This window comes from Niveibacterium sp. 24ML (assembly GCF_026586805.1).
GTDB lineage: Bacteria > Pseudomonadota > Gammaproteobacteria > Burkholderiales > Rhodocyclaceae > Niveibacterium.
The window spans coordinates 168,895-212,863 of the sequence record NZ_JAPFHA010000006.1 but is presented as its reverse complement, the minus strand read 5'-3'; the positions used below and the strand labels follow the sequence as shown (position 1 = coordinate 212,863).

The window sequence follows — 43,969 nt, the reverse complement described above, 5'->3', positions numbered from 1 at the left end:
CCCCCCCCCCCCCCCCCCCCCCCCCCCCCCCCCCCCCGGCCCTGCAGAATGCCCTGTCCGGTGCTTATTCGCTGGCGAAAATGTTGCCCAGCTTGTCCATCTTCTCAAGCGCCATGCCGGAGCCGCGAACCACGCAAGTGAGCGGATCGTCCGCCACGATGACCGGCAGGCCGGTCTCTTCCATCAGCAGGCGATCAAGATCGCGCAGCAGCGCGCCGCCGCCGGTCAGCACCATGCCGCGTTCGGCGATGTCCGCGCCCAGTTCCGGCGGGGTCTGCTCGAGCGCGGTCTTGACGGCAGAGACGATGGAGTTGAGCGGATCGGCGAGCGCTTCGAGGATCTCGTTGCTCGAGATCGTGAAGCCGCGCGGGATGCCTTCGGCAAGGTTGCGACCCTTGACTTCCATCTCGCGCACTTCCGAACCGGGGAAGGCGGAGCCGATTTCCTTTTTGATGTTCTCGGCGGTGGTTTCGCCGATCAGCATGCCGTAGTTGCGGCGGATGTAGTTGACGATGGCTTCGTCGAACTTGTCGCCGCCAACGCGCACCGAACTGGCGAACACCGTTCCGCCCAGCGCGATGACGCCCACTTCGGTGGTGCCACCGCCGATGTCGACCACCATCGAACCGGTTGCATCCGCAACTGGCAGACCGGCGCCGATCGCCGCAGCCATCGGCTCCTCGATCAGGAAGACTTGCGAGGCGCCCGCGCCGAGGGCGGATTCGCGGATCGCGCGGCGCTCAACCTGGGTCGAACCGCAGGGTACGCAGATGATGATGCGCGGGCTGGGTGCGAGCATCGACGACGGATGCACCTTCTTGATGAACTGCTTGAGCATCTGCTCGGTGACGGTGAAGTCGGCGATCACGCCATCCTTCATCGGGCGGATCGCGGTGATGTTGCCCGGCGTCTTGCCGAGCATCTGCTTGGCTTGCGCGCCGACGGCCTGGATCGTTTTCTTGGCGTTCGGGCCGCCTTCGGTGCGGATGGCGACGACAGACGGCTCATCGAGCACGATGCCGCGTCCACGGACATAAATCAGGGTGTTGGCGGTGCCGAGGTCGATCGCGAGATCGTTCGAAAAATAAGAGCGCAGAAATCCGAACATGTCTTGAAGAATCCGTGTTTGTGTGGGGCTGCCCGGTGGCGGTGCGGGTGCGTCCTTGTGACGCATGACCGGTTGCGGGTATCGCAAACCGGGGCGGCTTTCCGGCAGGGGGCGACCTCCTGCGCTGCCGCATGCCGTTGTTGAACGGCGCCCAGCACCCGTCCGGCTAGGGCGGGTAAAGGGTCTATGATAACCTATTCAATTCCTTGTTTTGAATGAAATTCCGGCCATGTCGCTGACCCACGACGACGTTCACCGCATCGCGCGGCTCGCCCGCCTTGAGCTCGACGATCAGGAGGCCGCGGCCTCGCTGGAGAAACTCAACGGGATCTTCGGCCTCATCGAACGCATGCAGGCGGTGGATACCGCCGGTGTCGAGCCTTTGTACCACCCGCAGGCGTTGGCTCAGCGCTTGCGCGAAGATCGCGCCACCGAAACCGATCGCAGAGACGCCTATCAGGCCGTCGCACCGCAGGCTGAGGACGGGCTCTACCTCGTACCCAAAGTGATCGAATAAAAAGGGGCTGTCATGCGGCTGCGCAGACTGGGCAAGACCGGTTTTGAGGTGTCCGAACTCGCGCTCGGCACCTGGCAGGTGGGCGGGCGCTGGGGCGATGCGTTTTCCGACGCGAACGCCGAGGCCATCCTCCATCGCGCGATTGAATCCGGGATCAACTTCATCGACACCGCCGACGTGTATTCCGGCGGCTTGTCGGAAGCTGCGGTCGGCCGGGTCGTGCGCGCGCGCAGCGAGCGCGTGTTCGTCGCAACCAAGTGCGGCCGCCAGATTTCGCCGCATGTGAATGCCGGTTACACCGTTGAACGCCTGCGTGGCTTTGTCGAGGCGAGCCTGAAGAACACCGGGCTCGAAGCGCTCGATCTGATACAGCTTCACTGCCCGCCGACCGAGGTGTTCTACCGCCCCGAGATCTTCGGCCTGTTCGACGATCTCAAGCGCGAGGGCAAGATCCTCAACTTGGGCGTCAGCGTCGAGAAAGTCGAAGAGGCCTTGAAGGCGATCGAGTTTCCGAACGTCACGACGGTGCAGATCATCTTCAACATGTTCCGCCACCGCCCGGCCGGCTTGTTCTTCGAGCAGGCAGCCAAGCGCGATATCGGCGTGATCGTGCGGGTGCCGCTCGCCAGCGGGCTGCTGTCGGGCAAGTTCTCGGCCAGCACGCAGTTCGGCGCCGAAGACCACCGCCAGTTCAATCGCGATGGCGCCGCCTTCGACAAGGGCGAAACCTTCTCCGGCGTGCCCTACGACTTGGGTCTGCAGGCGGTCGAGGAACTCAAGCGGGTGTTCCCGGACCACACGCCGCTGGCGCTATGGGCGCTGCGCTGGGTCTTGATGTTCCCGCAGGTCGGCTGCGTCATTCCTGGCGCCTCACGCCCCGAACAACTCGATGCCAACCTCGCTGCGACTGGCCTGCGTGCGCTCAGCGACGCCGAGATGGCGGCGGTGCGCGACATCTACGAACGATTGATCAAGCCCTCGGTTCACCACCTCTGGTGATTCGGCGGCGCTGCTTTACGGAACCCGAACGTGCTTGAACTGAGCCTCAATCAGCTTGCTGCCGGCCTCTCGGCAAAACAGTTTTCCTGCGTCGAGCTGACGCAGACTTTCCTGGATCGCATCGCCGCGCTGAACCCGGCGCTCAATGCCTTCATCACCGTCGATCGTGACGGCGCGCTGGTGCAGGCGGCTGCAGCCGATGCCGCGCGCGCAGCCGGGGCAGTGGGTCCGCTTGCGGGCATCCCGATCGCGCACAAGGACATCTTCTGTACCGAAGGCGTGCTGACGACCTGCGGTTCGAAGATGCTGGAGAACTTCGTCAGCCCGTACGACGCCACGGTCGTCGCGCGCCTCAAGGCGGCCGGCACCGTGATGCTCGGCAAAACCAACTGCGACGAATTCGCGATGGGCTCCACCAACGAGAACTCCGCCTACGGCGTGGTGAAGAACCCGTGGGATCTGTCGCGCGTTCCGGGCGGTTCGTCCGGCGGTTCGGCCGCAGCCGTGGCGGCGCGCCTGGCGCCAGCGATTACCGGCACCGACACCGGCGGCTCGATCCGCCAGCCGGCGTCACTGTGCGGCGTAACCGGCCTCAAGCCGACCTACGGCGCGGTGTCGCGCTGGGGCATGGTGGCTTACGCGTCTTCGCTCGATCAGGGCGGCCCGTTTGCGAAGAGCGCCGAAGACTGCGCGCTGCTGCTCAACGCCTTCGCCGGCTTCGACGAAAAGGACTCGACCTCGGCCGAACGCGAGACCGAGGACTACACCCGCCTGCTCGCGAAAGTGCCGGCTGACCCGGCCAAGCCCTTGGCTGGCGTGCGCCTGGGCGTGCCGAAGGAATACTTCGGTGATGGCCTCGCGGCCGACGTGCGTGCTGCAATCGAAACGGCCATCGTTGAAATGGAAAAGCTCGGCGCGGTGCGGGTTGAGGTGAGCCTGCCGCAGACCGAACTGGCGATTCCCGCTTACTACGTGATCGCGCCGGCCGAGGCCAGTTCCAACCTGAGCCGCTTCGATGGCGTGCGCTACGGACACCGTGCCGCGCAGTACAAAGACCTGATGGAGATGTACTGCAAGAGCCGCGCGCAGGGCTTCGGCCGCGAAGTGCAGCGCCGCATCATGGTCGGCACCTATGTGCTCTCGCACGGCTACTACGACGCCTACTACCTGCAGGCGCTCAAGCTGCGCCGCCTGATCGCGCAGGACTTCTCGGCTGCGCTCGCGAAGTGCGATGTGCTGCTCGGCCCGGCCAGCCCGACCACCGCCTGGCCGATCGGCCAGATGGCCGACGACCCGGTGCAGATGTACCTCGCCGATATCTACACCGTCGCGATCAACCTCGCCGGCCTGCCTGCGATGTCGATTCCCTGCGGATTCGGCGCGGGCGGCTTGCCGGTGGGCTTGCAGATGATCGGCAACTACTTCGACGAGGCGCGCATGCTGGAGATCGCACACCGCTTCCAGCAGGCCACCGACTTCCACGCCAAGGTACCGGCGCTGTGAAATCGCTGTCTCACCACAAAGATGCAAAGGGCCACGAAGGGCCACCAAGAAGGATGATTTTTTCCTTTGTGGCCCTTCGTGCTTCTTGGTGCCCTTTGTGGTGAAGGGATGACTAGCTCATGAAGCTCGAAATCTGGCTCGCCTTCTTTGCCGCCGCCTGGGCGATCAGTCTCTCGCCCGGCGCGGGCGCGCTCTCGTGCATGACGGCCGGGCTGCGCTACGGTTTTCGCCGCGCGGTGTGGAACATCTTTGGTCTGCAACTGGGCGTGTTGCTGCTGGTGGCGATCGTCGCGATGGGCCTGGGGGCGGTGCTCGCGGCCTCGCAACTCGCTTTCGATGCGATCAAGTGGTTTGGCGTCGCGTACCTCGTCTGGCTCGGTGTGCAGCAGTGGCGTGCCGAGCCGCGGCCGATGGTGGCTGACGCGAACGGCGAGCTCGTGCCGGTGCGCCGCCGTGCGCTGATGCTGCGCGGGTTCCTCGTCAATGCCAGCAACCCCAAGGGCATCATCTTCATGCTCGCGGTGCTGCCGCAGTTCATCGATCCGCACGCCGCACAGGCGCCGCAATACTTCATCTGCGCCGGCACCCTGCTGTTCACCGACATGGTGGTGATGAGCGGCTACACCCTGCTCGCCGCCAAGGTGCTGGCTGCCCTGCGCGATCCGAACCATATTCGCTGGACCAACCGTTTCTTCGGCACACTGTTCATCGGTGCCGGTCTGCTGCTCGCCACCTTCAAACGCGGAGCGGCCTGACGCATGCGGTGGAATCAATTCGGCGCCGGCACGGCGGTATTGCTGGTTGTGCTGCTCGGTTCCTGTGCGACCGAGCAGAAACCTGGCCCGCTTGAGCCCGGCGAAGTGTTCGAGAAGGCGAAGCCGCCCGTGGTGCCGGAACGCGCACCCGCTGGCAAGGGCGCGGATCGCCCGCTGCCGGCAGCCCCCACCAAGGCAACCCAGCCGACGCCGCCCTTGCCGGCTGTCGGACGGCCGAAGAAGCCGATGGAAGCCAAACCGCTGACCGCAAAGTACCGCTGCGCCGCGCACGACGAACGCCATCACACGGCGCAACTCGATGTCGAGGTGGCCGATGGCAACGTGGGATACCTGCGCGCGCGGCTTGCCACGCCGCAAGGCGGCGTGTGCGAATTCGCGCTGCCGGATTTCGCGCAGACCCAGCGCATGCCCTCGGTGGAGCTCAAGGCGCGCTTCGGGCGCTGCACGCTACGGATGTGGGAGCAGGGGCCCAAGGTCACGCTGGCCTTCAGCAACTGCGAGCAGTACTGCAAGCCTTCATCGACGATGGACTACATCCTGCCGGTGCTCTACGACCGGCGGGTCAATCGATGCAATTGAACTGGAAAGCCTCGGCCGCGTGTTTTCGCGGTCGGGCGGTTTGACTGGAAACGAACATGAGCAGAGCCGACTGGGAAGTCGTTATCGGGCTGGAAACACACGTTCAGCTCTCGACGCAATCGAAGATCTTTTCGGGTAGCTCGACCGCCTTCGGCGCCGAGCCCAACCGCCAGGCCGCGGCGATCGACATCGCCTTGCCGGGTGTGCTGCCGGTGCTGAACAAGGGCGCTGTCGAACGCGCGATCCGATTCGGTTTGGCGATTGGTGCCAAGGTGGCGCCGCGCTCGATCTTCGCGCGCAAGAACTACTTCTACCCCGACCTGCCGAAGGGCTACCAGATCAGCCAGTACGAGCTGCCGGTGGTGGAAGGCGGCACGATCACGGTGCAGGTGGGCGAGGGCGACAACGCCTACGAGAAGGTGATCGAGCTGACCCGCGCGCACCTTGAAGAAGACGCTGGAAAGTCGCTGCATGAAGACTTCCACGGCATGTCCGGCATCGACCTGAACCGCGCCGGCACGCCGCTGCTGGAGATCGTGACCGAGCCGGTGATGCGCTCGTCCGACGAGGCCGTCGCCTACGCCCGCGCGCTGCACGCGCTGGTGCGCTGGATCGATATTTCCGACGGCAACATGCAGGAAGGCTCCTTCCGTTGCGACGCCAACGTATCGGTGCGCAAGAAGGGCACCGAGAAGCTCGGCACCCGGCGCGAAGTGAAGAACCTCAACAGCTTCCGCTTCCTGAAGGAAGCGATCGAAGCCGAGATCGCCTACCAGATCGAAACGCTGGAAGACGGCGGCACGATCCAGCAAGCCACGGTGCTGTTCGACCCGGATGCCGGTGAAACCCGCGCGATGCGCAGCAAGGAAGACGCGCATGACTACCGCTACTTCCCCGACCCCGACCTGCTGCCGCTGGTGATCTCCGATGACTGGATCGCCCGCGTGAAGGGCGAGATGCCCGAGTTGCCGACCGCGCTGCAGGCGCGCTTCCGCGACGCGTACCAGCTCTCCGCCTACGATGCCGCCACGCTGACCGCGAGCCGTGAAATGGCGCAGTACTACGTTGACACCGTTGCTGCGGTGGGCGCCGCGTCGGCCAAACCGGCCGCCAACTGGGTCATGGGCGAGTTGGCGGCGCGCCTGAACAAGGAAGGCCGCGACATCACCGACGCGCCGGTCAAGCCAGCGCAACTCGCCGGCATGCTGGCGCGTATTGCCGATGCAACGATCTCGAACTCTGCGGCCAAGAAAGTGTTCGACGCCCTGTGGAACGGCGAGGCTGCGAGCGCTGACGAGGCGATCGAAAAGCAGGGCCTCAAACAGGTCACCGACCTCTCGGCGATCGAACCGATCATCGACGAGGTGCTCGCTGCCAACCCGAAGTCGGTCGAGGAATTCCGTGCCGGCAAGGAGAAAGCGTTCAACGCGCTGGTCGGCCAGGTGATGAAGGCCAGCCGTGGCAAGGCTTCGCCGGCGCAGGTTAACGAGTTGCTCAAGCAGAAGCTCGGCGCAGCCTGATGCGGCCCGCGCTGCTGGTCATCGACGTGCAGTGCGGTTTGTTCGACGACGCGCCGCGGCCCTTCGAGGCGGATCTCGTCGTCGCGCGCATCAACGCGCTGGCGGCCAAGGCGCGCACGGCCGGCGCGCCGGTGGTGTGGATCCAGCATGAACGCGCCGAGGGTTTGCTGGCGCACGGCTCGGAAAGCTGGCAGCTCGAATCACAACTGCAAACGCAGGCGGGCGATTGCTTCGTCCGCAAGGCTACGCCGGATTCCTTCCTGCGCACACCCTTGGCCGACCTGTTGGCCGAGCGCGGCGTCGACCATCTGGTGATCTGCGGCTACGCCACCGAGTTTTGCGTTGATACCACCACCCGCCGCGCGATGGCGCTCGGCTACCCGGTCACGCTGGTGGGCGATGCGCACACCACGCACGACAAAGCGCACGCCAGCGCTGAAACGATTCGCGCACACCACAACGCCACGCTGTCGTCGATCTCCAGTTTCGGGCCGCGCACGGCCGTGCTCGCGGCCGATGCGGTGGTGTTCGAGGGTGCGTCGCGCGGAGCCCACCCGGACTGATCACCCGGGCGGCGCCCGATCGCGACATAGCGCCTCACCCGTCCGGTGATCCCTCAGGCGGACGCGTCGCCGCCTTGTGCGCGCCGCCGCGCGAAGTCGACGAACCATGCAAGGCTCTCGGGGTTGGCCATCGTGTCGGGGTTGGCGACCTTTTCGATTGGCTGACCCATCAGCAGCTTCTTGATCGGCAGTTCCATCTTCTTGCCCGACATCGTGCGGGGAATTGCAGCGACCTGGAAAAGCTCGTTCGGCACATGCCGGGCTGATAGCGCGTGCTTGATCCGCTCGCGGATCCGGGCATCGAGTTCGGGCGTCAGCGTCGCGCCCTCGCGCAGCACGACGAAGAGCGGCATGTAGGATTCCTGGCCAAGGTATTCCAGATCGACGACGAGGCTGTCGACCACCTCAGGCAGGTCTTCCACCGCGCGGTAGAGCTCGCTCGTGCCCATGCGGATGCCGTGGCGGTTGATCGTGGCGTCGGAACGGCCGTAGATCACCACCCCGCCGCGCGGCGTGATGCGCACCCAGTCGCCATGCCGCCAGATGCCGGGATACACGTCGAAGTAGCTGTCGTGGTAGCGGCGCCCCGCGTCGTCGTTCCAGAAATACAGCGGCATCGATGGCAGCGGCAGGGTGCAGACCAGTTCGCCTACTTCGTCGCTGAGTGGCTTGCCGGCTTCGTCGAAGGCTTCGATGCGGGCGCCAAGGAAGCGGCACTGCATTTCGCCACTCACCACCGGCAGCGTCGGCACGCCGCCGACGAAGGCGCTGACGATGTCGGTGCCGCCCGAGATCGGGTTGATCCAGATGTCCTGGCGCACCGCGTCGTACAGCCACTGGTAGTTTTCAGGCGAAAGCGGCGAGCCGGTGGAACCCAGCCCGCGCAGAGTCGAGAGATCGGCAAGTGCGTTCGGGTGGATATCCGCTTTCTGGCACGAGGCATAGAAGGCGGCACCGGCGCCGAAGAAGCTCACGCGCGCTTCCCCGGCAAAGCGCCACAGCGCGCCCAGATCCGGGTAGCCGGGGCTGCCGTCGTAGAGGCAGATCGTGGCGCCCACCAGCAGGCCGGCGATCTGCGCGTTCCACATCATCCAGCCGGTGCTGCTGAACCAGTGGTAGCGGTCTTGCGGGCCCAGGTCCAGATGCAGCGCGGCGAGCTTCACATGCTCGATCACCACGCCGCCCTGGCCGTGCACGATCGGCTTGGGCAGACCGGTGGTGCCCGACGAGTACACCACCCAGAGTGGGTGGTCGAAGGCCACGGGTTCGGGTGCGAGCGCCGCCTGCTTCTGGGTGGCCGTTGCCCAGCTCTTGACTATGCGTAAGCCCGACGGCGGTGTATCGGCCGCCAGTTGCGGCAGCAGGATCAGGTGCTCAAGCGTTGGCAATTCGGCCAGCAGCTCGGCTAGCAGTTCGCGGCGGTCGTGCGCCTTGCCGGCGTAGCGGTAGCCGTCCACCGCGAGCATTGCCTTGGGTGCAATCTGGCGGAAGCGGTCGAGCACCGCGACGCGGCCCATGTCGGGCGAACAGATCGACCACACCGCGCCCAGGCTGGCAACCGCCAGAAAGGCGGTGACGGTTTCGGGGATGTTGGGCAGGTAGGCGACGACACGGTCGCCCGGGCCGATGCCCATCGCACGCAGCGATGCCGCCAGCGCGGCGACCTCGGCTTGCAGCGCGGCCCAGGAGACTTCGCGCGTTTCGCCGCTTTCGTTGCGGAACACGATGGCCGGGCGAGCCGCCGTTGCATGGCGGAAAACCTGATCCACATAGTTGAGCCGCACACCCGGGAACCACTGGGCGCCGGGCATCTTCGAATCCACCAGCGCACGGCCGCGCGGCGCCTCGGAACGGATCTCGCTCCAGTCCCACAGCGCTGACCAGAAGGCGTCCGGCTCGTCCACCGACCATTGCCACATCTGCGCGTAATCGGCGAACTGCAGCCCGCGTGTTTGCGCCAGCCAGGTGCCGAAGGCTGTGATGCGGGCCTCGCGGACCATGGCATCGGTGGGGCGCCAGGCGATCTCGTCGTTCATCGGGGTCTCCGTGCGATTCGTCATTGGCGTGGATCTTGGGGGATCTCGCTTGACGTGTCAGGCGCTGCGGCGACTATTTGCAAGCGCTTGCGAAGGTCGCCGCGGCGGTGAGTGCCCCGAATCCGGCGAATCAGTTGTCGCCGTCGAGCAGGCGGCCGAGGCCGCCGAGCATCGAGCCCTCTTCGCGCGATTGACCACCCGCTGCCGGTGCGGCCATCACGATGCGGTTGGCCATGCGCGAGAGCGGCAGCGATTGCAGCCACACCTTGCCGGGGCCACGCAGGGTGGCGAAGAAGAGGCCTTCGCCGCTGAACAGCGCACTCTTGACGCGGCCGACGTACTGGATCGCGAAGTCCACGTTGGCGTCGTAGGCCACCACGCAGCCGGTGTCTACCCGCAGGGTTTCGCCCGGTTTGAGGGTTTTCGACACCAGCGTGCCGCCCGCATGCACGAAGGCCATGCCATCGCCTTCGAGCTTCTGCATGATGAAGCCTTCGCCCCCGAAGAGGCCTGCGCCCAGCTTGCGCTGCAGTGCGATGCCGATCGATACGCCGCGCGCCGCGCAGAGGAAGGAATCCTTCTGGCAGATCAGCGTACCGCCGACATCCGGCAGGTTTACCGGCACGATCTGGCCCGGGAAGGGGGCGGCAAAGGCGACGCGCTTCTTGCTGCTGCCTTCGTTGTGGAAGATCGTGGTGAACAGCGATTCGCCGGTGAGCAGGCGTTTGCCGGCGCCCATCAGCTTGCCGAACAGCCCTTGCTGGGCGGTGGCGCCGTCACCAAAGATGGTGTCCATCTCGATGCCGTCTTCCATGAACATCATTGCGCCGGCCTCGCCAATGGCGGCTTCGCCCGGATCGAGTTCGATCTCGACGAACTGCATCGAATTGCCGACGATTTCGTAGTCCACTACATCCATGGCCATGCTGGTCTCTCCTTGCTTGGATATGTGCTGCTTTAGCGCAGCATCATCTGACGAATGTATTTCACCGGTGCGCTGCCGTAACCGAGGAAGCGCTCATGGAAGGCCTTGAGTGAAAAGCGCTCGCCATCGCGCGTGCGCAGATCTTCGCGCAGCCGGTAGATGCTCGCAAACCCGCTGTAGTAGCTGCTCAGCTGCACCTGGCTGAGTTGTGCGCGCTGCCATTTCTCGTTTGCTTCGGCCTCTTGCTGGAAGGCTTCGTCGCGCAGCAACTGCATCGCTTGCGCTTCACTCATGCCAAGGTTGTGCACCCCGTAGTCGAGGATCGTGTTGCAGGCCACGCGCAGCGCCCATTTGGCGTAGATCAGTTCCATCTCCGGCGCGCCGCCGCCCCAGCCGGATTCAAGCATCATCCGCTCGGCATACACCGCCCAGCCTTCGATCATCGCGCCGTTGCCAAGCAGGCTCTTGATCACGCTGGGCGAGCGGTTGGCATACACCAGCTGGGTGTAGTGGCCGGGCACCGCTTCGTGGATGTTGAGGATCTGCAGCATCCAGTGGTTGTACTCGCGCAGGGTGCTTTCCTGCTCGGCGGCGGGCTTCTCGTCGAGCGGATCGACGTTGTACCAGGTGGTCGCAGCGGGGTCGAAAGGGCCCGGTGCGTCGATCGAGGCACCGGCGACGCCGCGCTTGTGCAGCGGGGTCTCGCGCACGCGCAAGGGTTTGTCCGCATCCAGCGTCAGCAGATCCTTGTCACGCACCCAGGCCTCCAGTTGCGGGATCTGGCGTTTCACTTCGCTGACGAAATCTGCCGCGGCAACATGTTGATCGGAGAGCTTTTCGATCAGGTGGCGGATGCGGTCGAGCCGTTCGGCGGGCAGTGGCTGCTCGGGGAAATACTTGGGCCACAGCTGTGCGGCCAGCGTGTCCATCTTTGCGTGCAGCCGGTCTTTTTCCGCCAGCGCGGCGCGGTAGAGCTGGGTTGGCGTCAGGTCGGTCTGGATGTCGTAGGCGAACTTGCGCGCATACAGCGCCGGCCCGATGCGGAAACTGCGGGCGCCGCCGTTTTCGAGCTGCGGCAGGCTTGCTTCGAGTTGTGCAATCCAGGCGTGTACCGCCTGACGCGCGGCGGACGCGCGGGCGCGAATCGTGGCCTTGTGTTCGTCCGGCAGGCTTGATTGGCCGAGCGCCGATTCAATCGGCTCGCCGAGCAGTGCCAGCACGCCATTACTCTGGCCGATTGCCAGCCGGGTGTGCTCCAGCGTCGGGCGACGCAGGCTGCGCTGCGCCGCTGCGTAGTAGGCCGGCACCTGCGCAAGCCGCGCCGAGATCGCCATCAGCCGTGCATCGAGCGGCGCATAGTCGCGCGTGAGCAGCAGCGAGAAACCCTCGCCGACGTTCCATTCACTCGGGTCCCACTCATGGTTGCGGAACTGGCTGCGATACCACTGCAGGCCGCGCAGGTGGTTGTCGATCAGCGCGCGATCAACGCGGTTCGATTCCGAGAGCTGGCCCACCGGGTGTCGCGCAAGCTGGCCCAGCCACTTCTGCGCGAAGGCGATGTCCGCCGTTGCATCCGGGATCGCGAGCCGCGGGGCATGCTGGTACTGCCCGACTTGCAGCGCCCAGTCCGGGTTCTGCGCGAGCATCGCTTCGACCAGGCTTTGCTTGAAGGCGTCGAAGCTGGCGTCGGCGCGCGAGATCGGCGTGGTGGTGGGGATCGGGGCGGCGTCGGCGGTGGGCGCCTGGGCTGCGGCGAAGAGGCTTGCGATGAGCGCCGCAGCGACTGAGTGGCGGATGTCGTGCTTCACGCTGCCGCCTCCACTTGCACCAGGCAGTCGTAGAAGGTGGCGCCCGCGCCCAGGTCGGTGATGGCCTGCGAGGTTACGGCGTTGGCGTTCTCGCCGTCGCCGGAGAGCTTCTGCCACCAGATCGAGGGTGCGCTGACAACGCCGGCGCGTATGCCCGGCTGTGCGGCGTCTACCCGCAAGGTGGCGTGGAAGGCGCCGCGCGCGTTGAAGATGCGCACGCGCTGGCCATCCGCAAGGCTGCGCGCGGCCGCGTCGGCCGGGTGCATGTCTAGCCAGGGCTTGCCCTCCGCCTTCAGGAAGCGTGGGATGTTGGCGAAGCTGGTATTGAGGAAGTTGCGCGCGGGCGGGCTGATGAAGGCCAACGGGTACTTGGCCGCCAGCGCCGGGTTGGAAGTAGGCCCCTCGCGCGGCGGCACGTAGGTGGGCAGCGGGTCGTGGCCCTGCGCTGCTAGCGTGGCGGCGTAGAACTCGCACTTGCCGGAAGGGGTCGGGAAGCCACCCTTGGCGAAGGGCGCGAAGGGCGTCGGCAGGGCCATGCGCTGGAAGCCGTCGCGTTTCATCGTGTCCCAGTCGAAGCCCTGGTTGCGCGGGTGGTCCTTGCGGAAGGCCTGCGCGGCGATGGCCTCGTCGTCCTCGTCAAAACAGGCCTCGGTGAAGCCCATGCGCTTCGCGAGTTCGCGGAACACCCAGGTGTTGGGCCGTGCCTCGCCGAGCGGCGCGATCGCCGGCACATTGGCCAGCGCGTTCAGGTGGCCGTAGCTCTTGTGCACATCCCAGTGTTCGAGCTGGCTGGTGGCCGGCAGCAGGATGTCGGCGTAGTCCGCGGTGTCGGTCTGGAAGAGTTCGTGCACCACCACAAACAGGTCTTCGCGGCCGAAGCCGGCGCGCACCTTGTTCGAATCCGGGGCGACCGCGACCGGGTTGGAGTTGTAGACCATGATCGCGCGCACTTTCGGGTCGTCGCGATGCAGCAGTTCGTCGCCAATCGTGCTCATGTTGAGCGTGCGCGGCGGGAAGCGCGGGTCTTCGGGGTAGAGATCGGGGCGCTCCAGTGCCGCGCCATCCACCGCGTAGGTGCCGGATGTCGAAAGCAGCACGCCGCCCGCAGCATGGCGCCAGTGGCCGGTCAGCGCCGGCAGACAGGCGATCGCGCGCATCGCGCTGCCGCCGCCGGCGCAGCGGTTGAGGCCGTAGTTGACGCGGATCGCCGCCGGCTTGGCGCTGCCGTATTCGCGCGCAAGCTGTTCGATGTCCGCCGCGGCGAGCCCGGTTTCGCGTGCGGCGCGTTCGGGCGTCCATGCCCTGACGCGCTCAGCGAGCTGATCGAAGCCGAGCGTGTAGTCGCGGATGTAGTCGTGGTCGAGCAGATCATCGCGCACCAGCACATGCATGATCGCCAGCGCCAGTGCGCCGTCGGTGCCGGGGTAGGGCTGCAGGTGCCAGTGGCACTTCTCGGCGGTCTGGGTGCGCAGCGGGTCGATGCAGACCACACGTGCGCCACGCCGCTTGGCCTCCTGCACGCGGCTCCAGAGGTGCAGGTTCGACACCACCGGGTTGGCGCCCCAGATCAGGATGTAAGGCGCGTCGGCGAAGGCTTCCGGGTCGGTGCCCAGCGTTGCGCCGATGGTCGCCTTGTAGCCCTGGAAGCCGGCCTCGGCGCAGATCGTGCGGGCGAGGAAGCTCGCGCCGAGGCGGTGGAAGAAGCGCCGATCCATCGAACTGCCCTGCACCAGGCCCATGGTGCCGGCGTAGCTGTAGGGCGTGATCGCGCGTGGGTCGTCAGCGGCGATGGCCTTGAACCTGGCGGCGATGGTGTCGAGTGCTTCGTCCCAGCTGATGCGTTCAAACTTGCCTTCGCCCTTCTTGCCGACGCGCTTCATCGGGTATTGCAGGCGTTGTTCGGAGTAGGTGCGCTCAAGGTAGAAGGCGACCTTGGTGCATAGCGCGCCGTTGGTGATCGGCAGATCGGGGGCGCCCTGGATCTTGGTGGCGCGGCCGTCTTCGACGGTGACGAGCATGCCGCAGGTGTCGGGGCAGTCGTGGGGGCAGGCGGCGCGCACGACGCGCTTGCCGGCAGTGGGGGTGATTTCGCTCATGGCGCTCGCTTCGGGGGTCGGCCGGCGGGTAGCCGGAAAGCGAGATTCTATGCGTTTGTGCGCGCCACGCGAACGCGCCGCACGCTCAGGGGATGTCGGGTAGTGGCAGTACGATTCGCAAGCCCGGCGGCACCTCATTGAGAGGCAGGTAGGCGATGGCATTCGGATCGGCCAGCAGGCGCTGGATCACCTCGTCGCGCGGCAGCTGCTTTGGCGGCCGCGCCTGGCCGGAGAAAACCAGCCGTGCGCGCATGCCGCGCATCATGGTGAGGGTTTTCCCGGCGACGCGCAGGTAGAAGCTCTCGCGGGCCGGATCGCTGTCGGGAACGTCGTAGGTCACCAGGCCCTGGCGGCGATCCTGGATGAAGATGGCGTACACCTCGTCGGCACTCAGTTGCTTCACAGGCGAGTCCTTGCGCACCACCACCGCCACATCCAGCGCTTGCGCCGTGGTGCACAGCAGGCATGCCAGCGCGGCGAGGCAGCGCCGTGTCGCCCGTGCCGCGCGGCTAGAACTGGTAGTCGAGCGCAAGGGTGAAGACATGGATCGCTGCCTGCCTGCCGACGAACTCCGGCGTGTTGTTCGTGAACACGCCGCGCGACTGCTCGTCGTCCAGTTGGTGTCGGTCGAGCTGTGCCTTGAGCGCCAGTCCGTGGTCAAGATCCCAGCGCAAACCCACGCTCAAGATGGTTTCGTTGCTGGTGACCAGCGATGCGTTGTATGCGGCCACCGCTGCGATGGCCCCGGGCGGCCCGCTGGGTAGTGCTTGCTGGCGCCAGGGCTCGTGCAGTCGCATCTGGCCAATCGCGACGAAGGGCGTGAGCCTGCCCTCGGTGTAGCCCAGCGTGGCGTTCCAGTTGGCAAGGTCCAGAACGAGTTTTGTCTGGCTGTTGCGATAGAGCCCTTCGACCCGCACTGTCCAGGGGGCGTTGAGGTATTCGATGCCGGCGTCGATTTGCCAGACCCTCGAGTAGTCGGGGGTGTAGTCGTCGGCGAGGGCGTTCAAGGACGGATTCGACTGGGCTTGCTCGTGCAGTGCGTCGTGCAAGCCCTTGCTTTGCGGTGAAGTGACGCGGGTGTCGCTGATGAAACCGCCCAGATAGAGCCGCCAGTTGTCGCGGTTCAGATCGAAGGCGGCCGAAATGACGCTGCGCAAATCCACCTCGGTGTCGCCAAAACGGCTGGCGATGACGGTACTGGTTTGGCCGTAACTGAGGCGGCTGCGTAGCAGCCACGGGCCCGACTGCAGGTAGTGATTGAGATCTGCGCCGTCGAGCGAGCTGACCGGGAGCGGGGCGTAGATCGATTGCGGCGCGCGGACTTCCAATCGACTGCTGTTGACCCAGCGGGTTTCGGAGTACATGCCCGAGGGAAACGGAAATCGCCCAAAGCGAATCGAGAGATCGGGCGCCGGTTGCCAGCCCAGATACAGCCAGTCGATACGGGGCTTGAAATCGTCGTGGGTGTCGTTTGCCGCGATCGCCTGGGTCACCACACGGAGCGGCTCGTAGGGGGTGTCCCAGGTGAGCTGGAGCGCAAGGTTGCTGTCGTTGGCAAAGTCCCAATGCCGTGAACGGCCGCTACCGGCGCTCTGGAATTGCGCCGAGCGGAAGTCCGCCTGGCCGTCGGTGTCGGCGTAGGTGGCGGCCAGCGTGGCGAAGCCGTTCACATGCAGATGGCCCCACGGCTGCTCGTCGGCACCCACGGCGGTGCCGGCCAGCGCCAAGAGGAGGCAACTTGCGGCCACTGACGCGGTGCCTCGTGGGCTGGGCATGCGCTTCCTTCCCGATTGGTGCTTTCCTGTTGACGACACTTTGCGGCCGGGCCTTGAGCGGATCACGCGTCAGGGCGCGGGGGCCAAGGTTGCAACTACCCGCACGCCCAACGGCAAATCAGGCATCGGCAGGTAGGCGATGGCTGTTGGGTCGTTGGCCAAACGTTCGTGCACGGCAGCCAACTCAAGTTGTTTCGGGGGGCGCCCCGCGCCGGTGAAAACGAGCGTTGAACGCAAGGCTCGCATCATGCCCAGGCTCTTTCCTGCCAGTCGCATGTAGAACGCGGCCCGGACTGGATCGGTTTCGGGTAAGTCGAGCGGCTGCAGGTTTCCACGCTTGTCGAGCACGAAGATCGCGTAGACCTCTTCGCGCACCAGTTTGCGCACGGCACCGTCACTGCGCATTACCACGGCAATGATGCCGACTTCGTCCGGCTCGGCGCCATGCGCAAGCCCGGGCGCGGCCATGAGCAGTGCAGAGACCAGTGCGCACAGCCCGTTAGAACTGATAGTCAAGCGCAAACGAGAACACATTGATTGGCTCGGCGCGGCCGATGAAGGCCGCTGTGGCATTGACGAACATGCCGCGTGAATTGGACTCTTGAAGCTTCAGGCGGTCGTACTGCAGTTTGATGGCAGCGCCGAATGGCAGGTCGTAGCGCAGCCCAGCGCCAATCCGCGACTGAGCAAGCCCGATGAGGGTGGCGTTGTAGATCGCGGAAAGTGCTTCTCCGCCGGGTGTGCCGGGCGGCAGAAACCTGGGTGACAGGTCGCTCGCTTGCCATTGCACCCCGCCTGACACATAGGGCGTGAAGTTGCCGAGCGTGTAGCCGGCCACGGCATACCAGCCGCGTACCGCATAGACCAGCAGATTGTCTGAACTGCGGCGCACCGCCTCGGCTTTGAAGGTCCAAGGTGCATCGAGGTATTCAAACCCCAGACTGAGCTGTGAAATCGGGAACCAGCCGGTCGGGTAGGCTGCCGCCATCGTGCCGGCTTCGGGCACAGTAGGGGCCAGGGCTGAGAGCGCGCCGTTGAGCGTGGCAAGCGGGGGGGACTGCACGCGTGCGTCCGCCGAGAAGGCGCCGAGATAGGCACGCCAGACGGCGTTGCCGACCTCAAGGCTTGCCGCCAGGGTGCGATTCAGGTCTACCTCGGCCACGCCGGTTCGCGATGCGGTTTCGAAACGGGTGACGCCAGCGCCGGCGCGTAACTGGAGGTAGTGCCTGTCACGGTCATGGCGCCAGCGCAGTGACGCGCCGTCCAGCGAGGTCGTTGGCATGTGGAAATAGGTTTCCGGGGCAGCGGTGACCGTCAGCCGCGAGTGGCCGAGCCAGCGCGATTCGGAGTCCATCATCGCCGGGAAGGGCGTGCGCCCGGCACGCATTGTCAGCGTGTCAGCCGCGCGCCAGTCGAGGTAGAGCCAGTCCATCCTCAGCGCCAGTGCGTCATGCGTATCGTTGGCAAGCACCCCCTGTACCACCGCAGCGAAGCGGCTCTGGGGCGCTGTCAAGAATGCCTGCAGGCCCAGGATGCTGTCGTTCTGGGTGTCCCAGTGCCGGGTGCGCTCGGATCCTGCGCTCAGGTAGTTGGCACTGCGATAGTCGGCCGCGTCGTCGGTAAGCGCGCGGGTGGCTGCGAGCGTCGCGAAACCGTTGAGGCGCAACTCGCCGGCATCGGCAAGCCCGATTTCAAGCGCGTGAGCGGCCGGTATGGCTGCAAGGCCCGCAAGCAGGATGCAGGAAAGGTATCGCGAATGCATACCGCTGACTACGGCATGCGTGAGAAATGACTTGAGGTCCGGATAACCTCAAGGTGTGCGGGTTACGTTTTACTGCAGGCGCACGGCGGCGCCCGAAGTCAGTTCGATGAAGCGTGCCTTGTCGTCGTCGTAGCGCTTCCTGATCGTGTCGGCTTCCCGCTTCTTTTGCGCGATCACGCCGCGCAGCGTCTTGAGTTCGGATTCGTTTGCCGCGATGTCGTCTTTCAGGTTTGCCGGGATCGGCTTGCCTTTCTTCACCGCGGCAACGCGGGCATCAAAGCCCTTGCGCTCGTCGACCAGTTCCTGTTCGCGCTTGCGAAGCACAGAAAGCTCCTGGTTGGCGGTCGCGAGGGTGCTGGTCTTGCGCGCTTCAATTTCGTCGGCAGAGCCGTAGCTTTCCACCAGGGCCTTGTCGCGCCGGCGCCGCTCAGCCACCCGTTCTTCAGCGTCGCGCTTGGCCTTTTCATCGGCGAGCTTGCGGATGCGCTCTTCTGCGGTCATCGGCGCTTCGATGTCGCGTGTGGTGATGCCCTGGCGAGACATTTCGCGGTAGGCGCGGTTGTAGCAAGCCACTGGCAGCGGGTCGCCGCAGACCTTGCGCCCGGCCGCGTCGTCACAGCAGAAGACGCGCTCGCCGGCAGCAAACGTGGTGGGCGCCCACAGCAGCGCGGCCAGAAGCGCCAGCGTTCTAGCGCGCATCGTCAATACCCCATTCTGAACGATAGGCCTGCACGGCTTCGAGGTGCTGAGCCAGCTGAGGGTTGCTGCCCAGGTACAAGATCAGGTCTGTCAGGCTTGCGACGGCAACGACCGGCACGCCGAAACTGGCGCGCACTTCCTGCACTGCCGAGAGCGCACCGGTGCCGCGCTCCATCCGGTCGAGGGCGATTACGACGCCCGCCAGTTCGGCACCTTGTGCGCGGATGATCTCGACCGATTCGCGCACCGAGGTGCCAGCCGATATCACATCGTCCAGCACCAGTACCCGGCCCTTGAGCGGCGCGCCGACGAGGGTGCCGCCTTCTCCGTGATCCTTGGCTTCCTTGCGATTGAAGCAGAACGGGACGTTGTGGCCCCGTTCGGCCAGGCGCATGGCCGTGCCGGCCACCAGCGGAATGCCTTTGTACGCCGGTCCGAAGAGGGTGTCGAAGGCGATCCCGGAATTGGCCACGGCATCGGCGTAGTACCCGCAGAGCTGTCCGAAGGAGGCGCCGTCGTCGAACAGCGCAGAGTTGAAAAAGTAAGGCGAGAGACGTCCGGCCTTGGTCTTGAACGCTCCGAAACGGAGCACCCCCTTGGAAACCGAGAGGGCAAGGAAATCGCGGCTAAAATCCACTGTGTTTCTCTGTCGCAGGTTTTGGCGCTTTTTGCACGCCTGTCAATTCGTAAGATATTTCGACAAATAGGTCGCCCGATGTTACGCGTCATCACCGCCAACCTCAACGGAATCCGGTCAGCAACGACTAAAGGATTTTACGAATGGCTCGCCGGCATGCATGCCGACGTGGTCTGCCTGCAGGAAATCAAGGCACAAGAGGCCGATCTTTCACCGGCACTGCGTGAGCCGCCTGGCTGGCACGCCCGGCTTCACTGCGCCGAAAAGAAGGGCTACAGCGGGGTGGGGGTCTTCGCCGGTGTGCGGCCGCAGGCTTGGGTGACCGGCCTGGGCGTGGCGGAATTCGATGCCGAAGGACGCTACTTGCAGGCGGATTTCGATACGTCGATCGGGCCGCTGTCGGTGGTATCGCTTTACCTGCCTTCGGGTTCCAGTTCGGAAGAGCGCCAGGCGGCCAAGTTCCGCTTCATGGACTGCTTCCTGCCGCACATGGCCGCGTTGCGTGCCAGCGGTCGCGAAGTCATCGTGTGCGGCGACTGGAACATCGCCCACCGTGAGGCAGACCTGAAGAACTGGAAGTCGAACCAGAAGAACTCCGGCTTCCTGCCCGAAGAGCGCGCCTGGCTGACCCGCCTGTTCGACGAGCAGGGCTGGGTGGACGTCTACCGTGCCCTCGAGCCCGACGCCACTGATGCCTGCTACACCTGGTGGTCCAATCGCGGACAGGCGTGGGCCAAGAACGTGGGGTGGCGTCTGGATTATCAGATCGCCACGCCCGGTGTCGCGGCGCTCGCGCGCGCCGTGAGTATCTACAAGACGGAACGGTTTTCCGATCACGCCCCGTTGACGATTGACTACGATCTGTCGTTGAAGCTTTAAGGCTCCCGCGATTGCCGCAGTGCACGATCGCGGAGTAAGCTCGTCGTTGCGGCTTATGCCGCGTGATGCACCTGTCCACAACCCGGAGGAGAATGGCCATGAGCGAAATGACGCAAGCGACACGCGACAAGATGATTGCCGATTTCAAGCTGGTGCTGACGGATGCCGAGCAGTTGCTCAAGCTCACCGCCGACGACGCCTCCGGCAAGTTTGCCGATGTTCGCAGCCGACTCAGTGAGCGTGTGACCGCAACGCGCCAGCAGCTGGCAGAACTTGAAGCGATTGCGGTCGAAAAGGCCAAGGAAGTGGCCAAGGCGACCGATCAGTATGTCCATGAGCACCCTTGGCAGTCGATCGGCGTGGCGGCGGGAATCGGCTTTCTCGTTGGTTTGCTCGCTGGGCGGCGTTGAGCCGGTGCGCGTGAATGTCGCAGGATGCCGACATGGCCGCTGACGAGGGCGGCATCGCCGATCGCCTGGGCCGTTTGGCCGACGGCGCGCTGGGCACCGCCCAGACCCGGCTGGCCTTGCTGGCAGTCGAGGTCGAGGAAGAAGGGTTCCGCCTTGGCGGCGCCCTCTTCCACATTGTGGTGGCTGCCCTGTTCACCGGATTCGGCCTGTTCGCGCTTGCCGCCTTCTTCACCGTCTGGATGTGGGATTCCCACCGCCTGCTTGCCCTCGGGCTGGATGCCGCGCTCTTTCTTGGCCTGGCGGGCTGGACTGCGAATCAGGCAAGGCTTCGTCTGGCCGGTGGTACCCGTTTGTTCCGCGACAGCATCGCCGAACTGGAAAGCGACCGCGCCGCGCTCAAGGGCAGGCGCGACTGATGCCCTCGCGCCGTGCCAGTGTCGAGCAACGCCGCGCGGCGCTTGTTGCGCGTTCGCGCGAGCAACGCGCACAGCTGGTTCATGACCTGGAAGCGCTTGCGCCGGCATTCCGCCTGGCCGATCGCTTCATGGAGGCAGCTGGCTGGATTCGCCGCAACGGGCTTGTGATTGTCGGCGTCGCGGCCGTCGTGATCGCGGTTCGCAAACCGTCCAGGCTGATTGGCTACGCCGGTCGCGCGTGGTCGATCTGGCAAATGTACCGAAGCTATCGCGACCGCGTCGAAGGCCTGCTTGCGCGGATCGAGCGCCGTGCCTAGCCCGCGGGCGCGGGCGCAGCGGGCCGGCAGGCAAGCCTGGGCCTGGCACTGGCTCAGGGCTGGCGTGCTGGTGTTGCTGTGCGGCCTGGGCTGTGTGGCCGCCCGGGCGGCAGACCTGGCCGGAGAACTGAATGCCCTGATTGCGCCGCGCGATCGCCCGGTCGCCACGCTGCTGGCCGGGGTGGATCGTTTGCGGGCGCCGATCGATGCGGCAGGCGATGCCCGGCTGACGCGTGATCTGTACTACCTTGACGGGCAATTGCAGATCGAGCGGGGGGCGTTGCGTCGCGCGAGTGATGTGGCGGAGCGCTTGCTTGAACTGGCGATGACGCAGGGCGACCCTCGAGCGCGGCTGTTTGGCCTTGAACTTCAGGCGCGCCTTGCCTACGTGCGGGGCGACAACGAAAACGAGCTGCGGCTGACCGAGGCGGCGGTATCCGCCGCCGGGCTCACTGGCGACGCCGCGCTGAACGCGCGCGCCCTGTCCGCACGAGCGTCCAGCTACGACACGGCGGGCCGCTATGAAGAGGCGGCACAGGATGCGCAGCGTGCGCTGTCTCTGGTACCCAACGATGCGCACGGTGATGCCGCACGTATTCACCGCGTGTTGGCGAATCTCAATATCTCGATGCGCGATCTGGCGCGCGCGAAGCGTCACGCCGAACTTGGCCGGCGCGAGGCCGAAGCGGCAGGCGATGGCTGGATGCTGGCGACGCTTTCGATTGTCGACTCAGCCATCGCCGGCGAGATGGGCCTCGCTCAAGCCGACCTTGCGGCGCTCAGGCTGGCGCGCGCGGGCGCAGCGCGCTACGGTTTGTTGCCGCTGCAGCAGACGGCGCTGATCAACCTTGCCGACTGGGCGATGGGGCAAAGGGACTGGTCCGCCGCGGTCAACTACGCGCGCGAAGCGCTCGCGTTGTCGAACCGGTTTGACGAACCGATCCAGGAGGGGGTTGCCTACATCAATCTTGGCGCCTCGCTGGTCGGGCGCGGCGACATCAAGGCCGGCACGGCGGCGCTGGAGCGATCGGTCGAGATCCTCGCCCAGTCCGGCGAGCGGACCGCGCTGTCCGATGCCCTGCCCGAACTGGCGGCCGCGTATGAAAAGGCGGGCCGCCTGCAGGATGCGATCCAGACCATGAAGCGCCATCGGCAGGCCGTTCGCACCCTGCACCAGGATCAGCGCGCGCGCGTGGTGACCGAAATGCAGGAGCGCTTCGACGCCGAGCGGCGGCAGCGCGAGATCGAGCAGTTGCAGCATGAAAACGCGCTGCGCGCAGAAGTTGCCGCACGCCAGCGCGGGTGGCTGATCGGCGTCCTGGCGCTTGCGACGATGCTGATTCTTGGCATCGTGATGCTGACGCGCTCGCAGCGCCGGGTGACGGCCGCCAACCTGAAGCTTTCGCGTGCCAACGATCAGTTGGCCTACCTTGCCGAGCGCGATCCCTTGACCGGGCTGCGCAACCGGCGGGCGATGCATGCCTGGCTCGATTCGATGGGCGAGCGTCCTTCGGCCATCGGCGGTGGCCTGCTCTTGCTCGACATCGACCATTTCAAAACCATCAACGACCGCCTTGGTCACGCGGCTGGCGATGCAGTTCTGGTTGAGATCGGCCAGCGCCTGCAGCATCTGATGCGCGACGACGATCGACTGGCGCGCTGGGGCGGCGAGGAGTTCCTCATCGTCCTGCGCGAGATGGCGCCGCGAGATCTGCCCGCCTTGTCCGAGCGGATTCTGGAGCGCGTCGGCTCGCAGCCCTTCATGTTCGATGGTCAGCCCTTGCGGATCACCGTATCGATCGGTTGCTGCCCCTTGCCCCTGGTGGCCGATGCAACGCTCTCGCACTGGGAACGCCATCTTGCCCTGGCCGACATGGCGCTCTACCTTGCCAAGCGGCGTGGCCGCAATTGTGCCGTGGGCCTGCTTGGCAGCGCATTGCGCTGGCACGACCTGCAGACGAGGGTGGGCGACGATCTGTCGCAAGCCATCGAGCAGGGTGTGGTGGAGTTCGATGTACGTTCGGGCCCGGTCGCTACCCAAGGCAATGTATTGAGCCTGCGAGCGCGCGCCTGATGCTTGCGCCCGGCAGGCCCGATGCCGGGGCTGATCCATCTCAGCACGCGGCGTTTTGACAGAATCGTCTGAATTGGCAGCAGCTAGAATCTGGCACCTTTTTTCCTTGCCCCGGAGCGCCCGATGCTCGAGTCGTACTTCAAGCTGAGCGAACACCGCACAACGGTTCGCACAGAGTTGCTCGCAGGTCTGTCGACCTTCCTGACGATGGCCTACATCATTTTCGTCAACCCGAGCATTCTTGCGGCGGCGGGCATGCCGCACGACGCGGTGTTTGCCGCCACCTGCCTGGCAGCGGCGCTCGGTTCGCTGATCATGGGCCTGTATGCCAACTACCCGATCGCGCTCGCCCCGGGCATGGGGCTCAACGCCTACTTCGCGTTTGCGGTGGTGCAGGGTATGGGCTTTACCTGGCAGGCAGCGCTGGGCGCGGTGTTCATCTCGGGCTGCCTCTTCATCATCGTCAGCCTCTTCAAGGTGCGGGAGTGGATCGTCAATGCGATCCCGCGTTCCTTGAAGCTGGCGATTTCGGCCGGTATCGGTCTGTTTCTCGCCATCATCGGCCTCAAGAATGCCGGGCTGATCCAGGGCAACCCGGCAACCCTGGTGACGCTGGGCGACCTGCACCAGCCCGGCCCGCTGCTCGCGATAGGCGGCTTCCTGCTGATCGTCGCGCTTGAAGCGCGGCGCGTCACCGGCGGCATCATCATCGGCATCCTGGCGGTGACGGTGGCGTCGGTTGCACTCGGCTTTTCCAAGTTCTCCGGTGTCTTTGCCATGCCGCCTTCACTGGCGCCGACCTTCGGGCAACTTGATATCAGCGCCGCATTGAACGCGGGCTTGCTCACGGTGGTGCTGACCTTCTTCCTGGTCGAACTGTTTGATGCGTCCGGCACCCTGATCGGGGTCTGTCATCGTGCTGGCCTGCTCGACAAGAACGGCCGCCTGCCGCGTCTGAGCCGCGCGCTGTTGGCTGATTCCACCGCGATTGCCGCCGGTGCGGTGATGGGTACGTCCTCGACCACCGCCTACATCGAAAGTGCGGCCGGCACGGCTGCCGGTGGCCGCACCGGCCTCACCGCCGTGGCAGTGGCGGTGCTCTTCCTTGCCGCCCTTTTCCTGGCGCCGCTGGCCGGCGCGGTACCGGCTTTCGCCACCGCGCCGGCGCTGATCTACGTTGCGATCCTGATGTCTCGGGGCCTGGCTGAAATCGACTGGGAAGATCTCACCGAAGCGGCGCCCGCGGTGGTCTGCGCGGTGACGATGCCATTCACCTTCTCGATCGCACACGGAATTGCGTTCGGCTTTGTCGCCTACGCCGGCATCAAGTTGCTCGCCGGCCGTGCGAAAGAGGTACCGATTGCGGTGTGGGTGATTGCTGCAGTGTTCGTCGCGAAGTTCACCTTCCTTTAATGCAGGAATATTGCGGGCGGGCTCTTGCCCGACCGCCGGGGCTGCGCCAGATGCAGATGGCTCGTCGTGCCTTGCAAAGCAGTCGGACCCTGATGCGCCTTGTGCTGGGCGCGCTGGTGTTCGCCTGCCTGTCTGCCGCGAATGTGGCGAGTGCTCAGGTGAGCGCCGATCTGGCCGCGCTGGCGCGCAAGCGCGACGTACCAACCAGCGAGGTTCTTGCCTCGCTAGACCGGATGGGGGCTGCGCTGGATGCGGCCCCACCCGCGCTGCGTCGCGATGCCCAGGCCCTGCGCGCCGCGGTGCTGATCGAACGGGGGCAGTTCCGCGCTGCGAGCGAGACGCTCGCGCAACTGATCGCCACCGCCGAGAGCGTCAGCGACCCGGCCATGCTGGCGCAGGCGTTGGTGCTCAAGGCCCGACTGGCCTACTACCGCCGCCAGCCCGAGCAGTTGTATGAATCGGCACGGCGCGCGGTGGCGGTTGCCGAACCCCTGCAAAGCCCGGCCTTGCTGGCGGCGGCCCAGCAGAGCCTGAGCCTTGCGTACATGCGCCTGGGGCGAACCGATGATGCGGTTCGGCTGGCGCATGCCGCGCACGAAAGCGCCAGCAAGACGGGCGACGGGCGGCTGAAGGCCACTGTGCTGAAAACGCTTGGCGTGATCCAGACCTATGTGCCCGATCTCGCGCGCTCGCGCGCCTATGCCGAGGACGCCCTGCGCCTCGCCGAGGCGAGCGGTGATCAGTGGCTGATCTGCGAAATCGAGATCCTGCGCTCGATCATCTCCGGGCCGATGGACGACGGTACCTCCGATCTGCCGCTGTTGATCCGCGCGAATGCGCTGGCTGCCCGGATGGAACTGGCTTACGACGAAGAAATCTCGCTCGTCAATCTCTCTGACTGGCACATCACCAAACGCGAGTGGGCGCAGGCGATCGAAGTCGCGCGGCGTGGTCTGGTGGTTGCCGCTCGCTTCGACGAGCCCGAGCACAGTGGCCTGATCCGCATGAACCTCGGCCTGGCCCTGCTCGGCGCAGGCCGCGGCCCGGAGGGCGTGGCCGAGCTGGAACGTGCAGTCCTCGTATTTCGCCACAGCGGCGAAGGCGTGTACCTGGCCAACGCCATTCACGCGCTGGCCAATGGCTATGAGCGAACCGGGCGGCTCAAGGAGGCGGTGGCGGCGTTCCGTGACTATCGTGTGGTGCGCGATCAGAACGAAGCGCTGGCGCGCTCGCGCCTGCTGGCCGAAATGCAGGAGCGCTTTGACACCGAGCGGCGGCAGAACGAGATCGCGGCGCTGCGTGAGGCGAACCAGCGCCAGGCCGATGCGGCCGAAGCACAGCGCCAGCGCACGATGTTCTGGATCATGGTGGCCGCGATCGCGGTGGTGGCTGGCGCGCTGGTGTTCCACCTTGCGCGGCGCACCCACCGCGCAAACCTCGCGTTGTCGGCGGCCAACCGGCAACTGGCGCACCTGGCCGAGCGCGATTCCCTCACCGGCCTGCTCAACCGCCGCGCCATGCATGGCTGGATCGAAACGCAGCTGATGGCCGACACCACCGCGAGCGGCGCGCTGATGCTGCTGGACATCGACCACTTCAAACAGGTCAATGATCGACTTGGGCACGGCGTGGGCGACGAGGTGATTGTCGAATTCGCGCAGCGGATTGCGACTCTGTTGCGCGACGGTGATCGGCTCGCGCGCTGGGGGGGCGAAGAGTTTCTGGTGGCGCTGCGCGGGGTTGCGCCGCATCAGCTGCCTGCGTTGGCCCAGCGCATTCTGCGCAGCATTTCAGACTCCGCTTTCATGACCGCCGCGGGGCCGGTGCCGGTAACCGCTTCGATGGGCTATCTGCCGCTGCCCCTGACGCCCGAATCGCACGCCGAGGGGTGGGAATTCCATCTGGCGATCGCCGATCAGGCCCTGTTCCGTGCCAAGGCGAACGGGCGCAACATGGCCTTTGGGCTGGTGGCGGCCGTCAGCCCCTGGGCCGAATTGCGGCGTCCGCTGACTGAACAGTTCGATACCGCCATTGCCACCGGCATGGTGGTGGGCGACACGTGCCGGGGCGGCCGGTCCTTGATCGACAAGATCGTGCCGTTTGGCGTGCGCACTTAGCGCCGCCTTCAATGACCTTTGCGGCGTGCGAGCGCTGCCGGAGTATTCATGCTGCTTGACCCGAATTACCTGCGTGACCGCATCCGCACGGTGCCTGATTGGCCCCAGCCGGGTGTTGATTTCCGCGACATCACGCCATTGCTGCAGGACCCGAAGACCCTGCGCGTGCTGATCGAGCATTTCGTGTTCCGTTACATGGATCAGGATATCGATGTCGTCGCCGGACTCGACGCGCGTGGCTTCATCATCGGAGCCATTCTTGCGCACGAACTGAACGTGGGCTTCGTGCCGATCCGCAAGAAAGGCAAATTGCCCTACACGACGATCTCGGAAGAGTACGAGCTCGAATACGGCAGCGCGACCGTCGAACTGCACAGCGATGCGTGCCGTGCGGGTGATCGCGTGGTGCTGGTCGATGACCTGATCGCCACCGGCGGCACCATGATGGCGGGCAAGAAGCTGCTTGAACGCCTGGGCGCGACCGTCGTGGAAGGCTGTGCGATTGTGGATCTGCCCGAACTGGGCGGATCGAAACTGTTGAGGGAGAGCGGGTTGAACCTGTTCACCCTGGTCGACTTCGCGGGCCATTGAGCCCGCATCAACCTGAGGAGCCCGTCGATGCCCGTAGTCGACATGAAGGAAATAGAACGTGCCATGGCCGAGGCCGATTGTCTGGTGTCCGATGCCGGCGTTGAAGAAGCGCTCGATCGGCTGGCAAAAGACATTACCGACCGCCTGCGCCATACCAACCCGATCGTGTTCTGCGTGATGAATGGCGGGCTGATTCTCGCCGGCCGCCTGCTCACGCGCCTGCACTTTCCGCTTGAAGTGTCCTACCTGCACGCCAGCCGCTACGGCCACGCGCTGCAAGGCAACCTGCTCGACTGGCGGGTGCGCCCGACGCAGGATCTGCGCGGCCGCACCATCCTTGTCCTCGACGACATCCTCGACGAAGGCCACACGCTGACCGCAATCCTCGAGTACCTGAAGGCGGAGGGCGCCGGACAGGTGCTCTCGGCGGTGCTGGTGCACAAGCTGCACGATCGCAAGGCCACGCCGGGCATGCGTGCCGACTTCAGCGGGCTGGATGTGGCCGACCGCTTCCTCTTCGGTTGCGGCATGGATTACAAGGGTTACTGGCGCAACGCGCCGGGCATCTACGCCCTCAAGGGGCACTGAGCGTGGCGCTGCCCGATGACAAGGTCGTTGCAGCCACGGTTCGCTGGCTTGAGCGGGCGGTGATCGGGCTCAACCTGTGCCCGTTCGCCAAGTCGGTGTGGGTCAAGAACCAGGTGCGCATCACGGTGAGCACGGCGACGACCACCGATGCCCTGCTCGACGAACTGATCGCCGAGCTGGAGCTGCTGGCCGAAGCCGCGCCGGAGAAGATCGACACCACGCTGCTGGTGCATCCGCATGTGCTGGGCGACTTCTACGACTTCAACGATTTTCTGGATGTTGCCGACGTCGCGCTGGCCGAACTGGGGCTCGATGGCGAATTGCAGATCGCCAGCTTTCACCCGGACTTCCAGTTCGCCGACAGCGATCCGGACGACATCGCGAACGCCACCAACCGCTCACCGTACCCGACCCTGCATCTGCTCAGGGAAGCGAGCATTGATCGCGCGGTGGCCGCCTTCCCGGATGCGGCCGAGATCTTCGAGCGCAATATCGACGTGCTGCGCGAGTTGGGCGCCGAGGGATGGGAAAAGCTGGGCGTCGGGCCACACGACCCCGACGTGTCGCCGAAGTAAGTAACGAAACGCCCGCATCTGCGGGCGTTTCGTTTTCAAGCGAGCATGAAGCCCAGGTCCGCCTGCGGGAAGTTGCCCAGGCCGGGCAGGGTGGCGGCGATCTGGCTCGGGCTCAGCCCGAACCAGCGTGCCAGCGTGGCGGCGTACTGCTCCACCGCAATCGTCGGAATCCAGCGGCCGTGGCGCTCCCAGCTTTCGACGCCCACGTCGTCCTTGCCGCCGAGCACCAGCTCCGGGTATTGGCCGTAGGTCTTGCCGCCACTGACCGCGCCGCCAATCACCAGCTGATGGTTACCCCAGGCGTGATCGGTACCGCTGCTTGAATTGGGGGCGAAGGTGCGGCCGAAGTCCGACATCGTGAAGCTCGTCACCGCCTGGGCCTGGCCGATCCGCAGCGTGGCGTCGTAGAAGGCCGCCAGCGCCGGACCGAGTTCGGCCAACAGCTTCGGATGCCGCGTCAGCTGATCCGCGTGCGTGTCGTAGCCGCCCTGCGCCACCACGAAGACCTGCGGGCCGCTGCCGTTGGTGCTGCCATGCCGGATCAGTTTGGCAACCTGGTAGAGCTGCTTGGCCAGCGGCGTGTTGAGCGCGCCGGTCAGCTTGCCGAAGGCCAGATCAATCGGATCCGTGGAGGTGGCCCCCGGTGTCAGTTTGAGGACCGGGCCCAGCGCTGCGCTGGTGTCGAGCGCGCTTTTCTGCACCCCGCCATAGGCTTGCATCAGGCGGTTGGTGTAGCTGGCCCTCGCCATGGTTTCAAGCGCCGCACGCCGTGCCGCATTGGGGCCGCCAAACCAGCCACCGGGCGAGAAGTCTTCGCCGGGGCCGGGCAGCGCCAGCGCGGCACCCGCATCGCTGCTGCCAAAGCGCCCCGCACTGCCCAGTGCGATGACTGGCCCGATTCCGGCCTGCGCGGCCAGGCGGCCGCCCCAGCCGGTGCGCGCCAGCACGCTGCGGCCGGCGCATTCCCACAGGGTTTGCTGGTCGGAATGCGAAAACAGGTTGTCAGGCAGCGCCTTGGTTTTCAGGTCGGCCTTGCTCAGCGGCACGGCAAGTGGCCCGACGTTGAAGACCGGCGCCAGTACCCCGGCCTGCCACAGCGGCGCGAGCGCCGCCAGCGAAGGATGCAGGCCGTAATCGGCGCCGAGCGGAATCAGGTCTGCCTGCGCCACCGCCAGTTTCTTGCGCACGCCGGCGTACTGCGCGTAGCGGGCGGCATCACGCGGTACCACGGTGTTGAGGCCGTCGTTACCTCCGTAGAGGAACACGCACACCAGGGCCTTGTAGCCGCCCGGCGCGGTAGCGGCTTGCGCCTGCAGGCTGCCGAGCAGGCCGATGCTGGCCGCGGCGGAAAGGCCGCCGGCATGGGCGGCGGTGCGGAGAAAGTCGCGGCGCTTCATCGTTGCACCTGATAGTCGGGCGAGGCGAGCAGAAGGTAGAAGGCGGTACGCACCCGCTCGCGGCGGTAGCTGTCCTTGTTCTTCACCGGGTCCCAGGCATTGATTGCCTCGACGATCGCCGCCCGAGTGCTGGCACTGCTGCGCCCGGCGGTCAGCAGCAGGTCGATGCGCTCGAACAGCGCGTTCGCGTCATCCGCCGAGCTCTCGAATGCGGCGATATTGGTGCGTGTGCCGGTGGCGTTCGGGATCGACGCATCGGCCTTGATGCCGGTGCCCTCGTTCCAGTAGAACAGCCCGTCACTCAGGTTGTAGCGGGTCATCGCGGTGGCGGCATTGGCCAGGCCGAACTCGGGCGCGAGCCCCGGGCTGCCCGGTAGCGGGTAGTCGGCCGGGTAGTAGTTGAAGACCGAGGGGGCGGTGTAGACCATCTGGCCGAGCATGGCGCCGATCCACCAGTAGAAGGGCGCGCCGTCGGTGCTGCCGTTGGCGGCGCGCAGCAGGTTGATCGTGTATTGCGTTGGCTCGCGCAGGCGGCCGTAAGCGGCGGCTTCGGCGCGGCTCGCGTCGCGCGCTTCGGGGTCAAGCAGGATCGCCGCCAGCACAGCCTTCATGTCGCCACGCCTGCCGCTGCCAAAACCGTGCGCACTGCCGCTGGCGATTGCCGCACTCACGCGCTCGACATACTCGGGCGCCGGGTTGCTGGTGACCAGGCGCTGGATCATCTGCTTGCCGATGAAGGGGGCGAAGTTCGGGTGATTGAACAGCGCGTCGAGCACCGCATCGCTGGCCTGGCGCGGCGTGCGGCTCGCCGGGATCGTGACGCCGCCGGGCAGCTTGCGTTCGGTCTGGTCATGCTGTTCGGCAAACGCCAGCATCTCGCCGCGCAGGAAGCTCGGATTGGTCCAGTCCCATTTGCCCCAGGCGCTGGTGCCGCCGGCGGGGTAGGTCCAGCCGGTCAGTGCGAAGGCCACCTCGCGCACGCCGGCGTTGTCGTAGGTGGCGCGGCAGGCGCCGCCGGCCAGATCGCCGCCGGCCGTCAGCTCGCAGGGGCCGATCGTGAAGAGTTGCAGCAACTCGCGTGCGAAGTTCTCGTTCGGCGCGTCCTTCTCGTTGTTCACCATGTTCAGGTAGGCGCCCATCACCGGGTGCAGCGCCATCTTGCCGAGCAAATCGCGCAGGTTGCCGAAGGCGTTGTCGCGCAGCATCTGCTGGTAGTCGCGCAGGCCGTAGGTGCCCTCCACTTCATGGCCGGAAACCACCCAGATCTGCGACAGGGCCCAGGCGGTGCGCTGGCGCAACTGGTCGGCACCGCTCACCGCCTGCTGGTAGAACTCGCGCGAGAGCGGTTCGGCCGAGTAGTAGTCGCGCCAGCAGTTCGAGCCGATGTTGCGCTCGACGCAGAAATCCTTGAGGCCGGCGGTGTGGATCTCGGCGGAGTAGTTGCCGAAGCGCGAAGCCGCGGTGTCGAACTGCACCGATAGCCACTGTTTGGGGCCGATTTTGGTGGCCGCGGCGAGTGCCGCTTCCGATGCGCCCCAGCCGCCCTGATCGAGCAGGCGGGCTGCCTCGGCCGGCGTCATCGGCGTTTCGCCGGTGGCGGGCGGCGGCGTGGTGACTGGCGGGGCGCTCGTGCCGGGGTCGGGTGACGGGCTGGTGCTGCCATCGCCGCCGCCGCCACCGCACGCGGCAAGCGCCAGGGCGCATAGCAGGGCAAGCCAATGGCCGCGCCCCGTGTGGCTGGGTCTCTGCATGGGTCTTCTGCTCTGTTGAAATTGTTTGGGCGGAGCATACCGAAAACCCCCGGGCCATCCGTTTGGCATCGACGGACGGCAGTTCTGGCGGTTTTGGCAGTTAGAGCGGCAAACCGAGCCAGCGTGTTAGCCACCACACCGCGAGTCCGCACCAGGCCGCGAGCGTCAGGGCCGCCAGCGGATGGCTGCGCACGCCGGCTTCCGGCGCGTTCGGTGCGCGGCCGGTGATCATGCTGCGCGGCAGGTTCTGGCGTTCGAGCAGGCTCATCACCGCCACGCCCGCCAAGTGCACCCCGATCAGTACCAGCAGGCCTTCCGCCAGCGCCTCATGCAGCTCTGACAAGGCCTCGATGTCATCGAAGCGGTAGCCCGCAAGGCCGCTGAGCGCGGTGCCCAGCGCGAGGCCGAGCAGCCCCAGAGCAGCCCAGCCGCCGACCACGGTATGGCTGCTGCGCGCGCGGGCGTGGCCGGCGAGGTGGCTGCGCAGCTCCGCCCATGCGGCGCCGGGGCCGCGCAGGAAGGCGCCAAAGCGCGCGGGCGTGCTGCCGACAATGCCCCAGACGAGGCGGAACAGCACCACGGCGCCGGCGGTGCAGCCGGCGATGATGTGGACGACTCGCCAGGCTTCTTCCTCGGCGGTGAGCCAGGCGATTGCGATGCTGATCGCCAGCGCCCAGTGGCCGAGGCGAACCGGTAGATCCCAGATGCGTGCTGCGCGGGCTGTGTTCATGGTGGTGCTCCTGAATCAGTCTTCAAAACGCCGGCCAAGCGGCGTGAGCTGGTGTTCGCTGAACACGCCTTTCTCGGCACTGCTGTGGCAGGCCTGGCAGTTGGCGGCGCTGCGCACTTCCTTGCTGCTGAGTGCGCTTGCGGGAATCTCGCGGTGCTTGCGCTTGAACCACTGGGTCTGCGTGATGCGGCCGTTGGCGGCATCGTGGCGGCCGCCGTCGGGCGGGGCGTAGCGATCAAGGAAATCGGTGATGGCTTTGGCGTCGGCGGCGGCCATGCTGGCGTCGCTGCCGAAGTGCTTGTCTAGCCCCTTCATGACGGTGTGCCATGAGGATTTGCCCAGCAGTTGCGGCGGGTAGGCAACATGGCAGCTGCTGCATTCGTTCTTCCAGGCCGCCGGGGCGTCGGCCGGCACGCGGATCGAGGCCGAGTCCGCCAGGGTCGGGGCGCTGGCCAGCGCTGCGAGCAGCGCGGCCCCTGCACAGGCAAGGCGACGCATCTCAGCTCCCCTTGATCAGGTAGGCGAGCACGTCGGCCTTTTCTCCGGCGCTGCATTCGCGGCCGATTACCTCGCGGCAATTGCGGCGGAACCACTTCTCGGTTTTGGCCGCGTCGGTGAAGCGCTCCGGATTGGCGCGCGCACTCATTGGCGCGATCGTCTTGCCGGTGATCGCGTGCTTGCCACTTGCGCCGGGGTCGCTGCCGTGGCACTTGGTGCAGGATGGAAAGTCCGCACTAGCGCTGTGGTTCGCCGCGAACAGGCTGCGCCCGCGATCGGGCGAGGGCGTGAAGCTGCTGCCGGCCTGGGTGCTGTAGCCCCCCAGAACGGTTTGCTGCGTTTCGCCGAAGGCGGCCGCTGCGTAGAGCGTGCAGCCGGCGATCAGCGCGACAATGTGTCTTGTTTTCATGGTTCTCTCCGTCGGTCGGTGAGGCCATTCGAATCGCTGCGCCTTAAGGCAGCCTTAAGGGCCTTGCGCAACACTGCGCCACAGACACAAAACAGGGGCCGCCATGCGGGTACTGCTGGTAGAGGATGACAAGCCGCTCGGCGCGGCGGTGCGTGACGGGCTCGCGGATCTCGATGTGCGCTGTGAGTGGGTGTGCGACGGCGAAGCCGCCGACGCTGCCTTGTCGACCGATGCGGCGAGCCTCGACGCGGTCGTGCTCGATCTGGGCCTGCCCAAGCGCAGCGGGCTTGCGGTGCTCAGCGCCGCACGCGCGCGCGGCTTGCGCCTGCCGGTGCTGATCCTCACCGCGCGCGACAGCGCCGAGGACATCGTTGCCGGGCTTGATGCCGGCGCCGACGACTACCTCGTCAAACCCGCCGATCTGCGTGAGATCGCGGCCCGCCTGCGTGCGCTGGTGCGGCGCGCCGCCGGCCATGCGCAGGCGCGGCTGAGCTGGCGCGATGTGGCGCTGGAGCCCTCATCGCGCAGTACCTGGAAGGCTGGTGCGGCGGTGGATCTGTCGTCACGCGAATTCGAAATCGCCGAGCTGCTGCTGCGCAACGCCGGCCAGGTGGTGACGCGCGAGCGCATCGAACAGTCGCTCTACGGTTGGGAGGGCGGCGCCGAGAGTAATGCGCTTGAAGTGCACATCCACCACCTGCGGCGCAAGCTGGGTGCCGAGTTCATCCGCACCCTGCGCGGCATCGGCTACATGGTGGAGCGCACGAATGACTAGCCGCATCTCGCTTGCCGCGCGCGTGGTGTTGATTGTGACGCTGGCGCTGGCCGCCGGCGGGGCCGGCATTGGCTGGCTGGTGTTCCGTGCCGCCACCGAGCAGGCGCACGAAGTGTTCGATGGCCAGATGGTGCAGAGCGCCGAGCTGCTGGCCGCGCTGGCCGAACCGGGCGATCTGCGGCCTTGGTGGAAGCACCACGGCGAAAACGAAGACGAAGAATTCGACGAACACGTGGACGAGGAAGCTGCGCGGCGCGGCGGCATCTTGCCGCGTGAAGTGCCGCTCGGGCGGCGCTTTCGCCAGCGCATGGTCTACCAGGTGTGGACGCAGGAAAGCACGCCGCGCCAGATCGTGCGCAGCCCCAACGCGCCCGATCTGCAATTGCCGGCAACCCGGCCCGGCTTCTCGGAAGCGGAGTGGCAGGGCGCGCCCTGGCGATTCTTCCTGCTTGAACGGCGGGGCCGCGTGGTGATCGTCGGGCAGGACGCGGCGGTGCGTGACCGCCTGGTGCACGAGATTGGCGAGCACGGCTTCACGCCGCTCGCGATTGGCTTCGGGCTCGTGATCCTGCTCGCCTGGGGCGCCATCGTGCTGGGGCTGCGGCCGCTGTCGCGGCTGGCGGCTGAGGTTGGGGCGCTGGCACCGGATCAGCTTGATCCCTTTGAGGTGCGCAAACGCCCGCGCGAGCTCGAAGTGCTGGTGACGGCGCTCAACTCACTGTTTGCCCGCGTCGCGCGCGCATTTGCCAACGAACGGCGTTTCACCGCCGATGCGGCACATGAACTGCGCACGCCGCTGGCGGCGCTGGCGGCGCAGATCCAGTCGGCCGACACCGCGCCGGATGCGCAAACCCGCCACACCCGGCTGCAGCACGCACTGGCGGGTACACAGCGGATGGCGCGCCTGGTCGAGCAACTGCTCGCTGCCGCACGGCTCGATGCGCTCAACACCGTGCGGCGCGAATCGGTGGACGTGGCGCAGCTGGCGCGCGATCTGGCGGCCGACCTGGCTGCCTCGGCTCTGGCGCACGACGTGGAACTCGCGCTCGAAGCGCCGGAGCACCTGATCGCGCAGGTTCAGCCTGATCTGCTGCGTGCCTTGCTGCGCAACCTGATCGACAACGCGGTGCGGCATTCCCCCGCGGGGGCCGACGTGACGATCAGCCTGCAGCGTGAAGCCCACCGGCTGCGGCTTTCGGTGGCCGACGAGGGCGAGGGGATTGACGATGCGCTGGCCGCACGCATCGGCGAGCGCTTCGTGCGGGGCGAGTCGGCCGCGGGTAGCGAGGGCGCCGGGCTGGGGCTGTCGATCGTGCGGCGGATCGCCGCGCTGCATGGCGGCACGGTGAGTTTTGAGCGGGGCCGGGCCGGTGGCTGGGTGGTGGCGGTGCTGATCGAGGCTTGAGCGTGCGTTCAGGCGCAGGCGGAGATCGGGCGTCCGCGGGCAATCGCCAGTGCCAGTGCTTCGTCTTCGATCACATCGAAGCACTCGCGGAATTCGGCCGGGATTTCGGCTGCGCGGCCGCTGCGGGCGTCCACATAGGTCCAGACGGTCTCGGCCCGCACCAGGATCTGATCGTCAGTATCGCGGCGGATGATGTATCGGCGCGGTGAGGTTTGCATCGCGAAGCCGGCCACCCAGGTGATGACGGTGAGCGCATCGCCCGCAAAAGCGGGGCGCAGGTAATCCACCTGATGGCTGCGCACCACCCAGCTGCTGCCGGTTTGAAGGTAGCGATCGACATCCCACCCGCAGTTGGCCGAGTGCAGCGTGGCCGCCTCCTGCATCCAGCGCAGGTACTCAACATTGTTCACATGGCCGTTGAGATCGATCGCGCTTTTGGGCACGGTGAAGCGGTGGGCATAGACAGCGCGCATCGGGGGACTCCTGAGCAGCAGAAGATGGTGCACTGCAAAATCTAGCAGTGATCCCGATTGTTCGCCAGCCGAATTTTGGAGCGCAACCCCTTTTATGACGTGGAGATAGTGCGGAGTTGATGCCGGGTTTTGGATGGTGCGGCGCGGCAATTGGCTAAAGGCCAGGTGCAATTGCTTGAGCGGTGCTGCTGTGGCCCAGCGAGTTGCCGTAGAGGTAGCACACGCTTACGCGACCATCGTCGCAGGCGTGCGGAAAGCTCGCCTCGATAGCTTCAAGCTGTTTTGCGGATGTGGCGGCGAGCGCGGTGATGCCGCATGCCCGATTTCGCCCCTGTTTTTTGGCGTGGTAGAGCGCCAGATCGACCAGGTGGGCGGCGCGCTCCCAACTGATCGGGAGCGTCGCGCCGTGGGGGGGAAAAACGGCGAAACCGATCGATACGCGCACCGGCAATTCAATGTTGCCAGCCAGAATCGGCGTCGCGCCGACGGATTCGAGCAGTCGTGCCGTCAGGCGTTCAGCTTGCTCAAGCGGCATCGCGGGTGCCGCGACAAGGAACTCTTCGCCGCCCCAGCGCATCAGTTTGTCTTTGTCGCGGGTAGCGGCACGCAGCCGTTTGGCGATTTCCACGATCACCGCGTCGCCGATCGCGTGGCCATGCTGATCGTTGATCTGCTTGAAGTGATCAATATCGAGCAGGCACAGGGTGCCGCTGAACGCCCCGCTTGGTATCGCAGCCAGGGATTCGAGATAGTGCCGGCGGTTGAACAGCAGCGTCAGTGGATCGAGTTCGCCACGGACTTTGAGCGTGCGGTTGGATTCGGCCAGCAGCCGGTTCGCATCGCGCACGCGCCGGTAGAGCAGCCCGGTTGCCCCCATGCCGCAGATCAGCAAGCCAGCGGCGAGCCACCAGATGCGTTGCTGCAGGGTACGGTTCCGCAGGTCGGCTGCCTGCAGGGCGTTCTTTTGATTGAGCAGTTCGATTTCGCGCTGCTTGCGCTCGTTCTGGTACTGCGATTCCACCTCCAGCAGCGCGCGCGTCTCACCGAGTCCGCGGATTTCCTCGTTGAGGTCGCGCTCGCGGTGGAATGCCTTCAGCGCGCCCTTGTAGTCGCCCACCGCTTCCAGCGCCGCCGCGTATTCGCCCAGCAATGTCGCCAGCTGTGTGCGGGCGGCCATTCGCCGTGAGCTTTCCAGTGCTCGCTCGACATTGGCTTTGCCTTCGGCAATTCGCCCCATGCGGATTTCTGCTTGCCCCGCATTGGCCAGGGCGATCGCAACGCCGCTTTCATCCCCCACCGACTTCGCTGTTTCAGCGGCCGCCATGCTGATCTTCAGGGCGTCGGCATAGCGCCCGCTGCGCAGGTAGGCATCGCCCAGGTTCAACTCGGTGGTGGCGATCAAGACCGCAGATCCGCTGCGCCGGGCGAAGGCGTCTGCCTGTTCGCTGGCGCGGATCTGCGCCAGCGAATCGCCTTTTATCGACATGATCGCCGTGCGGGTGACCCAGACCACGGTGAGCGAGTATGGATCGTCGATCTGCTTGGCGATATCGAGTGCGCGCTTGTTTTCGGACAGAGCCTTGTCGATGTTGCCCGCCTGCGCGAAAACGGAACTGCGGCTGTTATAGGCACGAAGCACCAGGGCGAGATTGCCGGCACGCTCGGCGATCTGGCCGGCTTCCTGGTAGCGCTTGAGCGCCAGCGGAAACTGGCCAAGTTCGGTCAGGGCCCAGCCGCGCGCGGATTCGATCCGGAAGCGCAGGCGTGCGTCGGCCGCTGCGCGAACCCGGCTCGCCGCCTCGTCCGCGAACTGGATCGACCGTGCCAGGTTGCCGCCTTGGGATTCGATGTTTGCCCGCACCAGCGCGGCGGCGCCGTGTGCGTCGGGGTGGGGCATCGCGGCCAGCCGGCGGGCCACGGCTTCGGCCTCTTTCGCGAGCCCCTGGTCGCTCAGCACAATCCCCTGAATCGTGCGCAGCAGCAGGGTCTGATCCGGGCTGAGTGTCGCGCCGCGCGAGAACTGCTGGTCGATTCGCTGCTGCGCGCTCTTCGGGTCGCCGCGCCCGACAAGGTCGATGGCGCTGATTTCCTGCTCAAGGCTGTCGTCCGCACAGGCCGCGCCGGCGAGCAGCAGCGCAAGGGCCAGGACCAGGGCGCGTCCAGTACTCAAAAGGCGGGGCGATCCTTGGGTGCCTTGCATGCGTGCGTTTGTCGGGGCCGCCCGGAATCACGAGCGATCCTCTCAACAACGGCGCAAGCGCGCGATTCTTGAAGCGCGGGCCCGTGCCTCAGCCGGCGGGCCAGACGCCTTGATCGACCAGTTGCCGTGTCGCCGCCTCTGCCCAGCCACGATTGGCCGCCGGGCTGGCCGGACTGGGGTGCAGCACGCGGCCGAACTTGACCGGCAGGCCGGCCAGCGCGGTGCGGGCACGCCCCTCGGCCCAGGCGCCGACGCCGATCAACCATTCGGGCTCAAGGATCGTGGCCATCGTGCGCAGGTGGGCGTCGCAGGCGGCGAGCAGCGGTGCCTGCTCTGCGGCGGGCAGTTTGTCCGGCGTGGCGTTGCGGGCTTGCTCGAAGAAGGCCAGCGGGCAGTAGTTGGCGACGAAATGCTCGGCAAAGAAGGCCTCTGCCGTGCCAAAGCGCTGAGCGAAAAGGCCCCACAGGCGGCGTCCGCTGACCTCCGAGCGGGCGCAGGCAAAGCCTTCAATCGGCCGTTTGGGGGTTTCGATGGCGGGCTTGGTGACGCCTCCGGTGATGCCCATCCAGTCACGTACCGCCGCGATCTCGCCGAAGGGCACCCCGGTCTGCACCATGCCGAACGGGCCCGGGTTCATGCCCAGAAAGACGACGCGCTTGCGTGTGGCGCCGAAGCGGCGCAGGTATTCCGCGTTCGCGGTGCGGGCATAGACCAGCGGGTTGTAGACATGCGAGATCGGCGCCGCAAAGTGCAGCGCATTGCAGGCGTCGGACAAGGTGTCGGCGGCGGCAAGCAGGCGTGAGGACAGGTCGGTCATGGTGCGGGTGGTGGGCGGTGAGGGCTGCAGTGTAAGGCCGCACTGGCCGTGGCACCGCAGCCGAGCGGGTTTGCTTGTGAGCATGTCGTGAGCCAGAGTGTAGTTGAGGTGACGATGCATCCACCTGAACCGGGCGAGGCAAGCGACACTCGGCATGGCTGTTCGCCAAGCGTGAATAATCACCTGCGGGCGCCCTCAAGTCTGGCGGCACGATGCCGCTAGGCAGGAAACCGACGACGTTCGCACGCGAGAAGGCACGCCATGAAAGCGCTGTTCAGACCCGCCATCAGCCTGATGAATCGGCTCAGCTACCCCGGCAAGTACCTCGTCATGGGCTCCATGACCTCGCTGGCGATCCTGATTCTGCTGTTTCATCTCTTTGTGTCGATGAGTGGCGAGATTCGCCATGCAAACAGCGAGTTGCAGGGGCTCGAACGGATTCAGGAAACCCATAAGCTGATTCGCGCCCTGCAGATTCACCGGGGGGCTTCGACTGCCGTGCTGTCGGGCAACAAGGCGCTGGAAGAGACCCGCGCCGCGCGCGAAAAAGAGATCGGCGAGATGCTCGGCGTGATCGACCAAGCCATCGCCGATCGCCCGATCGCGCGCACGGAGCCCTGGCCGGGCATCAAGGCCAAGTGGGATCAGCTGCGTGGTGGCTGGGCGCAGTCGGCCCCGCCAGAGAACATCGCGGCGCATACCCGGCTGATCGACGATAGCCTCGTCTTCCTCGTCGCGTTGGCCGACGAATATGGCTTGATGCTCGATTCGGAAACCGACGCGTTCTACCTCATCGACATCGTCGTCAACAAGCTGCCCAGCGTGCTGGAAAGCCTTGGGCTCAGCCGCGCGCGGGGCACGGCGATCCTCACCAAGAAAGAGATCAGCGAGGCGCAGAAGATCGAGTTCGCTTCCCTGCTGGCGCAGGTGGATGGCCAGATGCGGCTCTATCGTCTGGGGCTGGAAAAAGCCACGCGCGGGCACGCGCGCGACAAACTGGCCGGCGCCGGCGACGAACTGGGTTCGGCGGTGAAGGACGTGACCGATCTGGTGCGGCAGGACATCATGGGCGCAAGTTTTACGACCGACCCGAAGGCCTACTTCGATCTGACCACCCGCACCATCGACAAGGGCTACGACAAGCTGCTGACGACGATGATTCCGGCGACCGCGCAACTGATCGAAGCGCGGATTGACGCCAATCGCCGCGCGATGCTGATCAACTTCTCCAGCGTGGTGATCTTGCTGGCGTTGGCGATGTGGCTGTGGCTGGGGGCCTACTTCGCGATGATGGAACAGATTGCCGATTTCTCGCGCGGTGCGCGCCAGATGGCGCAGGGCGATCTGACCGTGCGGATTGCCGACCGCACGCGCGACGAGATGAGCAGCCTGGTCAAGAGTTTCAACACCATGGCCGATGCCTTCGCGAGCCTGATCCGCAAAACCCGTGAAAGCGCTGATCGCGTCAGTGCCGCGTCGCAGGAAATGGCGCGCTCGGCCTCCGAGATATCAAGTGCCTCGCAGCAAGAGGCAGACGCTGCGTCGAGCATGGCGGCATCGGTTGAGCAGATGACGGTGGGCATATCGCACATCAGCAGCAGCGCCGATGAGGCTGGCGGGGTTGCCGCTGAAGCGGGGCGTGTTTCGCTCGATGGCGAGGCGGCCGTCTCGCGGGTGGTCAGTCAGGTGCGCTCGGTGGCCGAGGCCGTGTCGGGTGCCTCGGCGGTGGTGGAAGACCTTGGTCGCCATTCCGACGAGATCAGCAAGGTGGTCGGGGTAATCCGCGAGGTGGCGGATCAGACCAACCTGCTGGCGCTCAATGCCGCGATCGAAGCGGCCCGTGCGGGCGAGCAGGGGCGTGGCTTTGCGGTAGTGGCCGACGAAGTGCGCAAGCTCGCCGAGCGCACGGCGAAGTCCACGCATGAAATCACCGCGATGATCGAGATCATCCAGCGCGGCACGCGAGAGGCCGTCGAGTCAATGAAGACCGGTGTGTCGCGGGTCGAACACGGGGTTGGCCTGACCGAAGCGGCGGGCGCATCGATGCAGGCCATTCACAGCGGCTCGGCGCAGGTCACGCATGCGGTGACCGATATCTCGATGGCCCTGCGTGAGCAGAGCAGCGCGGCAACCAAACTGGCGCAGCGGGTTGAACAGATCGCCCAGATGGCCGAAGAAACCAGCGCATCGGTGGCCGATAACGCGGAGACAGCACGCCATCTGGAGTCGCTTGCCGGCGAACTGCAGGCCGAGATCAGCCACTTCAAGCTCTGAGCGACGGCGCGGCAGGCGCCGCGCGGTCAATTGGCCGGCCGGGTGGCGAGCGCGTCGATCGGTGTGCGCATCGCCCACACCATGGCCACACCCGGCACGGCGAGCAGGATCGACAGCACAAAGAAGGCGGGCCAGCCGATCGAAAGCGAGAGCACGCCCGCCAAGGGGCTCACATAAATGCGGCCGACCGCCGCCAGGGCGGAGAGCAGCGCATAGTGCGTCGCCGAGAAGTGCTTGCTGCACAGGCTCATCAAGAGGCCCACAAAGGCCACCGTGCCCATACCGCCGGTGATGTTCTCGCCGGCCACCACTGTCAGCAACAGCGAGTCGAGCAAGGCTGGCTCGCGCAGTGCCACGAAGCCCCAATCGAAGGCGGGCAGCATCACCCCGCCCCACGCGCCCTTGCCGAGTACCGCCAGCAGCAGGAAGCCGGCATTCGATACCCCCTGCAGCACGCCGAACAGCAGCAAGGCGCGGAACAAGGACAGCCGCAGCATCATTGCGCCGCCCAGCAGGGCGCCGATCACTGTCAGCCAGATGCCGATCAGTTTGTTGGCGATGCCGACTTCCGCCTGCGTGAAGCCGACCCCCTTGATCAGGAAGGGCGTGGTCAGGCTGCCGGCGAAGGCGTCGCCCAGTTTGTAGAGCACGATCAGCAGCAGGAAGGCGCCTGCGCCACGCACCGACATGAACGCATCGAGGGATCGATTCAGGGTTTCGAAGCCCGCGCGCCGCGCCGCCACCCAGGCCAGGGGCAGGGCGATCGCGATTTCGGTCAGCACGAACAGGAGTTGGACCCACTTGTTCGCGTCATCCGGGTTCAGCCCCAGCGCCCGCAGGCCATAGTGGCCGATCGCCCAGCCCAGCACCACGGCCACCAGCATCGCCGTGAAGCCGGTGAGTTCCTGGCGCGGCGACGAGGCCAGCGGCCGCGACACACTGCTGACCGAGGGCACCAGCAGCAGCGAAACCCCGGCGGCGGCCACCATCACGCCAGCCATCACCAGGTAAACGCGCGGCCAGCTTTGCCATTGGTCGGCCCAGATCAGTGAAAGCCCGCCCGAGATGATCATTGCCATGCGGTAGCCGAACACATGCAGCGAGGCGCCCAGGCCTTGCTCAGGCGTGTCGCCAACCAGATCCGTCCGGTAGGCATCCACCACCACATCCTGCGAGGCAGAAAGGAAGGCGACCAGTACCGCCGCCTGCGCGAACAGCAGTTGCTGGGTGGACGGCGAAAGGCTGGCCATCCAGGCAAGCACGCCGGCCAGCGCAAGCTGGGTGCTTACCAGCCAGCCACGCCTGCGCCCCAGCAAGGGGGGCTCGAAGCGATCCATCAGCGGCGCCCAGAGAAACTTGAAGGTGTAGGGCATGCCGACCAGCCCGAGGAAGCCGATGGTGGCGAGGTCTACGCCATCCACGGTCAGCCAGGCCTGCATGGCCTGCCCGGTCAGTGCCAGCGGCAGGCCCGAGGCGAAGCCGAGCAGGAGGATTGCAAACAGGCGGTGGGATCGTTGGATCGTTGCGAACACGGTGGAAGTGGGTGCGTTGGCCTGGCGCCGATTAGACCATGGCGGGCGCCTGCCAGGGGCAGGCGCAGCGGGGCGAGCGCCTCGCGCAGGCGGCAGGCCGCGTGCCGCAACACCCGCACGGTGGCTCGGCATGCAAGCCCGCCGCGCGCCCGGATTGACCTCCATCAAGCGACGTCATGCTTTCCAGATTCCGGATGGGCTGAGGTGCCGTGTACGACATATAGTTACGAATCGACGCCTAAACACTACAGGTTGTATATCGCGATGAGTGCGCTCTCCCCAGTCTCCCAGCCTTTGCTTGGCGCCCTGCCGGCGCAAGTCCTTAAACGCGACGGGCGCACGCTGCCCTTTGATGTCGCGAAGATCCGCAAGGCCATCGCGGCGGCTGGTGCCGCCTCGGGCGAGTTTGAGGCGGGCGAAGCGGCGCGGCTGACCGCCACCGTGGGCAAGGTGCTGGCACACCGCTTTCACGGCCAGACGCCCAGCATCGAGGCGATCCAGGACATCGTCGAGCAGGTGCTGGTGGCGGCGGACTGGTTCGCCACCGCGCGCGCCTACATCGTCTACCGCGAGCAGCGCGCCAAGCTGCGCACCGACCGCCGCGCGGTGGTGGATGCAATCGGTTCGATCAACGAATACCTGTCTCAAAGCGACTGGCGGGTGCGTGCCAACGCGAACCAGGGTTATTCGCTCGGCGGCCTGATCCTCAACGTCTCGGGCAAGGTGATCGCCAACTACTGGCTGAACCATGTGTATCCGCCCGAGGTGGGCGAGGCGCACAAGCAGGGCGATGTGCACATCCACGATCTGGACATGTTGGCCGGCTACTGCGCCGGATGGTCGCTGCGCACGCTGCTGCAGGAAGGCCTCAACGGCGTGCCTGGCAAGGTTGAATCCGGGCCGCCCAAGCACCTGGGCAGCGCGGTGGGGCAGATCGTGAACTTCTTCGGCACGCTGCAGAACGAATGGGCCGGCGCGCAGGCCTTCAGCTCCTTCGATACCTACCTCGCCGCCTTCGTACGCAA

Annotated in this window: 40 protein-coding genes and 1 pseudogene (1 of these 41 cut by a window edge); 21 read left to right on the top strand and 20 right to left on the bottom strand. The window is 66.0% G+C overall.

What is annotated here, in order from left to right:
* Positions 1-64: 64 nt before the first annotated feature.
* Positions 65-1,108, bottom strand: a complete 1,044-nt coding sequence (locus tag OPU71_RS07780) for a rod shape-determining protein (protein WP_267726966.1) — start codon at positions 1,106-1,108, stop codon at positions 65-67.
* A 229-nt stretch (positions 1,109-1,337) separates the two neighbouring features.
* Here OPU71_RS07780 and gatC point away from each other — a divergent pair, with 229 nt between their 5' ends.
* The 7 genes from gatC (at position 1,338) to OPU71_RS07745 (ending at position 7,565) form a co-directional block, all read left to right on the top strand.
* Positions 1,338-1,625 carry an Asp-tRNA(Asn)/Glu-tRNA(Gln) amidotransferase subunit GatC gene (gatC, locus tag OPU71_RS07775; RefSeq protein ID WP_267726951.1) on the top strand — a complete coding sequence of 96 codons (288 nt, stop codon included), beginning with the start codon at positions 1,338-1,340 and terminating at the stop codon, positions 1,623-1,625.
* A gap of 12 nt (positions 1,626-1,637) precedes the next feature.
* Positions 1,638-2,624 carry an aldo/keto reductase gene (locus OPU71_RS07770; RefSeq protein ID WP_267726949.1) on the top strand — a complete coding sequence of 329 codons (987 nt, stop codon included), beginning with the start codon at positions 1,638-1,640 and terminating at the stop codon, positions 2,622-2,624.
* A 30-nt stretch (positions 2,625-2,654) separates the two neighbouring features.
* Positions 2,655-4,127: an Asp-tRNA(Asn)/Glu-tRNA(Gln) amidotransferase subunit GatA gene (gene gatA, locus OPU71_RS07765; RefSeq protein WP_267726947.1), complete on the top strand. Its 1,473-nt coding sequence runs from the start codon at positions 2,655-2,657 to the stop codon at positions 4,125-4,127.
* Between the two features lie 119 nt (positions 4,128-4,246).
* On the top strand, positions 4,247-4,882 hold the full coding sequence (locus tag OPU71_RS07760) for a LysE family transporter (RefSeq protein WP_267726945.1): 636 nt from the start codon (positions 4,247-4,249) through the stop codon (positions 4,880-4,882).
* Between the two features lie 3 nt (positions 4,883-4,885).
* The gene (locus OPU71_RS07755) at positions 4,886-5,482 is read left to right on the top strand and encodes a hypothetical protein (RefSeq protein ID WP_267726944.1); all 597 of its coding nucleotides are present in this window, start codon (positions 4,886-4,888) and stop codon (positions 5,480-5,482) included.
* 56 nt (positions 5,483-5,538) lie between these two features.
* On the top strand, positions 5,539-7,002 hold the full coding sequence (gene gatB / locus OPU71_RS07750; protein ID WP_267726943.1) for an Asp-tRNA(Asn)/Glu-tRNA(Gln) amidotransferase subunit GatB: 1,464 nt from the start codon (positions 5,539-5,541) through the stop codon (positions 7,000-7,002).
* Positions 7,002-7,565 (top strand): cysteine hydrolase family protein, encoded by a 564-nt coding sequence (locus OPU71_RS07745; protein WP_267726938.1) that lies wholly within the window; start codon positions 7,002-7,004, stop codon positions 7,563-7,565. The genes gatB and OPU71_RS07745 overlap by 1 nt, the downstream gene beginning before the upstream one ends.
* Positions 7,566-7,618: 53 nt before the next feature.
* Here the strand turns inward: OPU71_RS07745 and OPU71_RS07740 are convergent, their stop codons facing one another.
* The 10 genes from OPU71_RS07740 to pyrE all read right to left on the bottom strand — a co-directional run bounded on the left by OPU71_RS07740 (position 7,619) and on the right by pyrE (position 19,303).
* Positions 7,619-9,601 (bottom strand): acetoacetate--CoA ligase, encoded by a 1,983-nt coding sequence (locus OPU71_RS07740; protein ID WP_267726935.1) that lies wholly within the window; start codon positions 9,599-9,601, stop codon positions 7,619-7,621.
* A gap of 130 nt (positions 9,602-9,731) precedes the next feature.
* Entirely contained in the window at positions 9,732-10,526 is a 795-nt protein-coding gene (locus tag OPU71_RS07735) for a TIGR00266 family protein (protein WP_267726933.1), read from the bottom strand.
* Positions 10,527-10,558: 32 nt separating this feature from the next.
* On the bottom strand, positions 10,559-12,334 hold the full coding sequence (locus tag OPU71_RS07730; RefSeq protein ID WP_267726930.1) for a DUF885 domain-containing protein: 1,776 nt from the start codon (positions 12,332-12,334) through the stop codon (positions 10,559-10,561).
* The gene (locus OPU71_RS07725) at positions 12,331-14,430 is read right to left on the bottom strand and encodes a molybdopterin-containing oxidoreductase family protein (RefSeq protein WP_267726928.1); all 2,100 of its coding nucleotides are present in this window, start codon (positions 14,428-14,430) and stop codon (positions 12,331-12,333) included. Before OPU71_RS07725 ends, OPU71_RS07730 begins: the two co-directional genes overlap by 4 nt.
* A gap of 85 nt (positions 14,431-14,515) precedes the next feature.
* The gene (locus OPU71_RS07720) at positions 14,516-14,974 is read right to left on the bottom strand and encodes a hypothetical protein (RefSeq protein WP_267726926.1); all 459 of its coding nucleotides are present in this window, start codon (positions 14,972-14,974) and stop codon (positions 14,516-14,518) included.
* Positions 14,940-16,205, bottom strand: coding sequence for a hypothetical protein (locus tag OPU71_RS07715; RefSeq protein WP_267726924.1), 1,266 nt, complete (start codon positions 16,203-16,205; stop codon positions 14,940-14,942). The genes OPU71_RS07720 and OPU71_RS07715 overlap by 35 nt, the downstream gene beginning before the upstream one ends.
* A 69-nt stretch (positions 16,206-16,274) precedes the next feature.
* Positions 16,275-16,721: a hypothetical protein gene (locus tag OPU71_RS07710; RefSeq protein WP_267726922.1), complete on the bottom strand. Its 447-nt coding sequence runs from the start codon at positions 16,719-16,721 to the stop codon at positions 16,275-16,277.
* Positions 16,705-17,967 carry a hypothetical protein gene (locus tag OPU71_RS07705; protein WP_267726920.1) on the bottom strand — a complete coding sequence of 421 codons (1,263 nt, stop codon included), beginning with the start codon at positions 17,965-17,967 and terminating at the stop codon, positions 16,705-16,707. Before OPU71_RS07705 ends, OPU71_RS07710 begins: the two co-directional genes overlap by 17 nt.
* 69 nt (positions 17,968-18,036) lie before the next feature.
* Positions 18,037-18,666, bottom strand: coding sequence for a hypothetical protein (locus tag OPU71_RS07700; RefSeq protein ID WP_267726918.1), 630 nt, complete (start codon positions 18,664-18,666; stop codon positions 18,037-18,039).
* Entirely contained in the window at positions 18,656-19,303 is a 648-nt protein-coding gene (gene pyrE, locus OPU71_RS07695) for an orotate phosphoribosyltransferase (protein ID WP_267726916.1), read from the bottom strand. Before pyrE ends, OPU71_RS07700 begins: the two co-directional genes overlap by 11 nt.
* 78 nt (positions 19,304-19,381) lie before the next feature.
* Here pyrE and OPU71_RS07690 point away from each other — a divergent pair, with 78 nt between their 5' ends.
* The 10 genes from OPU71_RS07690 to OPU71_RS07645 all read left to right on the top strand — a co-directional run bounded on the left by OPU71_RS07690 (position 19,382) and on the right by OPU71_RS07645 (position 28,683).
* Positions 19,382-20,182 (top strand): exodeoxyribonuclease III, encoded by an 801-nt coding sequence (locus tag OPU71_RS07690; RefSeq protein ID WP_267726913.1) that lies wholly within the window; start codon positions 19,382-19,384, stop codon positions 20,180-20,182.
* A 98-nt stretch (positions 20,183-20,280) separates the two neighbouring features.
* Positions 20,281-20,592, top strand: coding sequence for a DUF883 family protein (locus OPU71_RS07685; RefSeq protein ID WP_267726910.1), 312 nt, complete (start codon positions 20,281-20,283; stop codon positions 20,590-20,592).
* A 14-nt stretch (positions 20,593-20,606) separates the two neighbouring features.
* Positions 20,607-21,008, top strand: coding sequence for a phage holin family protein (locus tag OPU71_RS07680; protein ID WP_267726908.1), 402 nt, complete (start codon positions 20,607-20,609; stop codon positions 21,006-21,008).
* Positions 21,008-21,325, top strand: a complete 318-nt coding sequence (locus OPU71_RS07675) for a YqjK family protein (protein ID WP_267726906.1) — start codon at positions 21,008-21,010, stop codon at positions 21,323-21,325. The genes OPU71_RS07680 and OPU71_RS07675 overlap by 1 nt, the downstream gene beginning before the upstream one ends.
* Positions 21,318-23,399 (top strand): diguanylate cyclase domain-containing protein, encoded by a 2,082-nt coding sequence (locus OPU71_RS07670; protein WP_267726904.1) that lies wholly within the window; start codon positions 21,318-21,320, stop codon positions 23,397-23,399. The genes OPU71_RS07675 and OPU71_RS07670 overlap by 8 nt, the downstream gene beginning before the upstream one ends.
* A gap of 123 nt (positions 23,400-23,522) precedes the next feature.
* Positions 23,523-24,812: an NCS2 family permease gene (locus OPU71_RS07665; RefSeq protein WP_267726902.1), complete on the top strand. Its 1,290-nt coding sequence runs from the start codon at positions 23,523-23,525 to the stop codon at positions 24,810-24,812.
* Between the two features lie 92 nt (positions 24,813-24,904).
* Positions 24,905-26,929 carry a GGDEF domain-containing protein gene (locus OPU71_RS07660; protein ID WP_267726900.1) on the top strand — a complete coding sequence of 675 codons (2,025 nt, stop codon included), beginning with the start codon at positions 24,905-24,907 and terminating at the stop codon, positions 26,927-26,929.
* 48 nt (positions 26,930-26,977) lie between these two features.
* Positions 26,978-27,520, top strand: coding sequence for an adenine phosphoribosyltransferase (locus OPU71_RS07655; protein WP_267726898.1), 543 nt, complete (start codon positions 26,978-26,980; stop codon positions 27,518-27,520).
* Between the two features lie 27 nt (positions 27,521-27,547).
* Positions 27,548-28,108, top strand: coding sequence for a hypoxanthine-guanine phosphoribosyltransferase (locus tag OPU71_RS07650; RefSeq protein WP_267726896.1), 561 nt, complete (start codon positions 27,548-27,550; stop codon positions 28,106-28,108).
* Between the two features lie 2 nt (positions 28,109-28,110).
* The gene (locus tag OPU71_RS07645) at positions 28,111-28,683 is read left to right on the top strand and encodes a DUF1415 domain-containing protein (RefSeq protein ID WP_324256043.1); all 573 of its coding nucleotides are present in this window, start codon (positions 28,111-28,113) and stop codon (positions 28,681-28,683) included.
* A 35-nt stretch (positions 28,684-28,718) separates the two neighbouring features.
* Here the strand turns inward: OPU71_RS07645 and OPU71_RS07640 are convergent, their stop codons facing one another.
* The 5 genes from OPU71_RS07640 to OPU71_RS07620 all read right to left on the bottom strand — a co-directional run bounded on the left by OPU71_RS07640 (position 28,719) and on the right by OPU71_RS07620 (position 33,468).
* The gene (locus tag OPU71_RS07640) at positions 28,719-30,080 is read right to left on the bottom strand and encodes a DUF1501 domain-containing protein (protein WP_267726894.1); all 1,362 of its coding nucleotides are present in this window, start codon (positions 30,078-30,080) and stop codon (positions 28,719-28,721) included.
* Positions 30,077-31,831 (bottom strand): DUF1800 domain-containing protein, encoded by a 1,755-nt coding sequence (locus OPU71_RS07635; protein WP_267726892.1) that lies wholly within the window; start codon positions 31,829-31,831, stop codon positions 30,077-30,079. The genes OPU71_RS07640 and OPU71_RS07635 overlap by 4 nt, the downstream gene beginning before the upstream one ends.
* A gap of 100 nt (positions 31,832-31,931) precedes the next feature.
* Complete coding sequence (locus tag OPU71_RS07630) at positions 31,932-32,561, bottom strand: cytochrome b/b6 domain-containing protein (RefSeq protein ID WP_267726890.1); 630 nt, start codon at positions 32,559-32,561, stop codon at positions 31,932-31,934.
* Between the two features lie 15 nt (positions 32,562-32,576).
* Positions 32,577-33,059 carry a cytochrome C gene (locus tag OPU71_RS07625; protein ID WP_267726888.1) on the bottom strand — a complete coding sequence of 161 codons (483 nt, stop codon included), beginning with the start codon at positions 33,057-33,059 and terminating at the stop codon, positions 32,577-32,579.
* A gap of 1 nt (position 33,060) precedes the next feature.
* A complete protein-coding gene (locus OPU71_RS07620) occupies positions 33,061-33,468 on the bottom strand; it encodes a DUF1924 domain-containing protein (RefSeq protein ID WP_267726885.1) in 408 nt (135 codons plus the stop codon).
* Between the two features lie 103 nt (positions 33,469-33,571).
* Between OPU71_RS07620 and OPU71_RS07615 the strand changes: the two genes are divergently transcribed.
* Both OPU71_RS07615 and OPU71_RS07610 read left to right on the top strand, forming a co-directional pair.
* Positions 33,572-34,243: a winged helix-turn-helix domain-containing protein gene (locus OPU71_RS07615; RefSeq protein ID WP_267726883.1), complete on the top strand. Its 672-nt coding sequence runs from the start codon at positions 33,572-33,574 to the stop codon at positions 34,241-34,243.
* Positions 34,236-35,648, top strand: a complete 1,413-nt coding sequence (locus tag OPU71_RS07610) for an ATP-binding protein (protein ID WP_267726881.1) — start codon at positions 34,236-34,238, stop codon at positions 35,646-35,648. Before OPU71_RS07615 ends, OPU71_RS07610 begins: the two co-directional genes overlap by 8 nt.
* Before the next feature lie 8 nt (positions 35,649-35,656).
* Here OPU71_RS07610 and OPU71_RS07605 read toward each other — a convergent pair whose 3' ends face one another.
* The 3 genes from OPU71_RS07605 to OPU71_RS07595 all read right to left on the bottom strand — a co-directional run bounded on the left by OPU71_RS07605 (position 35,657) and on the right by OPU71_RS07595 (position 39,138).
* A complete protein-coding gene (locus tag OPU71_RS07605) occupies positions 35,657-36,121 on the bottom strand; it encodes an acyl-CoA thioesterase (protein WP_267726879.1) in 465 nt (154 codons plus the stop codon).
* A 154-nt stretch (positions 36,122-36,275) separates the two neighbouring features.
* Positions 36,276-38,291 (bottom strand): diguanylate cyclase, encoded by a 2,016-nt coding sequence (locus tag OPU71_RS07600; protein ID WP_267726877.1) that lies wholly within the window; start codon positions 38,289-38,291, stop codon positions 36,276-36,278.
* Positions 38,292-38,409: 118 nt separating this feature from the next.
* Entirely contained in the window at positions 38,410-39,138 is a 729-nt protein-coding gene (locus OPU71_RS07595) for a uracil-DNA glycosylase family protein (protein ID WP_267726875.1), read from the bottom strand.
* A gap of 261 nt (positions 39,139-39,399) precedes the next feature.
* On the opposite strand from OPU71_RS07595, the gene OPU71_RS07590 reads away from it, so the two are divergent.
* A complete protein-coding gene (locus OPU71_RS07590; protein ID WP_267726873.1) occupies positions 39,400-41,412 on the top strand; it encodes a methyl-accepting chemotaxis protein in 2,013 nt (670 codons plus the stop codon).
* Between the two features lie 26 nt (positions 41,413-41,438).
* Here the strand turns inward: OPU71_RS07590 and OPU71_RS07585 are convergent, their stop codons facing one another.
* Positions 41,439-42,944 carry an AmpG family muropeptide MFS transporter gene (locus OPU71_RS07585; RefSeq protein WP_267726870.1) on the bottom strand — a complete coding sequence of 502 codons (1,506 nt, stop codon included), beginning with the start codon at positions 42,942-42,944 and terminating at the stop codon, positions 41,439-41,441.
* A gap of 264 nt (positions 42,945-43,208) precedes the next feature.
* Between OPU71_RS07585 and OPU71_RS07580 the strand changes: the two are divergent.
* Positions 43,209-43,969 (top strand): annotated as a pseudogene (locus tag OPU71_RS07580) (ribonucleoside triphosphate reductase); it runs 1,495 nt beyond the window's last position.

Coding starts and splice junctions, on each gene's coding strand:
- OPU71_RS07780 (WP_267726966.1), bottom strand. CDS start 1,108: ATGTTCGGATTTCTGCGCTCTTATTTTTCGAACGATCTCGCGATCGAC.
- gatC (WP_267726951.1), top strand. CDS start 1,338: ATGTCGCTGACCCACGACGACGTTCACCGCATCGCGCGGCTCGCCCGC.
- OPU71_RS07770 (WP_267726949.1), top strand. CDS start 1,638: ATGCGGCTGCGCAGACTGGGCAAGACCGGTTTTGAGGTGTCCGAACTC.
- OPU71_RS07760 (WP_267726945.1), top strand. CDS start 4,247: ATGAAGCTCGAAATCTGGCTCGCCTTCTTTGCCGCCGCCTGGGCGATC.
- OPU71_RS07755 (WP_267726944.1), top strand. CDS start 4,886: ATGCGGTGGAATCAATTCGGCGCCGGCACGGCGGTATTGCTGGTTGTG.
- gatB (WP_267726943.1), top strand. CDS start 5,539: ATGAGCAGAGCCGACTGGGAAGTCGTTATCGGGCTGGAAACACACGTT.
- OPU71_RS07745 (WP_267726938.1), top strand. CDS start 7,002: ATGCGGCCCGCGCTGCTGGTCATCGACGTGCAGTGCGGTTTGTTCGAC.
- OPU71_RS07740 (WP_267726935.1), bottom strand. CDS start 9,601: ATGAACGACGAGATCGCCTGGCGCCCCACCGATGCCATGGTCCGCGAG.
- OPU71_RS07735 (WP_267726933.1), bottom strand. CDS start 10,526: ATGGCCATGGATGTAGTGGACTACGAAATCGTCGGCAATTCGATGCAG.
- OPU71_RS07725 (WP_267726928.1), bottom strand. CDS start 14,430: ATGAGCGAAATCACCCCCACTGCCGGCAAGCGCGTCGTGCGCGCCGCC.
- OPU71_RS07720 (WP_267726926.1), bottom strand. CDS start 14,974: ATGTCTTCACCCTTGCGCTCGACTACCAGTTCTAGCCGCGCGGCACGG.
- OPU71_RS07715 (WP_267726924.1), bottom strand. CDS start 16,205: ATGCCCAGCCCACGAGGCACCGCGTCAGTGGCCGCAAGTTGCCTCCTC.
- OPU71_RS07705 (WP_267726920.1), bottom strand. CDS start 17,967: ATGCATTCGCGATACCTTTCCTGCATCCTGCTTGCGGGCCTTGCAGCC.
- OPU71_RS07700 (WP_267726918.1), bottom strand. CDS start 18,666: ATGCGCGCTAGAACGCTGGCGCTTCTGGCCGCGCTGCTGTGGGCGCCC.
- OPU71_RS07690 (WP_267726913.1), top strand. CDS start 19,382: ATGTTACGCGTCATCACCGCCAACCTCAACGGAATCCGGTCAGCAACG.
- OPU71_RS07685 (WP_267726910.1), top strand. CDS start 20,281: ATGAGCGAAATGACGCAAGCGACACGCGACAAGATGATTGCCGATTTC.
- OPU71_RS07680 (WP_267726908.1), top strand. CDS start 20,607: ATGTCGCAGGATGCCGACATGGCCGCTGACGAGGGCGGCATCGCCGAT.
- OPU71_RS07675 (WP_267726906.1), top strand. CDS start 21,008: ATGCCCTCGCGCCGTGCCAGTGTCGAGCAACGCCGCGCGGCGCTTGTT.
- OPU71_RS07665 (WP_267726902.1), top strand. CDS start 23,523: ATGCTCGAGTCGTACTTCAAGCTGAGCGAACACCGCACAACGGTTCGC.
- OPU71_RS07660 (WP_267726900.1), top strand. CDS start 24,905: ATGCGCCTTGTGCTGGGCGCGCTGGTGTTCGCCTGCCTGTCTGCCGCG.
- OPU71_RS07655 (WP_267726898.1), top strand. CDS start 26,978: ATGCTGCTTGACCCGAATTACCTGCGTGACCGCATCCGCACGGTGCCT.
- OPU71_RS07650 (WP_267726896.1), top strand. CDS start 27,548: ATGCCCGTAGTCGACATGAAGGAAATAGAACGTGCCATGGCCGAGGCC.
- OPU71_RS07640 (WP_267726894.1), bottom strand. CDS start 30,080: ATGAAGCGCCGCGACTTTCTCCGCACCGCCGCCCATGCCGGCGGCCTT.
- OPU71_RS07635 (WP_267726892.1), bottom strand. CDS start 31,831: ATGCAGAGACCCAGCCACACGGGGCGCGGCCATTGGCTTGCCCTGCTA.
- OPU71_RS07630 (WP_267726890.1), bottom strand. CDS start 32,561: ATGAACACAGCCCGCGCAGCACGCATCTGGGATCTACCGGTTCGCCTC.
- OPU71_RS07625 (WP_267726888.1), bottom strand. CDS start 33,059: ATGCGTCGCCTTGCCTGTGCAGGGGCCGCGCTGCTCGCAGCGCTGGCC.
- OPU71_RS07620 (WP_267726885.1), bottom strand. CDS start 33,468: ATGAAAACAAGACACATTGTCGCGCTGATCGCCGGCTGCACGCTCTAC.
- OPU71_RS07615 (WP_267726883.1), top strand. CDS start 33,572: ATGCGGGTACTGCTGGTAGAGGATGACAAGCCGCTCGGCGCGGCGGTG.
- OPU71_RS07610 (WP_267726881.1), top strand. CDS start 34,236: ATGACTAGCCGCATCTCGCTTGCCGCGCGCGTGGTGTTGATTGTGACG.
- OPU71_RS07605 (WP_267726879.1), bottom strand. CDS start 36,121: ATGCGCGCTGTCTATGCCCACCGCTTCACCGTGCCCAAAAGCGCGATC.
- OPU71_RS07595 (WP_267726875.1), bottom strand. CDS start 39,138: ATGACCGACCTGTCCTCACGCCTGCTTGCCGCCGCCGACACCTTGTCC.
- OPU71_RS07590 (WP_267726873.1), top strand. CDS start 39,400: ATGAAAGCGCTGTTCAGACCCGCCATCAGCCTGATGAATCGGCTCAGC.